This is a genomic window from Streptomyces sp. NPDC018031 (assembly GCF_044327625.1).
Classification (GTDB): domain Bacteria; phylum Actinomycetota; class Actinomycetes; order Streptomycetales; family Streptomycetaceae; genus Streptomyces.
The window spans coordinates 392,923-449,554 of sequence record NZ_JBIRFT010000002.1 but is presented as its reverse complement, the minus strand read 5'-3'; the positions used below and the strand labels follow the sequence as shown (position 1 = coordinate 449,554).

Sequence of the window (56,632 nt, the reverse complement as noted above, 5' to 3'; positions counted from 1 at the left end):
GAGCCGGTGGGTGCGGCCGGCGGCGAACCGCTCCCCGAAGGCGCACTCGAAGGCGCTGCGCACGGCCGCCCGGGTGACCGGTGCGCCGCCCGGCGGAAGCGTGGGGCCGAACAGCCGGTACAGCCGGGTGTTCCACGGCGAGTACAGCGGTTCGGCGGACACCTCGATGTCCCCCACCCACTTGATGGAGGAGACCCCGTTCCAGGACGGGACCAGCACCCGCACCGGGTGGCCGTGGTCGTACGGCAGGGGTTCGCCGTTCATCTCGTAGGCGAGGATCACGTCCCGCAGCGCCTTGGCGACCGGCAGCGGGCGGCGGACCCGGCCCAGGTTGGTGCCCTCGCTGAGGTAGTCGTCGTCCAGGCCGCGCGGCATCACGTCGACCGCTCGTTCGAGCAGCCCGGCCCGGCGCAGCACGGTGGCCAGCGGCACCCCGCGCCAGCGGGCCGAGCCGATCGCGCCCAGCGTCCAGGGGGTGCCGCCGACCTGCTCCCCCTGCTGGGTGGCGAAGAAGCTGCGGCCGTTCCCCGCGCACTCCACGAAGGCGGCGCGGGTGACCGCGGGCAGGGCGCGCAGTTCGTCGTAGGTCAGCTCGACCGCCCGGTCGAGGCCGGGGGCACCCCGCAGACCGCTGCCCCACAGCCGGAGCCGCCAGCCGGCGGCGTCCAGTCGCGGGGTGGCGCCGTGGTTGCGCACGAAGAAGCGGTCGACCGGGGTGTGCCGTCCGGTGCCGCGCAGCGCGCTCCATCTGGTCTCGGCGTTGGTGTCGCGGACCGTGAACAGCTCCGCGGGCAGCGGTTTGGCGATCCCCGGTGCCGCCCCCGGCCCGGCGGGCGCGGCTGCGGCGGAGGCGGCCGCCGCCGGGCCGGCGGTCGGCAAGGCGGCGGCCAGCGGTGCGGCGGCCAGCAGTCCCAGCAGGTCACGGCGGGTGAACCCGTCGGCCCTGGCGGTACCGGCGAGCCACTGGCGCAGCCGGACGCGGTCGTAGGCGGATTCGTCCGGAGCGGCCGGAGACGAGGAGGTCATGGGTCTCTCCCGGTGGAGGGGGTGGTGGGCGGGCCGCGAGCCGGCCCAGGCGCGCTCGAAGCCCCGGCGCGGGGCCGGTGAGGTGGCGCGCCCGCGCGGAGGGGCGGGGTGGGTGGTGCGGCTCGGCGCTGGGAGGCACGCGGGGGCGCGCGGAGCGGCGCGGGCGCGGCAGGGTGCGTCAGTGGCAGGAGCGGCGGCGACGGCCGGCGGCTATGCGGGGCACGTCGGCGCGGAGCCCGGTGGCGGGACCACGAGTGATCACACGCGGAGGGTAGCGGCAGGGCTGACGCCGCGTCACCTCGCCACCCAGGGCGCCCACATCATGAGACCCCACTCTCAGGATTCGAGATTCCGGCGTAGCGTGGCGGTACGACGATCACCGGTCGCTCGAAGGAGGAGAACCGTCATGTCCAAGGACACCGCCGTCTACACCCACGGCCACCACGAGTCGGTGCTGCGCTCGCACACCTGGCGCACCGCCGCCAACTCCGCCGGCTATCTCCTGGACGAGCTGCGGCCGGGGATGTCGCTGCTGGACATCGGCTGCGGTCCCGGCACCATCACCGCCGACCTGGCCCGGCTGGTGGCCCCCGGCCGGGTGACGGCGGTGGACACCGCGGCCCCGGTGCTGGCACAGGCCCGCGCCCTGGCCGAGGAACGCGGGCTGCCCGGCATCCGGTTCGCCGTCGCGGACGTCCACGAACTGCACTTCCCCGACGACTCGTTCGACGTGGTCCACGCCCACCAGGTGCTCCAGCACGTGGGCGATCCGGTCCTGGCGCTGAGCGAGATGCGCCGGGTCTGCCGGCCGGGCGGAGTGGTCGCGGCCCGCGACTCCGACTACGCGGCGATGACCTGGTACCCGGCCGTGCCGGGGCTGACGGAGTGGCAGGAGCTGTACCGGCGGGTGGCACGGGCCGGCGGCGGTGAGCCCGACGCGGGGCGGCGGCTGGTGTCCTGGGCCCGCCGGGCCGGCTTCACCGACATCACCGCCGGTGCCGGCACCTGGTGTTACAGCACCGCCGAGGAGCGGGCCTGGTGGAGCGGGCTGTGGGCGGACCGCACGGTGGCGTCCCGCTACGCCCGGCTCGCGGTGGACGGCGGACACGCCACCGAGCGGGACCTGCGGCGGATCGCCGACGCCTGGCGGGAGTGGGGCGCCCGGGAGGACGCCTGGTTCGCGGTGCTGCACGGTGAGATCCGGTGCCGGACGACCGGTCCGGCGTCCGCCGGGGACGCCGAGGACGCCGGGGGCACAGGGGACGCCGGGGACGCCGGGGGCACTGGGAAGGCCGGGCCGGCCGCGGAGACCGGGCAGGCCGGGCAGGCCGCGGGGAGCGCGGAGACCCCGGAGGGCGCCGGCACCGGGGAGGGCCCGGACGCCGGGGGCGGCGCCGGACGGTGACCGGCCGGCCCGGAGCCGGCGACCCGCCGGTCCCGCCCGGTCCCACCAACTAGGCTCGTCCGTATGGACATTCTGGGGACCTCACTGCGGGTCTGTGTCGACGACCTGGACAAGGCGATCACCGTCTACGAACGGCTGACCGGGACCGAGGCACTCCGCTTCCAGCGCGGCGGTGTCTCGGTCGCGGCGGTCGGCTGCTTCTTCCTGATGAGCGGCCCGGAGGCGGAGTTGTCGATCCTCCGGAAGATCACCGCGACGATCGCGGTGCGGGACGTGGACGAGGCGGTCTCCGACCTGACGGCGGTGGGCGCGGAGATCATCGCCGGCCCGCTGCCCACGCCCATTGGCCGCAACCTGGTGGCCCGGCACCCCGACGGCTCGGTGTTCGAGTACGTCGACCGCCGGGCCGGCTGAGCCGCGGCCGGCCCGGCGCCACCGGCGGGGTCAGGACCAGTGGTAGGTGGTCCGGTAGTCCGGCAGCACGATCCGGGAATCGGGAGCGGCCTGCCGCAACTGCCCGACGAACCGGTCCACGTCGACCGTGGGGTCCGGCCGCACCGGCTCGTCCAGCGGCGTCTCGAAGTTGTCCCAGTGCACCGGGACGACCGTCGGGGGCCGGCCGAGGGCGGCCATGAGCCGCGGCGCGTACCGGTGGGTGGCCGTGGTGGACGGGGTCGCGACCATGGCGATGTCCGGGCGCGCCCCGTCCACCTCGCGCGCCGCGAAGTCGCTGGCGCCCATGAGGAACACCGACGGACCCCCGTCGAGCGTCACCTGGAAGGCCAGGGTGTCGCCCTCGGGGAGGTCGGCGATGGTCCGGGGCCGGCCGGGCGGGGCGACCAGCGTGCCGGGGCTGAAGTAGGAGCGCGCGCCGTTGCGGCTGTGCCGGCTGGCGAACACCTCCACCACGAAGCCGTCGAACCGCAGCACTTCGCCGCCCTTGACCACGATCAGCCCGCCGGTGTCCACCCCGAACGCGCGCAGCAGGTGGTAGGTGGTCTCGGTGCCGATGACCGGCGCTCCGGTCGAACGGGCGATGTACGGGACGTCGTTGAGGTGGTCCCAGTGGCTGTGGCTGACCATCACCAGCTTCGGCGCGGTCCCGCCGAGGTGGGTGTCGACGAGGCGCTCGTCGACCCGCAGCCGGGTCGCGGCGTCGAACCGCCCGGTGAACAGACCGGTCGGGAAACGGGTGATGTACGGGTCGAACAGCAGGGTGCGGTCGCCGGAGCCGATCCGCCAGCCCGCCGTGCCGAGCCAGCGGAACTCGGCGGCAGCCCCGCCGCCGGCCCGGGGCCGCTGCCGCTCCTCGGGCGCGGAAGCCTCCGCGGAGCGGCCCAGCACGGTGGCTCCGGCCGCTCCCGCCAGGATGCCGCCCGCGGCGCCGGCCAGCGCGGAACGCCGGCTGAAACCCTGTCGCTTGGTGAACCTGATCATGTACCCAGCACAGCAGCCGTCGCCGCCCGCCGTCCAAGACCGGTATTCCACCGGGGCGATAGTCGAATGCCTATGACGCGCCGAATGCCTGATGCGACTCCGGGTGCCACCCGCGGTCACTCTCCGGACGGCCGGTGCCGCCGGCCGGCCCGTCCGCGGCCGGCAGCATCTCCGCGGTGATCGCCCACCGCTGGTGGTCGCGCCAGGCGCCGTCGATGAAGAGGAAGTCGGGCGAGAAGCCCTCCAGCCGGAAGCCGTGCCGCCGGACCAGCCCGACCGACGCCTCGTTGCCGGGCTGGATGTTGGCCTCCAGCCGGTGCAGCCCCAGCGGCCCGAACGCATACCGCAGGACCAGCCCGAAGCCGTCGGACATATGGCCCTGACCGGCGTAGGGCCGGTACGCGCCGTAGCCGACGGCGCCGCACTGGAAGCCGTGCCGGACGATGTTGTTGATGTTGACGAAACCGGCGATCGCCCCGGTGCCGGGCACACACACCACGAAGCCCGCGCGGTCCGGCCGCTCCAGCAGCGCCAGATGACTCTCGAAGGCCTCCTCGGTCAGCGGCGGGAAGAGCCACGGCCGGTGCAGCTCCACGCTGTCCCGGGCCCGCCGGATCAGCTCCGCGCCGTCCCGGCGCTCGACCCGGCGGATGGCCGCCCGGGGCGCCACCGCCAGATACGGAGAGGGGGGTGGGGAGGGGGACGAAGATGGCGAGGGGGACGCGGGATCGGCCATCTGATCATCGTACGATCGCGGCGGCCTGCGGCACCGGGTGCTCCGGCCCCGGGTCCGGTGTCCGGACGGACCGGCGGCCCGGGGCGAGGGCGGTCGCGCCCTGCCCCCGCTCAGCGGCGGCGCCCGAACAGGAACGCCCCGCACAGCACCCCGATCAGCCCGACCGCCAGCAGCGCGAGCCACAGCGGCATGGTGACCTCGGGCACGAGCAGCCGGATCTCGACCTCCCGGGTGTTCTCGAAGATGAAGACGAGCGCGAGGACGCCGATCACCAGGATGGCGATCCTGGCCGGCGTCAGCTGTTCGCGCACTCCGCCCTGGGGGCGCCGGTCACCGCCGGCCTTCACTGTTCTGGGGCTCATCGCTGGACCCTCCGTGGGAGCCGGGAGCGGCGGCCGGGCCGGGGCGCGGCCGCCGCTGCCTCCTGGGTCCAGGATCATCGGCCCGGCGGGCCGTGCATCCCCAGGCCGACCCCGGCTACTCCGTACGGGTGACGCCAAGGACGGCGTACGCCGCCGCGTACCCGGTCCGCACGTGGTCCAGCGGCACATCGGCCATCGTCCACCCGCCGACCGGCACCGGCTGCGTCCCGGTGCCCACGTAGTCGAGCGCGGGGTCGCGCGACAGGCCCGTCCCCAGACCCTTGAGGTACGCCTCCTTACGGGTCCAGCAGCGGGCGAAGGCGGCCGGCCGGTCCGCCTCCGCCAGCCCCGCCAGCTCGGCGCGCTCCCGCGGGTGGAGGCTCCCGGAGACCTGGGCCACCACCCGGGGCTCCTGCACCCGCTCCACGTCCGCGCCGATCGGGGCGGACGCGAAGGCGAACAGCACCAGGTCGCCCGCGTGGGACATGTTGAAGTGGAGCGGGGCGCCGGGAACCGCGGGCCGGCCGTGCGGCTCCTGGCAGCCGGGGCACGGCTCACGGATGAACGGCACCGCCGCGGCCTCCAGGCCCAGATAGGCGCCGAGCAGCACCCGCAGCCCGGCGTGGGCCGCCCGGTACCGCTGCTGGTCCTCCGCCCGGACGAACGCGGCGGCCCGTTCCCGCTCGGACGCGTCGAGCACCTTGTCCAGCGTGTCGGCCTCCGGGCCCGTGGTGTACTCCGAGACGCTCAGCACCCAGGCGTGCGGCTGCCCCGGCCCCCCCTCGGTGACGGCTGCGGGCAGTCGGTCACGCCCCAGCACCCTGACATCGGTCATCGGTTGTTCTCCCCCAGTGCGTCGCATGCGGCAAGTACCGGACGATCACGCTACCGCCGTCCGGTGCCGGCCGGGTGGCGGGCCCGTCATCTGCCGCCGTCCGGCGGCCGGTTCACCGGCCGGTCGCCTATCGGTCGCCAGTCGGTTCGCCGGTCGGGCGCCTATCGGGCGCCAGTCGGTTCGTGGGTCGGTTCGCCGATCGGTTCGCGGGGCGGTTCGCCGATCGGATCGCGGGGCGGTTCGCCGGTCGGTCGCCAGCCGGTTCGCGGTCGGTTCGCCGATCGGTCGCCAGCCGGTTCGCGGTCGGTTCGCCGATCGGTCGCCGGTCCGCGCGATCGGCGCGCCGGTCACCGCCGTGGCCGCCGGGCGGGCCGGGACGCCGGCCCGGAAGCCGACGATTAAGCGGAGGGCTACATCGATTGGCAGCGGGCCGCCGGTGCCCTGGACTTCCCTCCATGACTTCCCCCTCTCCCGCGTGTCCGGCGGGCCCCTGGGCGGCCGGATGAGCCGCCGGTTGGTCCTGCTGCTGGCCGTCACCTGTGCCGTGGCGGTCGGCAACCTCTACTTCCCGCAGGCGCTCGGGCCGCTCATCGCCTCCGGGCTGGACGTCTCGCCGGAGGCGGCCACCCTGGTGGTGACCGCGACCCAGATCGGCTACACGGCCGGCATGGTGCTGCTGGTGCCGCTCGGCGACCGGTTCCGGCACCGCACGCTCCTGGTCGTCCTGCTCACCCTCACCGGCCTGGCCCTGCTCGGCGCGGGCTGCGCCCCGGCACTGCCGCCGCTGGTCGCCGCCGGCGCCCTGGTCGGGCTGACCACGGTGGCCGCGCAGATCATCGGCCCACTGGTGGCGGGCCTGGTGGCGCCGGACCGCCGGGGCGCGGTGCTCGGCACCCTGCTGAGCGGATCCACCGGCGGCATGCTGCTGGCCCGCACCTTCAGCGGAACGCTGGGCGAGTGGCTGGGCTGGCGGGCCCCCTACCTGGTGGCCGCGGTGGTGTCGCTGACCCTCGCGGCGGTGCTGGCGTACGCGGTGCCGGTCACCAGCCCGTCCGCGTCCGCCGCCCGCCACAGCTACCCCGCGCTCCTCGCCGAGCCACTGCGGCTGCTGCGCGCGGAGCCGGAACTGCGCCGCTCCTGTCTCTACCAGGCCACCGCCTTCGCGGGCTTCTCGGCCGTGTGGACCAGCCTGTCGCTGCTGCTCACCGGCCCGGCCTACGGTCTGGGCGCCCAGGCCGTCGGGCTGCTCGCCCTGGTCGGCGGGGCCACGATGCTCTGCACACCGCTCGCCGGACGCCTGGTGGACCGGCACGGACCCGGTCCGGTGAACCTGATCTCCCTGCTCGCGGTGCTGGCTTCGGCGGCGGTGCTGGTGGCCGGCGCCGGGGGCGGTCCGGCGGGCCTGGCCGCCCTGACCGTGGGCACCCTGCTGCTGGACATCGCCATGCAGTCCGGCATGGTCGCCAACCAGACCCGGGTCTACGCCCTGCGCCCGGACGCCCGCTCCAGACTCAACACGGCCTATATGACCTGCTCCTACCTGGGCGGCACCGCCGGCTCCTGGCTCGGCGTCCGCGCCCACACCGCGTTCGGCTGGCCCGCCGTCTGCGCGGTGCTCGCCTTGCTCGCGGCGGTCGCCCTGGTCCGTCACCTGGTCCCGCGGCGCGGCGCCGCGCCGCCTGCGCCGGCCGGCGGCCCCGGCACACCGGCCCGGCCGCGGGCCGGGACGCCGCACGCCCGCGGCGCCGGCCGGTAGCGGCACCCGCCGGTACCGGAGCACCGCCGGGCGGGTGCCCCGGCCGGCCGCGGCTCCCGCCCCCGGGCCGCGGCGGCCCGCCGGACCGGGACGCCCGGGGCAGACGGCGCCGGGGCGGCCGGGACGGACCGGCGCGAGCCGGGACCGGCAACCCGGGCCGAGGGGCCCGGGACGGACCGGCGCTGCCGGGACGGGCGGCCGGGCCGGGGCGGCCGGTCAGGTGGTGAGCCGCAACTCCGGGACATCGGCCCGGGCCAGCCCGAAGGTCTGGACGTACAGCGAGAGTTCCGCCTCCAGGGCGCGCACCATGGTCTCCGCCCGGCGGAAGCCGTGGCCCTCGCCGGCGAAGGTGAGGTAGGCGTGGCGGATGCCCCGTCCGGCGATCGCGGACAGGAACCGCTCGCACTGCACGGGCGGGCAGACCGGGTCGTCCAGGCCCTGGAGCAGCAGGAACGGGGCGGTGATCCGGTCGGCGCGATGCACCGGAGCGCGGTCGCGGTACCGCTCGGGCACCTCCGAGATCGGCCCGATGAGGCTCTCCAGGTACCGGGACTCGAAGTCGTGGGTGCCGTCCACCGCCCAGCCGGTCAGGTCCAGGACCGGGTAGCTGACCGTCCCGCAGGCGTACAGCGTGGTGGAGGTCAGCGAAGCGGCGCTGGTCCAGCCGCCGGCGCTGCCGCCGCGGATGGCCAGCCGGGACCGGTCCGCGCTGCCCTCGTCGGCCAGCGCCTCGGCCACCGCGGCGCAGTCCTCCACGTCCACCACGCCCCAGTTCTCCCGGAGCCGCTCGCGGTAGGCGCGGCCGTAGCCGGTGGAGCCGCCGTAGTTGACCTCGGCCACCCCGATGCCCCGGGTGGTGAAGTAGGCGATCTCCAGGTCCAGGACGAGCGGGGAACGGGCGGTGGGTCCGCCGTGGGCCCACACCACGAAGGGCGGCGCCTCACCCTCCGGCGCGGCGTGGTCGGGGTTGTGCGGCGGATGGATGTGGGCGTGGACGTCGCGGCCGTCCACGCCCTTGAAGACCCGGGCCTGGGGCCTGGAGTAATAGGCGGGGTCGACGACGTCACGGTGCTCGGCGCCGATGACCCGGGCCCGGCCGGTACAGGTGTCCAGCTCCACGACCTCGTAGTCGCTGTGCGGGCTCGCCGCGATGCCGATCACCCGGGTGCCCTGGGCGGCCAGCATCGGCTCCCACTCCGTCCACCGGCCGGGAACGTCGACCAGTTCGCCGCTGTCCGGGTCGAGTATGCCCAGGCGGGTACCGCCCAGTCCGTGCAGGACGGCGATCAGTCCGCTCTCCAGCGGCAGGAACCAGCGCTGCCCGGTACGCCACAGCGGCCCGCCGAACTCTTCCGGGCGAGGGCAGAGCGCGGTGCTGGGCACGGCCCCGTCGGCGGTGCGCGGCTCGGCGCCGGGATCGGCGCGGCGCAGGTTCCACCACCCGGTGGTGTCCGAGACGAACAGCAGCGTGCCGTCCACCGCCCAGGCCACCTGGGCCACCGACTCCCCGTCCCGGCCGGTGCCGCCCGCCGGGGCCGCGGCCGGGCTCGCCGGGCCCGGGTCCCCGGCCAGGCGCCGGGCGCCGGTGAAGACGCCGCCCGGGCCCACGTCGGCGAGCATCACCGCGGTGCCGTCCCAGGGCATCCGCGGGTGGTCCCAGGCGATCCAGGCCGCCCGTCGCCCGTCGGGGGAGAGCTCCGGCCCGGTCACGAACCGGTGCGCGCCGTCGGAGAGTTCGCGCACCGCGGCGCGGTCCTCGGCGGCCGAACCGTCCAGCGGCACGGCCACGATCACCCGCCGCAGGTCGGTGGCGGACTCACCGGTGAACTCCTCCAGCACGCACCACACCTCGCCGCGCCCGAGGTGGAGCCGCGGGTCCACCCAGCGCAGTCCGCCGCCCACCGGGGACACCGGGGTCAGCGGACGGGGCCCCGCCCCGCTGTCCGGCTGGTAGGCGTACATCCGCTGGTCGGCGAAGTGCACGAAGACGATCAGCGGACCGCCGGCGGCCCGCGCGACGCCCGCCCACGGGGCCCCGCCGTACTCCATCACCCTGCTGCGCACGTTCCACGGGGCGGGCAGCGCGGACTCCTCGGTGCCGTCGGCCCGCCGCCGCACCAGGGTGCGCCGGCCGCCCTCGTCCGGCCGGGGCGCGGTCCACCACACCTCCTCGCCCACGACGCCCACGAACTCCGGCCGGCCGTCGTGGGACGCGGCCAGCGCGGCGTCGATCGGTGAACTCCAGGTCCCGTACGGGGCCGTGGACACCATCTCTCATGCCTCCTGCAAGAAGTGATCGAGAACCCGGACGCCGAAGTGCAGCGCCTCGATGGGGACCCGCTCGTCCACGCCGTGGAAGAGCGCCTGGTAGTCGAAGCCCTCGGGGAGCTTCAGCGGCGAGAACCCGTACCCGAGGATGCCCAGCCGGGAGAACTGCTTGGCGTCCGTGCCGCCGGACATGCAGTACGGCACGACGTGGCCGTCGGGGTCGAAGTACTCCACGGCGGCGCGCATCGCCGCGAAGGCCGGGGAGTCCACCGGGGCCTGGAGGGCGACCTCCCGGTGGTGGAAGTCCCAGTCCACGTCGGGGCCGGTGAGCCGGTCCAGGGTGTGCCGGAACTCCTCCTCGCCGCCGGGCACCGTGCGGCCGTCCACGTACGCCGTCGCGCTGCCGGGAATGACGTTGACCTTGTACCCGGCCTCCAGCACCGTGGGGTTGGCGCTGTTGCGCACGGTCGGCTCGACCAGCGCGGCCGCCCGCCCGAGTTTGCCCAGCAGCTCGTCGACGTCGAAGCCGGGTGCGTCCAGGTCGGGCTCGATGCCCTGGAGCGCGGAGAGTTCGAGCAGGGCGGCCCGGACGGTCGGGGTGAGCCGGGCCGGCCACCGGTACTCGCCGATGCGCGCCACCGCCGACGCCAGCCGGCTGACCGCGTTGGCGTGGTTGACCTTGGAGCCGTGGCCGGCGGTGCCGCGTGCGGTGAGCCTCAGCCAGGCGGTGCCGCGCTCACCGGCGGCGATCGGGTAGATCCGGCGGCCCGGCCCGGCGTGGAAGGTGAAGGCGCCGGACTCGCTGATGCCTTCGGTGCAGCCCTCGAAGAACGCGGCGTGCCGGTCGGTGAGGAAGCCGGACCCGACGGCGGCGCTGTCCTCCTCGTCCGCGGTGAAGGCGAGCACGATGTCCCGCCGGGGCCGTACCCCGGCGCGCGCCCAGGCGCGGACCACGGCGAGGATCATCGCGTCCATGTTCTTCATGTCGATCGCGCCGCGGCCCCACACCACGCCGTCCCGGATCTCCCCGGAGAAGGGGTGCACGGTCCAGTCGGCGGGCTCGGCGGGCACCACGTCCAGATGACCGTGGACCAGCAGGGCCCCCGCACCCGGGTCGCTGCCCGCGAGCCGCGCCACCACGTTGGTGCGCCCCGGCTCGCACTCCAGCAGGGTCGGGGCGATGTCCGCCTCGCTGAGCTTCTCCGCGACGTACTCGGCGGCCGGCCGCTCCCGGCAGTCCCCGCCGCCCCGGTTGGTGGTGTCGATGCGGATGAGTTCGGAGGTGAACCGCACCACCTCGTCCAGTGCCTGCGCGTCGATCGCGTCGTACCGGTCAGCCATAGCTCTCCTCCACCGCCGCCGACACGACGGTGGTGACCGCCTTGAAGCAGCGGATGCCCTCGTACATGGTCGGTGAGGTGTACGCCACCCGCCGCTCCCCGCTGCGGTCCACGCCCGGCACGACGGTCGCCGCCCCGGCCAGGTGCTCGGCGTCGAACTCCAGCTCCACCGTGAACGGCCCGCCGCGCACCGGCTCGTACCGCCCCGCGAGCGCCACCGCTTCCTTGGCGGCGGCCCGGATGTCGGCCGCGGTCCGGGCCGGGGTCCGGCACACCGCGGCGTACCGCGACACATGGTCCTTCACCGCGACCCGGCGGGCCCTGGGGGCGTACCCCTCGGCGTCCCGGCAGGTCAGGTCGTCGCCGGTGACCAGCACCACCGGCACCCCGTACTCGGCGACCACCAGCGCGTTCAGCAGTCCCTCGCTCGCCCGGACGCCGTCGACCCAGACCCCGGTGATGGAGTTGGCGAGGTAGGTGTGGGCCAGCACCCCCTCGGCGCCCGCGCCGGTGTGGTAGCCGACGAACGCGATGCCGTCCACGTCGCCGTGCTGCACGCCCTCCACCATGCTCAGGCTCTTGTGCCGGCCGGTCAGCATGTGGGCCCGCTCGTCCAGTTCCTCCAGCAGCAGGTTCCGCATGGTCCAGTGCGCCTCGTTGACGAGCACCTCGTCGGCGCCCCCGTCGAAGAACCCGGCGATCGCCGCGCTCACGTCGGAGGTGAAGAACCTGCGGCAGCGCTCCCACTGCGGGGTGCCCGGCAACACGTCGGCGGGCCAGGTGACCCCGGTGGCGCCCTCCATGTCGGCGCTGATGAGAAGCTTCACGCGGCACCAGTCCTGTCGCGGGGGAGACGGTGGGCACCCGTCACCCCGCCCGGGGGACCGGTGACAGCTGCGGCACCAGTCTTACCGGGCACGGGGGCGGCCCCGGGCCCTCTGCCTTCCGACACGCGGATCTTCATGCCTCATCACGTTACGCGTCGCCGAACAGCCGGGCCAGGCCCTGTGGACAACCGCCCCCGACCGGCCGACCCGGGCGCCTCACCAGCGTCTTCGCGGCGCGGAAGGCACTCGCGCCACGCCCGGCGGCGGGCCGCCGCGCACCCGGTCGGCCGCCGCCGCCCGGCGGGCGCTCCGGGGCCAGGCCGCCCCGGCACCCGGCGGACGCCACCACCGCACCCGGCGGAGGGGAAGCCGGGCCCGGCGGACGCCACCGCACCCGGTGGAGGCCAGTGCATCCGGCGGAGGCCACCGCACCCGGCGAGGCGGCGGCACCCGGTGGAGGCCGCCGGGCCGGGACCCGGTGGAGGCCGCCGGGCCGGGCGGTGCGGGCCGGTGCGTCGCGGTTCCGCGAGAGCGCGCCCGGCGGGCCGCGGAAGCGGGAGGTGGCGCGCCCACCCGCCGGAGGGCTCCCCGGGCGCCCCTCCGTGGGCCTCCCGGCGGGATATACAGAGAGCGGGAATTCTGTTGAAAACCCGGGCCCGCCGGAGGCTTGTCGGCGGCGGGCCCGGCAGGAGAGGGTCATGCCCGCGGCGCTTCCACCCCCCGCGCCGCCGGGCCCTTCAGGGCACACCGCGGCCGTCCGGGGCCGGTCCAGGCCTTCGCGCGCATCCGTCCGCTCGGCGCCACCGGCACCGCCGGCCGCGGCCCGGGGCGGCCCGCGAGTCACCGGCCGCGCCGCCGTCGGCCCGCGCCGGATCACCGAGCCGGCACGCCTCGCACCGCCGCCGCACCGCGGGCGCCCCGCTCCCCGACCCGCCCGTGGCCGCCCCGCCCGGTGCCGGGTCCCCGCCGCCGTTCCCGACCGCCGTACGGCCCCGGCAGCCCGGCCGCCGCGGTCACCGGTCCTGACCGCTCCACCCGGCGACCGGGCCGGCCGGCGCCCCGGGCACGGAGCGGCCGGCACCCGGGAGCCACGGCCGGCACCCGGTCGCGCCCGGCCCATACCCCCGGCCGGTCCGTCCCTCGTACACTCCGGCTCCACATCCGCCGTCATCTGGAGGTGCCATGCCGCGACCCGCCGACGAGCAGGGCGCGCCGGCTCCGCCGTCCGGGGCCGCGCGGCGCGGCGTCCGGAGACTTCCCGCCGCCGGAGTGCCGGTCCCGGCCGGCCCCTTGGGACGGACCGGCCCGCCGCCCGCTCCCGGCGGCGCCGAGCGCGGGACCGGGCCGTCCGGTCCGGCGGCCGCGCCGGCCTTCGCGGCCGTGCTCCGGGAGGCGCTGCGGTTGCGCGGGCTGCCCCTGCAGCGGGTGTGCGACCGGCTGGCCGCCCGCGGGCTCCAGGTCAGCGCGGCCACCCTCAGCCACTGGCAGCGCGGTCGCAGCCTGCCCGAACGCCCGCAGTCGCTGCGCGCGGTGCGGGAGTTGGAGGACATCCTGGACGTTCCGCCGGATCACCTGGTGCGGCTCCTGCAGCCGCAGCGCCCGCGGGGCAGGGCCCGGACCGGCGCGGTGGACCTGGCGGCCTCCCGGCAGGTCTTCCCGCCGGGCTCGCTGGAGGAGCGTGCGCTGGGCGCCGCGTTCGCCCACTTCAACCGGGACATCAGTCCGCTGAGCATCCACGAGACGGTGTGGCTGGGTCCGGACCGCTGCATCCGGCGGTACTCGGTCACCCAGGTGCTGCGCGCGGTCGGCGACGGCCCGGACCGGCTGACGCTCGTGTACGCGGTGGACAACGACATCTCACCGGCGACGGACTTCACCGTGCACAGCGGCGCCCTCGGGCCGGTGCGGTTCGCCGAGTCGCTGCGCTGCGTCGTCGCCGACGTCCTGCTGGGGCGGCGGCTGGCCCGCGGTGAGACCGCGGTGATCCGCTACGACCTGCGGATCCCGTCGGGTCCGCTGCACAGCACGCACCACGAGCGCCGGCTGCGGACGAACCTGCGCGAGTACCTGCTACAGGTCTGCTTCGACGCCGCGGCCGTGCCGGTGAGCTGCCACAAGTACTACCGCCGCCGGACCGACACCGAGCGGGAACAGGTAGCCCGGGTGGTGATCGACCCGTCCCACACCACTCATCTGTTCCCCGGCAAGTGCCCGGCCGGGGTGCACGGCATCTTCTGGGAGTGGCCTGCGGAGCCGTGACCGGCGGCGGGCCGGCTCCGCGCGCCGGGCCGCCGGCCGGCGGGGACCCGGGCGGGAACGGGCGCCCGGCCCCCGGCGACGGCGGCGGGTGCCCCGGCGGTGACGGCACGGGTCCTCCCGGCCGGCTGCCGGGGCCGGCCGGCAGGCTTTCGGCGGGGCGGCCCGCCGGGGGCGCGCCGGAGCCGGCCGGCGCGGTGCCGCCGGCGCGCCGGCAAGCGCGGGCGCGGGGCGGCACCGGTCCCGGCCGCCGCCGCGCCCGCGCCGGATCAGTGGTCCTCGTGGCCCAGTTGCAGGTCGCGCTCGGTGCGGCCGCCGCCCGCGACCTGGAGGACGGTGGCCACCGGCGGGTAACCCGCGGCGATCACGGTGTACTCCCCCGCGGACAGGTCGATGAAGCGGAACGCGCCGTCCGGGCCGGTGGTCACGGTGTCGACCACGTTGCCCGCGGCGTCCAGCAGGGTGACCCGGGCGTCCTCGACGAGCCGGCCGCCGCCGGCCCGTACCACCCCGCGCAGCACCGCGCCGCCGGCCAGCTCGATGTCCTGCCGGGTCTCCCGGGCGGCCTGCACGGTCACCGGCAGCGCGGCGGGCCGGAAGGCGGGGGCGCTGGAGGCCAGGGTGTACTCCCCCGCCACCAGCTCGGTGATGACGTAGCCGCCCTCCCGGCCGCTGCGGGTGGAGGCGACCACCTCGCCGCGCACGTCGGTGAGGGTCACCATGGCGTCCCGGACCGGGGTGCCGTCGGCGGTGCACACCGTGCCGGCCAGCCGGCCGGCACCGCCGAGCACCACGTCGAGTTCCACCGGCCGTTCGCCGACGGTCACCGTGACGGCCTGCGGCTGGTGGCCGCCGGCGGAGGCGATCAGCACGTAGGAGCCGGCGCCTGGGGTGCTCAGCGCGTAGCGCCCGTCGTCACCGGTGGCGCCGCGTCCGATCTGCCGGCCGGCCACGTCGATGAGGGTGAGGGCGGCCCGGGGCACGGTGGTGCCGTCGGGGTGGGCCACGGTGCCGCACACCGGGATGCCCGCGGCGACGGGGGCGCTCGGCGCGGCCGTGGGCGGGGCGACGCCGTTGACCCGGGCGTTCGGCACGGTCTGGTCGGCGGGGGTGGTGGCGTGGTCGGCGGGGGACACCAAAGGAGTCTCCTTGAGGAGGAAGGCGAGCAGGAAGCCCAGGACGAGCACCGGCACGAGGTAGAGGAAGATGCGCGGCATGGCGTCGGAGTACGCGGCGATGTAGCCGTCGCGCACGGCGGCGGGCAGCGCGTGCACCATTTCGGGGGTGATCGAGTCGGGGTCGGGGAGCTGCCCGTCGGCGGGCAGCTCCTTCGCCAGCCGGGCGGCGAGCCGGTCGGCGAGGAGGGTGCCGAAGACCGCGGCGCCGAGGCTGCCGCCGATCTGCCGGAAGTAGTTGTTGGCGCTGGTGGCCGCGCCCAGGTCGGCGGGGTCGGCGGAGTTCTGCACGGCGAGCACCAGCACCGGCATCACCAGTCCGACGCCCAGGCCGAGCACGCCCATCCACAGGCTGTACTCCAGGCGCGAGGTGTCCTGGTCCATCAGCGACAGCAGCCACATGCCGGCGGCGGAGAGCGCGCAGCCGGCGATCGGGTAGACGCGGTAGCGGCCGGTGCGGCTGATCAGCGCGCCGGAGACGACGGACGCGAGCACCAGCCCGCCCATCATCGGGACCATCAGCAGGCCGGACTCGGTGGCGCTGGCGCCGTCCACCATCTGCAGGAAGGTCGGCAGGTAGCTGGCGGCGCCGAACAGCGCGACGCCCAGCACCGCACCGATCAGCGAGGTGAGGTTGAAGATCGACCCGCGGAACAGCCGCAGCGGGACGAGAGGTTCGGGCACCAGGCGTTCGACCACCACGAACAGCACCACGGACGCGGCGGCGCCGGCCGCCAGCCAGAGGATGACCGGTGAGCCCCAGGCGTACTCGGTGCCGCCCCAACTGGTCAGCAGCACCAGGCAGGTGGAGGCGACGGCGAGGAGCACCGAGCCGGGCACGTCGAACCGGGGCCGGGCGGTGGGCTTGGGCAGGTCGAGGACGGCGAGCACCACGGCGAGGGTGACCAGCCCGAACGGGATGTTGATGTAGAAGCACCAGCGCCAGGAGGCGTGGTCGGTGAAGAAGCCGCCGAGCAGCGGCCCGGCGACCGAGGCGAGCCCGAAGGCGGCGCTGATCAGGCCCATGTAGTGGCCGCGGCGGCGGGGCGGCACGATGTCCGCCATGATCGCCTGGACGCCGATCATCAGGCCGCCGCCGCCCACCCCCTGGATGGCCCGGCCGATGATCATCTGGTCCATGGTGCCGGCCCAGCCGGCGACCGCCGAGCCGATGATGAAGACGACGATCGCGAAGACGAAGACGCCCTTGCGGCCGAGCAGGTCACCGGCCTTGCCGTAGATCGGCAGGACCACGGTGGAGGAGAGCAGGTAGGAGGTGACCGCCCAGGACATGGTCTCCATGCCGTGCAGGTCGCCGACGATCTCGGGGAGCGCGGTCGCCACGATGGTCTGGTCGAGCGCCGCCAGCAGCAGCGTCAGCATCAGGCCGAAGAAGACCATCCGGACGCGCGCCGGGGAGAGCGGGACCGGTGCCCCGCCGTCCGCGGCGGTCTCGGTGGCCGGGCGGCCGGCCTCGGCCGCGGCGCCGGCTCCCGGAGTGGCGGCCGGTCCGGGGGGTCCGTCCGGCCCGCCGCCGGCGGCGGGTCCCGCGGCGGGGGTGTCCGCCTCCGGCCCGGGCGCCACCGGTGCCGGTCCGCCGGCGGCCCCCGGCCGCTCCTGGACGCGGGTGGCGCCGGGAGCGGCGGCCGGGGCGGCGCCGGCGGCCGTCCCGGTGCCGGACGCGGCCGGAGTCTGTGGACCCTCGTCGTCCCTGAGCAAGGTGATGCCACCCACGTACCTCTCCCCTCGTCGCGCCTGCGCCGCCGCCCATTTCTCGCATTACGCGACAACCACGGGCAACTTCGATCAGGTGCGGCAATTCACTGGAGAGAGGGACGTAACTCCCCCTTTCTCCCGGTCGGAGTGGTCGCGGCGGGCAACCCGACCGCACCGCAAACCACTCGAACCGGTGATGGGCGGTCCACCCCGTCCGGCTACTTCTTCAGCTCGGCCTCGAGCTTGTCGAGCACGGCGTCGTAGATGCGGGCGAGCCCCTTGGGCGCGAAGGTCCGCTCGAAGAACCCGCCGATGCCGCTCGCGCCGGTCCAGGTGCTGGCGACGGTCACCCGGGACCGGCCCTCACCGGCCGGGGTGACGGTCCAGGTGGTGACCATGGTGGAGTTGCGGTCCTTCTCCACGAGCCGGCCGTCGCTCGGCTCGGTCACCTCCAGCAGGCAGTCGCGGACCCGCTTGCTGGTGGCCTGGAGGCGCCAGTGCACCAGCGTGCCCTCGCCGTCGCCGCCCTCCCGGACCTCGTACTCGCTGAACTGCTCGGGCAGCAGCTTGGCGCGCGTACCGCGGTAGTCGGCGAGGGCGTCGAACACGTCCTCCGGCTTGCCGCTGACGACCCGTTCCGTGGTGGCCTCGACCTGCCCCATGGCTCTTCCTCCTGGATGTTGCGCTACGGCGACCCTCGCCCGCCGATCACCCAATCATCCGCCGCGGTGCCGCCAAAATCGGGGCCGGTGCCCCCGTGGGCGAACACATGTTCTATTCTCGAACGAGGACGGTCGACGGAGGTGAGCGCGATGCGCTGGGACAACCTGGCCCACGACGACGGAGCGGCCGCCGCGCCCGCGCTCTTCGGCGCGGAGACGGTCACCACCCGCACCTTCGACACCCCCGAGTTCCGCGGCATCACCTTCCACGAGATCCGGGCCCGGTCGATCGTCAACCGGGTGCCGGGCGCCTCGCGGATGCCGTTCGAATGGACGGTCAACCCCTACCGCGGCTGCACCCACGCCTGTGTCTACTGCTTCGCCCGGAAGACCCACAGCTACCTCGACCTGGACACCGGCCTGGGCTTCGACTCCCAGATCGTGGTGAAGACCAACGCGCCCGAGCTGCTCCGCCGCGAGCTGGCCTCCCGGCGCTGGCGCGGCGAGCACATCGCGATGGGCACCAACGTGGACTGCTACCAGCGGGCCGAGGGCCGGTACCGGCTGATGCCCGGCATCCTGACCGCGCTGGCCGAGCGGGCCAACCCGTTCTCCATCCTCACCAAGGGCACCCTGATCCTGCGCGACCTGGAGCTGCTGCGGGCGGCGGCGGAGGTCACCGACATCGGGGTCTCGGTGTCGGTCGGCTTCACCGACCGGGAGCTGTGGCGCACCGTGGAACCGGGCACCCCCTCCCCCGAACGGCGGCTGGAGGTGGTGCGCACCCTGGCCGCGCACGGCATCCCGTGCACCGTGCTGATGGCCCCGGTGATCCCCTTCCTCGGGGACACGCCCGGTCAGCTGCGCGCCACCGTGCGGGCGGTGGCGGCGGCCGGGGCGGTCTCGGTGACCCCGCTGGTGCTGCATCTGCGGCCCGGTGCCCGGGAGTGGTTCACGGCCTGGCTGACCCGGCACCATCCGGGGCTGGTGCGCCGCTACCAGGCGCTGTACGGGGACGGCGCCTACGCCCCGAAGTGGTACCAGCGGCGGATCACCCGGCAGGTGCACGAACTCGCCGCCGAGTACGGCATCGGGCCGGCCGGCACGGGTGCGGCCCGCCGCGCCGTACGGCCCGCGGCCGCCCCCGACGTCCCGCCGCCGCCCACCCAGCTGAGGCTGCTGTGAGGACCGCGGGATCCCGGGCCGGCCCGCCGGAGGACCGTGCCCGCCCGCGGCCCGGATGCCGGTCCGGATGCGGTCCGGATGCCCCGGATGCGGCCCGGATGCCGGTCCGGGGCGGCTACCGGGCGGCGCCCGGCACCGGGACGGCGGTGCCCGCGTCCGCCCGGGCCGCGGGCGGCGCGCCCGGCCCGCTCTCCGGCGCCCCGGCCTCGGCCAGGGCGCCGGCCAGCCGGTTCCGCGCCTCGGTCTGCGCCGCGATCCGGGCGTCGAGCACGGCGAGCCGGTTGCGGGCGACGCGCAGCCCCTCCTCGCCGGCCGGGGCCCGGGACAGGTCGCCGTCCAGGCACGGCAGGAAGCAGCGCACGTCGTCCAGGGTGAGTCCGGCGGCCAGCAGATAGCGGATGTTGCGCACCCGCCGGACCGCCCGCTCGGGGTACTCCCGGTAGCCGTTGGCGGCCCGGTCCGAGGTGATCAGCCCGGCCTGCTCGTAGTGGCGCAGGGCGCGTGGCGTGCTCCCGGTCCGCCGGGCCAGTTCACCGATCCGCACCGCTTCCCCCTCCGCCGTCCGGCATCGTTCTACCAGGCGGGGCGGCCGGGCGCGGTCACCGGCCCCGGGGGACGGTCCGGCGCGGCTCAGCCGACGACGGCGCCGCCGTCCACCGGCAGCACCACCCCGGTGACGAACGAGGCGCCCGGCGAGGCGAGCTGGGTGACCGCCCAGGCCACCTCCTCGGCCCGGCCGATCCGGCCGGCCGGGGTGTGCTTCCGCTGCCAGGCCCGGGTCTGCGCCAGCTGTTCGGGGGTCAGCCCGCTGTGGTCGCCGATCGGGGTGTCGATGGCGCCCGGGGCCACCGCCACCACGCGGATGCCGCGCGGCGCCAGTTCGACGGCCCAGCTGCGGGTGAACAGGTCGACGGCCGCCTTGGTGGCGCCGTAGACCCAGCGGCCGGGCCAGGCGCGCTGGCCGACGGCGGTGCTGACGTTGACGATCACGCCGCCCGCCTCCTCCAGCGGGGCGAGCGCGGCCTGGGCGAGCAGAGCGGGGGCGACGACGTTGGTGGCGGTGTGCGCCGCGAAGAGTTCGGCGGTGATCTCGCCGAAGGTGCCGGGGCGGGTGACACCGGCGTTGTTGACGAGGATGTCCAGCCGTCGGTGGTGGTCCAGGGTGTGCCGGACGATCGCCTCCGGCGCGCCGTCGGCGGTGATGTCGGCCGGCAGCGGGTGGATGCCGGGGTGGGCGGCGGCCCGCTCCAGCGGCTCCCGGCGGCGGCCGACGGCCACCACGTGGGCGCCGGCGGCGCCCAGGGCGCGGGCGGTGGCCAGGCCGATGCCGGTCCCGGCCCCGGTGACCACGGCGACCTTGCCGTGCAGGGTCGGGGTACCGCCGTCGGCGGGGTGGACGGGTGGGACGTGACCGGTGGGCCGGGGCTGCTTCGTCATGTCGGGGAGTGTGGAACCCTGCCGCCTGCGTCAGGGTCAAGTCGCCGGGCGCCGGCCCGGTCCGGGCCCGGTGCCCGGAGCGCGGCGCACGGCGCCGGGGCGCGCGCCGGGGGCCGGGCGGTGCCCCGGAGCGGGCCGCGCCGCGGCGCCGGGCCGGGTGCCGGACCCCTGGCGCGGGTCCCGGCGCGCGTCCGGGTGCGCCTCGGCGCGGGCCAGCGCCGCGGCGGCGGCCGCGGTGAGCTGGGGGTAGGAACTGGCCACGGTGAGCACCGGGATGGCCCGCGGGTCGCCGAGCGCCCCGAGCCCTTCCACACAGGCGCGGGCGATCGGCCAGTGGTGGTCGCGGGCGGACAGCAGCCGCTCCAGGGTGGCGATCAGGGCGGGCACCGACTCCGGGGCGCGGAGTTCCACCAGCAGCCGGATGGGGTGCAGCGCGTAGTGGGTGCGCACCGGGTTGGTGGCCAGCGCGGCGGCGGCGCGGGCGGTGCGCGGGTCGCCCAGCCGCGCGAGGGCGCGGGCGGCGGTGACGCAGCGCACCGGGTCGCGGTAGTTGAGCATCAGGACCAGGGTTTCGAAGGCGCGCCGGTCGCCGGCGCTGCCCAGGACGTAGGCGGCGGTCTCCCGCGCCCACAGCGGCTGCTCGGGGGCGACCAGGACACGGGCGAGCTTCTCGCGCGCGGCGGGGGTGCGGTCCCGGACGAGGGCCAGCAGCGCGGCGTACGCGGCGGTCTCCTCGGGGGACGTGAGTGAAGCCCGCACCCTGTCGGCCAGTGCGCGGAAGTCGTCTTCCATGACCCGATCCCTCCCCAAGTGGCTGTGCGCCGTGGCGCGCGCCACAGCGCAAGAGTCGTAACGAACCCTGGCGTTCCCGGTTACCCGCGAGTTAAGCTCCCGTCCACGAGCAGCACTCGTGCTCGGGCGGCCTGGTGACGCAGCCGCCGAGAGTGAAGTCGGTTCGGCACTCGAGTACGGCACGGCCCCGGGACAGGGCCGGCCGCAAGCCTTCTTCGCGGGTATCTACGACCAGTGGTGCCCGCCCAGGAGCGCATAACTCCCTTTCCCGCCAACGCTCGTGTCCGCGTTCGGCCGGATCGGGGTCTTCCAGTCGTCACCCCTCCCCGTGCCCGGGGACCATTCTCTGGAGTCTCGCCATGGGCCGTCTCCCCTCCCCCGAACCCTCCTCCTCCCCTGCCTCCGCGCTGCGGACCGTGGCCGTCGTCGGCCTCGGCACCATGGGCGCCGGTATCGCCGAGGTGCTCGCCCGCGCCGGGCACCAGGTGATCGGCATCGACGTCAGCGCGGACGCGGTCCGGCAGGCCGTCGCCGCGCTGGAGTCCTCGACCGCCCGCGCGGTGCGCCGTGAGCGGATCACCGAGCGGGAGCGCGGCGAGGTGCTGGCCCGGTTCCGCACCTCGCTGGAGCTGTCCGCCGCCTCCGACGCCGACCTCGTCATCGAGGTGGTGCCGGAGGACTACGCGCTCAAGCACGAGGTCTTCTCCGCGCTCGACGCGGTGGTCCGGCCGGACACCATCCTGGCCACCGGCACCAACGCGCTGTCGGTGACCCGGCTGGCCGCCGACTCGGCCCGCCCGGAGCGGGTGCTGGGGCTGCACTTCTTCAACCCGGCGCCGGCGATGAAGCTGGTGGAGGTCGTCTCCTCGGTGCTGACCGCTCCGGCGGCGGTCGCCGCGGTCACCGAACTCGCCCGTGCGCTGGGCAAGGAGCCGGTGGCGGTGGGCGACCGGCCCGGGTTCGTCGCCGACGGTCTGCTCTTCGGCTACCTCAACCAGGCCGCCGCGATGTACGAGTCGAAGTACGCCACCCGCGAGGACATCGACGCGGCCATGAAGCTGGGCTGCGGTCTGCCGATGGGGCCGCTGGCGCTGCTGGACCTGATCGGCGTCGACACCGCCCGGACCGTGCTGGAGGCCATGTACGCCGAGTCCCGCGACCGGCTGCACGCGCCCGCGCCCATCCTGGGGCAGCTCAGCGAGGCGGGGCTCACCGGCCGCAAGGCCGGCCGCGGCTTCTACACCTACGCCGGGGCGGGCAGCGCCGAGGTGGTGCCGGACGACCGTACGCCGGGCGCGCGGCAGGCGGGCGGCGCCGGCCGCACCGTGCGGAGCGTCGGGGTCGCCGGGTCGGGCACCATGGCCAGCGGGATCGCCGAGGTGTTCGCCAAGGCCGGCTACGCGGTGGTGCTCGCGGCCCGCAGCGCGGAGAAGGCGGAGCGGGCCAAGGCGCGGATCGCCAAGTCGCTGGAGCGGTCGGTCGCCAAGGGCCGGCTGACGGCCGAGGCCCGGGACGAGACGCTGGCCCGGGTCACCCCGGCCGCGTCGCTGGACGCGTTCGCCGAGGTGGACCTGGCGGTGGAGGCGGTCGCCGAGGACCTGGCCGTCAAGCAGCAGCTGTTCGGGACGCTCGACAAGGTGTGCAAGCCGGGCGCGGTGCTGGCCACCACCACGTCCTCGCTGCCGGTGATCGCCTGCGCCCGGGCGACCTCGCGGCCGCAGGACGTGATCGGGATGCACTTCTTCAACCCGGCGCCGGCGATGAAGCTGGTGGAGGTGGTGCGGACGGTGCTCACCTCCGACGAGGTGCACGCCACGGTGCGCGAGGTGTGCGCAACGGTCCGCAAGCACCCGGTGGACTGCGGCGACCGGGCCGGGTTCATCGTCAACGCGCTGCTGTTCCCGTACCTGAACAACGCGGTGAAGATGGTCCAGGAGCACTACGCCTCGCTGGACGACATCGACGCGGCGATGAAGCTGGGCGGCGGCTACCCGATGGGCCCGTTCGAGCTGCTGGACGTGGTCGGCCTGGACGTGTCGCTGGCGATCGAGAAGGTGCTGCACCGGGAGTTCCGCGACCCGGGCCTGGCGCCGGCGCCGCTGCTGGAGCACCTGGTCGCGGCGGGCTGCCTGGGGCGGAAGACCGGACGCGGCTTCCGCGAGTATGCGAAGGCCTGAGCCGGACCCGGGCTGGGGCGGGCTGCTGGAACCGGCCGGTGGTCCGCCCCGGCACACGCACTCACCGGCGTGTTACGTTCCCCACATGTCCCAGCCCGTGAAGTCCGCCCGTTCGACCCGAACATCCCCCTCCGACGGCAGTGAGAGCGCAGGCGCCCGCCGCGCGGCGGCACAGCGTCTGACCATGCGCCGCAAACTGGCCGCCGCCGCGATGGAGTTGTTCGCGACGAAGGGCTACGAGGCGACGACGGTCGACGAGATCGCGGCCGCGGCGGGGGTGGCCCGGCGCACCTTCTTCCGCCACTTCCGGTCCAAGGAGGAGGCGATCTTCCCGGACCACGACGACACCCTGGTGCGGGCGGAGGCGGTGCTGGAGGCCGCCCCGGCGCACGAGAACCCGCTGGACACCGTGTGCCGGGGCATCAAGGAGGTCATGAAGATGTACGCGGCCTCGCCCGCGGCCTCGGTGGAGCGCTACCGGCTGACCCGTGAGGTGCCCGCGCTGCGGGAGGCCGAGATCGCGTCGGTGGCGCGTTACGAACGGCTGTTCACGCGCTATCTGCTGGGCCACTTCGACGAGGGCGCGCACCAGGTCGGCGACGACGATCCGCTGCTGGCCGAGGTGGCGGCGTCCGCGGTGGTCACCGCGCACAACCACGTGCTGCGGCGGTGGCTGCGGGCGGGCGGCCAGGGCGATGTGGAGACCCAGCTGGACCACGCCTTCGCGATCGTCCGGGAGACCTTCGGGACGGGCATCGGGGCGGGCCGGTCGGAGGTCCGCGGCCCGGCCGCCACCACCTCCACCGAGGGCGAGGTGCTGGTCGCGGTGGCCCGCACGGACGCCCCGCTGGACGAGGTCATGCGGACCATCGAGCGGGCGCTGAAGCGCGCGTAGCGCGCGGTACCGGTACCCGCTGCCGCCCCGGTGCGGACCGGGCGGCGGCCGCCGGCGCCGGCCGCTGCCCGGCCGCCGCCCGGCCGCCACCGCGCACCCACCCTCGATCGACGACATGCGCGAGCCTCCTTCGGCACGCGCGCACACAGCGACGGCCGCCCTGCCACAGGGCGGCCGTTTTGCTCATGCGTGCACCCCGGATGACAACTGAGAGAAATTGTTGGCACCCAGTGTCTTGAACCATGGCACGGCGTGCCATACCTTGAAGGTGTCCGGGCGGCCGGCGCGCAGCGAACCGTCGTGCGTCGGCTGTCCCCGCAACGCTCCCCCGCGCGCCCGGACGCCTGCGTCACAGGCACCCTCCCCCGGACTCGTCCGGTCCGGGGAACCGCGCCACCAGCGCACCGCCGAGCACCACCTCCGCCGAACCGACGGCACCGCACAGCACCCGTCATACCGACCCCAGCGTTCCCTCAAGCGTCCCCAAACGCTTCGCCGGAGGCCCACGTGAACCACATCCTGGACGCGATTCTCGCGACCGACAGCACGCCCGCGGACATCGCCGCCCTTCCCCTGCCCGAGTCGTACCGCGCGGTCACGGTGCACAAGGACGAGGCCGAGATGTTCGCCGGCCTCTCCTCCCGGGAGAAGGACCCCCGCAAGTCCCTGCACCTGGACGACGTCCCGGTCCCCGAGCTCGGCCCCGGCGAGGCCCTCGTCGCCGTGATGGCCAGCTCGGTCAACTACAACTCGGTGTGGACCTCGATCTTCGAGCCGGTCTCGACCTTCGCCTTCCTGGAGCGGTACGGCAAGCTCTCCCCGCTGACCAAGCGGCACGACCTGCCGTACCACGTCATCGGCTCCGACCTCGCGGGCGTGGTGCTGCGCACCGGACCCGGCGTCAACGCCTGGAAGCCCGGTGACGAGGTCGTGGCGCACTGCCTCTCGGTGGAGCTGGAGAGCCCCGACGGGCACGACGACACGATGATGGACCCCGAGCAGCGGATCTGGGGCTTCGAGACCAACTTCGGCGGGCTCGCCGAGGTCGCCCTGGTGAAGTCCAACCAGCTGATGCCCAAGCCGGGGCACCTGAGCTGGGAGGAGGCGGCCGCCCCCGGGCTGGTCAACTCCACCGCCTACCGGCAGCTGGTGTCCCGCAACGGCGCCGGGATGAAGCAGGGCGACAACGTGCTGATCTGGGGCGCCAGCGGCGGCCTCGGCTCCTACGCCACCCAGTTCGCGCTGGCCGGCGGCGCCAACCCGATCTGCGTGGTCTCCAGCGAGCAGAAGGCCGACATCTGCCGGGCGATGGGCGCCGAGGCGATCATCGACCGCACCGCCGAGGACTACCGGTTCTGGAAGGACGAGCACACCCAGGACCCCAAGGAGTGGAAGCGCTTCGGCAAGCGCATCCGCGAGCTGACCGGCGGCGAGGACATCGACATCGTCTTCGAGCACCCCGGCCGTGAGACCTTCGGTGCCAGCGTGTACGTCACCCGCAAGGGCGGCACCATCACCACCTGCGCCTCGACCTCGGGCTACATGCACGAGTACGACAACCGCTACCTGTGGATGTCGCTCAAGCGGATCGTCGGCTCGCACTTCGCCAACTACCGCGAGGCGTGGGAGGCCAACCGGCTGATCGCCAAGGGGAAGATCCACCCGACGCTCTCCAAGACGTACGCTCTGGAGGACACCGGCCAGGCCGCGTACGACGTCCACCGCAACCTCCACCAGGGCAAGGTCGGCGTGTTGTGCCTGGCGCCCGAGGAGGGGATGGGCGTCCGTGATCACGAGATGCGTGCCAAGCACATCGACGCCATCAACCGCTTCCGTGACATCTGAGGGGCTGTAGCGCATCCATGACTGAGCGTCAGAAGGATCGTCCGTGGCTGATGCGGACGTACGCCGGGCACTCCACCGCGGAGGCGTCCAACGAGCTGTACCGGCGCAACCTCGCCAAGGGCCAGACCGGCCTGTCGGTCGCGTTCGACCTCCCGACGCAGACCGGCTACGACCCCGACCACGTCCTCGCCCGCGGCGAGGTGGGCCGGGTCGGGGTCCCGGTCTCCCATCTGGGCGACATGCGGCGGCTGTTCCAGGACATCCCGCTGGAGCAGATGAACACCTCGATGACCATCAACGCGACCGCCATGTGGCTGCTCGCGCTCTACCAGGTGGTCGCCGAGGAGCAGGGCGCCGACATCACCAGGCTCCAGGGCACCACCCAGAACGACATCGTCAAGGAGTACCTGTCGCGCGGGACGTACGTCTTCCCGCCCGGCCCCTCGCTCCGGCTGACCACCGACATGATCACGTACACGGTGGCCAACATCCCCAAGTGGAACCCGATCAACATCTGCAGCTACCACCTGCAGGAGGCCGGGGCCACCCCGGTGCAGGAGATCGCCTACGCGATGTCCACCGCGATCGCGGTGCTGGACGCGGTGCGCGACTCCGGGCAGGTGCCGGAGGAGAAGTTCGGCGACGTGGTCGCCCGCATCTCCTTCTTCGTCAACGCCGGGGTGCGGTTCGTCGAGGAGATGTGCAAGATGCGCGCCTTCGGCCGCATCTGGGACCAGATAACCCGTGAGCGGTACGGCATCACCAACCCCAAGCAGCGGCGGTTCCGCTACGGCGTCCAGGTCAACTCGCTCGGCCTGACCGAGGCCCAGCCGGAGAACAACGTCCAGCGCATCGTGCTGGAGATGCTGGCGGTCACCCTCTCCAAGGACGCCCGCGCCCGCGCGGTGCAGCTGCCCGCCTGGAACGAGGCGCTGGGCCTGCCCCGGCCCTGGGACCAGCAGTGGTCGCTGCGCATCCAGCAGGTCCTGGCCCACGAGAGCGACCTGCTGGAGTACGCGGACATCTTCGACGGTTCGCACGTCATCGAGGCGAAGGTGTCGGCGCTGGTCGCCGACTGCCTGGCCGAGATCGAGCGGATCCAGGAGATGGGCGGCGCGATGGCCGCCGTGGAGTCCGGCTACCTCAAGTCCGAGCTGGTCTCCTCGCACGCCGAGCGCCGGGCCCGCATCGAGGCCGGCGAGGAGAAGATCGTCGGCGTCAACTGCTACCAGTCCACCGAGCCCAACCCGCTCACCGCCGACCTGGACACCGCGATCATGACGGTGGACCCGGCGAACGAGGCACGGGTCGTCGCCGCCCTCGGCCGGTGGCGGGACGAGCGGGACGAGGCACGGGCCCAGGAGTCCCTCTCCGCGCTCAAGAAGGCCGCGGCGGGTGAGGAGAACCTGTTCGCCGCCACCCTGGAGTGCGCCCGGGCCGGGGTGACCACCGGCGAGTGGTCCTGGGCGCTGCGGGACGTCTTCGGCGAGTTCCGGGCGCCGACCGGCGTCAGCAGCGCCCCGGTCGCGGTCACCGCCGAGGCCGGCACCCCGCTCGCGGCGGTGCGCGCCAAGGTGGAGCGGACCGCCGCCGACCTCGGCTCCGGGCGGCTGCGGCTGCTCGTCGGCAAGCCCGGGCTGGACGGGCACAGCAACGGCGCCGAGCAGATCGCGGTACGGGCCCGCGACGCCGGGTTCGAGGTGGTCTACCAGGGGATCCGGCTCACCCCCGAGCAGATCGTCTCGGCGGCCGTCGCCGAGGACGTGCACTGCGTCGGCCTGTCGATCCTGTCCGGCTCGCACGCGGCGCTGGTGCCGGACGTGCTGGTCCGGATGCGCGAGGCCGGGGCCGGTGACATCCCCGTCATCGCGGGCGGCATCATCCCCGCCGCCGACGCGGTGGCCCTCCGCGAGGCCGGGGTCGCCGCCGTCTTCACGCCGAAGGACTTCGGCATCACTGAGATCATCGGCCGTATCGTCGACGAGATCCGGACAGCGAACAAGCTCGACCCTCTGGAGGTCCCCGCATGACCGAGACTTCTTCCCCTGTGAACCGGCTGCGTCCGCGCCGTTCCTGCCTCGCCGTGCCGGGCAGCAACCCCCGCTTCCTGGAGAAGGCCCAGGGCCTCCCGGCCGACCAGGTCTTCCTGGACCTCGAGGACGCGTGTGCGCCGCTGGCCAAGGAGGGTGCCCGGCACACCATCGTGGACTTCCTGAACAACGGCGACTGGACCGGCAAGACCCGGGTGGTGCGGGTCAACGACTGGACCACGCACTGGACGTACCGGGACGTGGTGACCGTGGTCGAGGGCGCGGGCCAGAACCTGGACTGCATCATGCTGCCGAAGGTCCAGGACGCCCAGCAGGTGGTGGCGCTGGACCTGCTGCTGACCCAGATCGAGAAGACCATGGGCTTCGAGGTCGGCAGGATCGGCATCGAGGCGCAGATCGAGAACGCCAAGGGCCTGGTCAACGTCGACGCGATCGCCGCCGCCTCGCCGCGGCTGGAGACGATCATCTTCGGCCCGGCGGACTTCATGGCCTCCATCAACATGAAGTCGCTGGTCGTGGGCATGCAGCCGCCCGGCTACCCGGCGGACGCCTACCACTACATCCTGATGCGCATCCTGATGGCCGCCCGCACCCACGACCTGCAGGCGATCGACGGTCCCTTCCTCCAGATCAAGAACGTGGACGGGTACCGCGAGGTGGCCGGGCGCGCGGCGGCGCTGGGCTTCGACGGCAAGTGGGTGCTGCACCCGGGCCAGGTGGACGCGGCGAACGAGGTCTTCTCCCCCTCCCAGGAGGACTACGACCACGCCGAGCTGATCCTGGACGCCTACGAGTGGTGCACCTCCGAGGCGGGCGGCAAGAAGGGCTCGGCGATGCTCGGCGACGAGATGATCGACGAGGCCAGCCGGAAGATGGCGCTGGTGATCGCGGGCAAGGGCCGGGCCGCCGGCATGACCCGTACGTCCAAGTTCGAGGCCCCGGAGGCGTAACCCATGCAGTTCGGCCGCACCTATGAGGAGTTCGAGGTCGGTGCCGTCTACAAGCACTGGCCCGGGAAGACGGTCACCGAGTACGACGACCACCTCTTCTGTCTGCTCACCATGAACCACCACCCGCTCCACATGGACACCAACTATGCGGAGAAGACGACGGACTTCGGGAAGAACGTCGTCGTGGGGAACTACATCTACTCCCTGCTGCTGGGCATGTCCGTGCCGGACGTGTCGGGCAAGGCGATCGCCAACCTGGAGATCGAGTCGCTGCGCCACGTGGCGCCGACCTTCCACGGCGACACGATCTACGGCGAGACCACGGTGCTCGGCAAGACCCCGTCGAAGTCGAAGAGCGACCGCGGCATCGTCCACGTCGAGACCAAGGGCTACAAGCAGGACGGCACCCTGGTGTGCGTGTTCCGCCGCAAGGTGATGGTCCCCACCGAGACGTACATCACGGAGCGCGGCGGCGAGCAGCCCGGCCGGCCCGAGCTGCAGGAAGGAAGTAAGTGAGATGGGACGTCTCGCGCGGACCGACGGGCTGACGGACATCCAGCAGGAGATCCTCTCCACCGTCCGGGACTTCGTCGACAAGGAGATCCTGCCGGTCGCCACCGAGCTGGAGCACCGGGACGAGTACCCGACGCAGATCGTCGAGGGCCTCAAGGAACTCGGCGTCTTCGGGCTGATGATCCCCGAGGAGTACGGGGGCCTGGGTGAGTCGTTGCTCACCTACGCGCTCTGCGTCGAGGAGATCGCCCGCGGCTGGATGAGTGTGTCGGGCATCATCAACACCCACTTCATCGTCGCGTACATGCTCAAGCAGCACGGCACACAGGAGCAGAAGGACCACTTCCTGCCGAAGATGGCGCTGGGCGAGATCCGCGGCGCCTTCTCGATGTCGGAGCCGGCGCTCGGCTCGGACGTGTCGGCGATCAGCACCAAGGGCGAGCGGGACGGCGACGAGTTCGTCCTCACCGGCCAGAAGATGTGGCTGACCAACGGTGGTACGTCCTCGCTGGTGGCGGTGTTGTGCCGGACCGACGAGGGGCTCTCCCCGGAGGAGGCCGCCGCCAAGCCGCACAAGTCGATGACCACCTTCCTGATCGAGAAGGAGCCGGGCTTCGGCGAGGTCAGGCCGGGACTCACCGTCCCCGGCAAGATCGAGAAGATGGGCTACAAGGGCGTCGACACCACCGAGCTGATCCTGGACGGGGTGCGGGTCCCGGCCGACCGGGTCCTCGGCGGGGCGACCGGGCGCGGTTTTTACCAAATGATGGACGGCGTGGAGGTCGGCCGGGTCAACGTGGCCGCCCGCGGCTGCGGTGTCGCCCAGCGCGCCTTCGAACTGGGCGTTGCATACGCACAGCAGCGAAGCACTTTCGGGAAGCCGATCGCGCAGCATCAGGCCATCCAGTTCAAATTGGCCGAAATGGCTACAAAGGTCGAGGCCGCTCATGCGATGATGGTCAACGCCGCCCGGAAAAAGGACTCGGGCCAGCGCAATGACCTCGAAGCGGGCATGGCCAAGTACCTGGCCTCGGAGTACTGCAAAGAGGTCGTGGAGGACGCCTTCCGCATCCACGGCGGCTACGGCTTCTCCAAGGAGTACGAGATCGAGCGCCTCTACCGCGAGGCCCCGATGCTTCTCATCGGTGAAGGCACCGCCGAGATTCAGAAAATGATCATCGGACGGCGCCTGCTGGAGGAGTACCGTATACAAGGTTAAATGTCTGTTTCGGGATGGTATCGGAGAGAACAAGATCACACCGCGCCATGGGAGTTCGGCCACCGACTGACCTCGGCGCTTGCCCAGTTACCGCTCGCAACCGATACCATCCCGGAAAGCCGCCGTCCCCGTTTTCGCTACGCGGCACCCTCCGCTACGAAGGTCATCCATGCCCCACAGCCCTACCTCTGCACCACGCGACAGCCTTTCCGGCGTACGCCTCGCGCGCGGAGCATCGCCGTGGCTCCTGCCGACCGTCGCCACCGCGGCGGTCAGTCTCACGGCCGCAACGGCCCGCCGCTCCGGCCGCTGGGCAGCCGTCGCCGTGCCCGCCACCGCGCTGGCGGCGGGCATGCTGTGGTTCTTCCGTGACCCTGAGCGAGAGATCGCTCAGGGGCGGGTCATCTCTCCGGCGGACGGCGTGGTGCAGAGCATCATGCCGTGGAAGGACGGGCGCACCCGCGTCGCGATCTTCATGAGCCCGCTGAACGTCCACGTCAACCGCGCGCCGCTGGCCGGCACGGTGACCTCCGTGGAGCACATCCCCGGCGGGTTCGTCCCGGCGTTCAACAAGGAGAGCGAGAACAACGAGCGGGTCGTCTGGCACTTCGACACCGAGCTCGGCGACATCGAGATGGTGCAGATCGCCGGCGCCGTCGCCCGGCGCATCGTGCCGTACCTGCCGCAGGGCGTGAAGGTCGAGCAGGGTGAGCGGATCGGCCTGATCCGCTTCGGCTCGCGCGTCGACATCTACCTCCCGGAAGGCGTGGACGTCGCAGTCGAGGTGGGCCAGCCGACGGTGGCGGGGGTGACTCGTCTTGACCGTGATTGATCCCGATACCAAGACCTCGGCCTGGGTCCCCGAGGCCGAGGTCGAGGTGGACGACACCGACGACATGCCGCTGTCGACCCGGCTGTCCATAGCCGACGCCCTCACACTCGGTAACGCCACGTGCGGTTTCATGGCGGTGTACTTCACCACCACCGGGGTGCTCATCCCCCACCTCACCGGCAACGAGGACGGCGGCATGGCGCGGCACAGCGCCGCCACCGCGGTGATGCTGATGCTGCTCGCGTCGGTGTTCGACCTCTTCGACGGCCTGGTGGCGCGGAAGCTGCGCAGCTCGGCGATGGGCGCGGAGCTGGACAACCTCTCCGACCTGATCAGCTTCGGTCTGGCACCGGCGTACTTCGTGCTGGTCTGGGGCATGATCGCGGACGGGGCACACGAGCGGGTGTCCGCGGTCGCGGCGATCGTGGTGCTGCTGGCGGTGGTGCTGCGGCTTGCGAGATTCTCCTGCGTACCGGTGAAGGACGGCATGTTCCAGGGCATGCCGAGCCCGTTCGGTGCGCTCACCGTGGTCTCCGTGGTCCTGCTGGGCCTGCCGTTCGTGCCGACCCTGCTGGCGATCGTGGGGGTGGCGTGGCTGATGGTGAGCCGCGTGGAGTACCCCAAGCCGCGCGGGCGACTGGCCGTCGCGATGCTCAGCTGGATCGTCACCAGCATGGGGCTGCTCGCGGCCTGGGCCTTCGAGGCCCCCGGCGGTGAGCTGCTGCTGCAGACGGCGTGCTCGCTCCAGCTGGTCATGGGCGCGGTGATCCCGCTGTTCGCCACGGCGCGGCGGGTGAACACCTTCCGCGACAACCGGCGCGAGGCGCGGGCGGCACAGCTGCCGTAGCGGCGTCGCACACATCAGAAGAACGGCGCGGGCCCCGGACGATCACCGTCCGGGGCCCGCGCCGTTGGCACGGGTGCCGCCCGTCCGTACGGGTGCCTGTCCGGCAGAGCGGGCGGCGGGCCGGAGGCGCGGGTGTCTGGCGGGCAGCGCGGGCGGCGGGCCGGGCGCGGCGGGTGCCGCCCCGCCCGCCGCCCGCGCGGGGTGCGCTCAGGCGCCGGGCCGCCGCCCGCCGGGCGGCGGCGTCACAGCGAGGCGTCGGCGGCGAGACGGGCCGCGGTGCGCTCCAGCAGCGGCCCGGCCTCGGCCATGCAGCGCTCCGGATCCGGCTCCAGGTCGGTGAGGGCGTACGCCCGCTCGATGCCGGCGGCGTTCAGCGCGGCCCGGTCGATGGCCAGCCGCCCGCACACCGCCAGCACCCGCCGGCCCCGGGCCCGGGCCGCCGCCGCCACCCCAGCCGGGGCCTTCCCGTGCAGCGTCTGCTCGTCCAGCGAGCCCTCCCCGGTGATCACCAGGTCGGCGCGTTCCAGGGCGGCGGCGAAACCGAGCACGTCGAGCATGACCTCGATGCCGGGGCGGAAGGTCGCGCCGAGGCCGACCAGGGCCCCGTAGCCGATGCCGCCCGCCGCGCCCGCGCCCGGGGCCTGGGCGTACGCGGCCGCCCGGCCGCCGATCGCCTCCTCCAGGACGCGCGCGTAGTGGGCCAGCGCCGCGTCCAGCTCCGCCACGTCCGCCTCCGAGGCACCCTTCTGCGGACCGTAGACCGCCGGGGCGCCCTTGGGGCCGGTGAGCGGGTTGTCGACGTCGCTGGCGAGGACGATCGCGGTCCGGGCCAGGCGCGGGTCGAGCGCGGAGAGGTCCGCGGTGGCCAGCTCCCGCAGCGCGCCTCCGCCGGGGCCCACCGGGCTGCCGTCGGCGGTGTGCAGCCGTGCGCCGAGGGCGCTGAGCATCCCGGCGCCGCCGTCGGTGGTGGCGCTGCCGCCGACCCCGAAGACGATGGTGCGCGCCCCCGCGTCCAGTGCGGCGCGCAGCAGCTCGCCGGTGCCGTAGGTGGTGGCGGTGCGGGGCGCGAAGACCCCGGGCGGCAGATGGCGCAGGCCGGACGCCTCGGCCATCTCGACCACGGCGGTGTCCTGGCGCAGCGCGTACGCGGCGGTCACCGGTTCGCCGAGCGGCCCGGTCACCCGCGCCTCACGGCGCTCGAAACCGGCCGCGACCGCGGCGTCGACCGTGCCGTCGCCACCGTCGGCGACCGGCAGGGTCTCCACCCGCACGGTCCCGGACGCGCCGCGCCGCAGGCCGGCGGTGACGTGCTCGGCGACCTGCGCGGCCGTCAGCGACCCTTTGAACTTGTCCGCGGCGATGAGCACACTGGTGTCCGTCACCTTGCTACCCCTTGCTGTTCCACAGGAGTCGCGCCGCTGCGACCCTATACGCCCGGCGCCTCCCAGGGCTACTGCGCGAGCTCGTCCCACGCGGTGGCGAGCCAGCTGCCGTGGCTGGTCAGCAGGGCGACGAGGGCGGCGGTGACCCGCCAGTCCCACCCCTCCTCCAGCACCTCCAGCTCAAAGCCGTCGGGCCCGTTGGCGTAGTCGAGCACCACCCGTCCGTGCCGCCGCCACCTGGTACGGCGCGGGGTGCGGGCGACGTCGCCGCTGCCGGCCACCAGGCTGCCGACGGCGATGGCCACCTGGATCGGCGAGATCAGCCACCACACGGCCCACCAGAACGGCCGGCCCTTGAGGCCCGCGGCCGGCTCCGCGCCCTGCTGCAGGACCGTCCAGCGGGTCCGGACCCGGCGGCCCCGCATGGCCGGTTCCCGGGTGATCCGGGCCAGCGCGGCGCCGTCCTCGCCCAGCACCTCGAACGTCGCCGGCGCGCCCTTCGCCGCGGAGACGGTCCGGATGTGCGCGACCGCCCGCTGCCGGTAGGGGTCCGCCCACAGCACCAGGTGCCGGGCCCCCTGTTTGCGCGCGGCGCGGTACTCGTCGGCTCCGCCGGGCGGCAGCACCCGCTCCGGGTGGACCAGCGGGCGGCCCTGCGCGCGCTCCTCGGGGGTCGGGCCGTCGGCGACCCGTATCTCGCGGAAGACCCGTCCGTCCTCCGGCTCGCGCCCCTTGTTCCGTCCGCCGAGCGAGGTGTGCGCGCTCGCGTCGGACAGCCAGACGATCGTTCCCATGTCCCGGCCTCCCCCGTGCACCGTTCCCCGGTGGATACGGCGCGCCGGACTCTACCCGCCGCCGGAAACGCACTCGCCGCCGCCCGGCCGGCTGCGTACCCTCGCCGGCATGAGCAGCGATGCGACGCGGCGCGCCCCCCTGGTGGCGATCCTCAGCGGGGCCGGGATCTCCACGGACTCCGGCATCCCGGACTACCGGGGCCCGCAGGGGCTGTGGCGGCGCGACCCGGAGGCGGAGAAGCTGGTCACCTACGCCTACTACATGAACGACCCGGACGTCCGGCGCCGCTCCTGGCTGATGCGGCGGGACAGCGAGGCGCTGCGCGCCCGGCCCAACGCGGCCCACGACGCGGTGACCCGGCTGGAGCGCTCCGGGGTCCCGGTCCGGGTGATCACGCAGAACGTGGACGGTCTGCACCAGCTGGCCGGGATGCCGGACCGGAAGGTGCTGGAACTGCACGGCACCGCCCGGGTGGTGCAGTGCACCCGCTGCCAGGCCCGGTCGGAGATGGCCGAGGCGCTGGCGCGGGTGGCGGCGGGCGAGAGCGACCCGGCGTGCCTCGCCTGCGGGGGGATCCTCAAGTCGGCGACGGTGATGTTCGGCCAGGGGCTGGACCCGGTGGTGCTGGGAGAGGCGGTCGCGGTCACCAAGGCGTGCGAGATCTTCGTCGCGGTGGGCACCAGTCTCCAGGTGCAGCCCGCCGCCTCGCTCGCCGGGCTGGCCGCGGAGCACGGGGCCCGGCTGATCATCGTCAACGCCGAGCCGACGCCGTACGACCCGCTGGCGGCGGAGCTGATCCGGGAGCCGATCGGCACGGCGCTGCCCGCGCTGCTGGACCGGATCGCGGCCGAGGTCTGATCCCCGCCCGGGCGTGCGGACCGGCCGGGGCGTGCGGCACCCGGCCGGGGCGTGCCGGCCCGGCCCGGCGGCCGTGCGGGCCGGGCCGCCGGCTTCAGAACAGCGTGCCGGAGTCCCTGGTGCCGCTCTCGAAGTCCAGCAGCCGGCGCTTGCGGTCCAGCCCGCCGCCGTACCCGGTGAGGCTCCCGGAGGCGCCCACCACCCGGTGGCAGGGGACGATGATGCCGATCGGGTTCTTGCCGTTGGCCAGGCCCACCGCGCGGGAGGCGCTCGGTTGGCCGAGCCGGTCGGCGAGCGTCCCGTAGGAGATCGTCTCGCCGTAGGGGATGCGCCGCAGCTGCTCCCACACCCGCAGCTGGAACGGCGTCCCGGCCATCCGCAGCGGCAGGTCGAACTCGGTGAGGCCGCCCGTGAAGTAGGCGTCGAGCTGCCGGGTCACCTCGGTGAACGGCGTGTCGTCGGGGCTGCCGAAGGTCTCCTCGGCGGGCCGGTGGCGCTGGCCCACCATGTACAGACCGCTGAGGACGCCGTCGGTGGCGACCAGGGTGAGCGGGCCGTAGGGGCTGTCGACGAGGGTGTGGACGCGGGTCATGGGGTCGGGTGCCGGCTTTCCGTTCGTGGTGGGCGGGCGCCACCCCGGCGGGGTGCCGGGGCGGCGGGCGGTGCGGCGGCGGGCTCAGGCGGGCAGCCGGTTGATCGGGTGGTCGTCGGTCGCCCACAGATACTGCACCGCGTAGGCGCGCCAGGGCCGCCAGGCGGCGGAGTGCCGGACCAGGGCCGCCGGGGTCGCCGGCAGGCCCGCCGCCCGCGCCGCCTTGCGTACCCCCAGGTCGGTGTGCGGGAAGGCGTCCGGGTCGCCGAGGGCGCGCATCGCGATGATCTCACTGGTCCAGGGGCCGACGCCGGGCAGCTCGGACAGCTTGCGGCGGGCCTCCTCCCAGTCGCTGCCGACGTCCAGCGCCAGGTCCCCGGCGGCGAGCCGGCGGACCAGTCCGACGACGGTGGCGCGCCGGGCGGCGGGCATGGCCAGGGCGGCCGCGGGGCGGTCGGCGGCGGGCCCGGGGTCAACCGGGCCGGGCCCGGGGGCCGGGAGGGCCGCCGGGGCGGGGCCGGCCAGCGCCTCGGCCAGGGCGCCGGCGGTCGGGAAGAGGTGGGTCAGACCGCCGTCCGGGTCCTCCACCGGCTCCCCGTAGGCGGTCACCAGGCGGCCCGCGAGGGTCCGCGCGGCGGCGGTGGAGACCTGCTGGCCCAGCACGGCCCGGACCGCGAACTCCGCCCCCTCGACGGTGCGCGGCACCCGGCGGCCGGGGGCCTTGCGCACCAGCGGTTCCAGCACCGGGTCGGCGCCGAGTGAGGCGTCCACCGCCTCGGGGTCGGCGTCCAGGTCGAGCAGGCGCCGGCAGCGGCTGATGGCCCCGGCCAGGTCCCGCAGGTCGGTGAGGGAGAGCCGGCATTCGATGTGGTCGGGGTGCGGGCGCAGGGTGACCGCGCCGTGGCCGTACGGCAGCCGCAGGGTCCGCCGGTAGGCGCCGTCCCGCCACTCCTCCACCCCCGGCACCGCGGTGGCGGCCAGGTGCCCGAAGAGGTTGTCCGGACACAGCGGCGCGCGGAACGGCAGCCGCAGGGTGAGCACGCCGGGGGCGGTGGCCGGGGCGCCGCCGCGGGCCCGCCGGCGCAGCTCGGTCGGGGTGAGGGCGAACACCTCCCGCACCGTCTCGTTGAAGGCGCGGACGCTGGCGAATCCGGCGGCGAAGGCGACGTCCGCCATCGGCAGCGCGCTGGTCTCGATGAGCAGCCGGGCGGTCTGGGCCCGCTGGGCACGGGCCAGGGCCAGCGGGCCGGCCCCCAGCTCGGCGCGGAGCTGGCGCTCGATCTGGCGGGTGCTGTACCCGAGTCGGGCGGCCAGCCCCGGCACCCCCTCGCGGTCGACCACGCCGTCGCCGATCAGCCGCATCGCGCGGGCCACCGCGTCGGCGCGTTCGTTCCAGCGCGGGGAGCCCGGCGCGGCGTCCGGGCGGCACCGCTTGCAGGCGCGGAAACCGGCCTGCTGGGCGGCGGCGGCACTCGGGTAGAAGGTCATGTTCCGCACCTTCGGCGGCACGACCGGGCAGCTGGGACGGCAGTAGATGCGGGTGGTGAGGACGGCGGTGAAGAACCAGCCGTCGAAACGGGCGTCCTTGGACTGCACGGCGCGTACGCACCGGTCGTGGTCGGTGTGCATGCCCTCCAGCATCGGGCACCGGACGGGGGCGGGGCTCGCGGAAATCCGACATGGCGGTCGGCTCACCGGGCCTCGGGCCCCCGCAGGCCGGCCTCGCGGGGCGCCGGACCTCGCCCTCCCGCTGCTGCGGCGGCGCGCCGGGCGGGAGGCACTGCGGCGACCGGTACCGGGGGCTGTGCCGTGCCGTGGCCACCGTGCCGTACGACCCCGAGCTGCGCTCGACCCCCCGGCTGGACCTGGAGCGGCCGGCCCCCGCGACCCGGGAGTCGCTCGTGCACCTCGCCGCTCTGATCGCCGAGGGCTTCCCCGGCGGCGGGGTCCGCGGGCCGGACGGCAGCGGCCGCCGGTGAAGGCGCAGGTGGCGCCCAGGACCCGCGGGGCGGGCGGCGCGGCGGGCGAGGTGGCGCGCGGAACGGCCCGGCGGACCCCCTATCGTGGAGGCCATGCCGTCTGCCTCAGGCTCCACGCCCACCACCATCCGTATCGTCTCCCGCTCCTCCCCCATGGCCCTCGCGCAGGTCGAGCGGGTGCGGACCGAACTGGCCGCGCTGCGGCCGGAGATCCGTACCGAAGTGGTCCCGGTGACGACGTCGGGTGACCGGTGGATGGGCGACCTGGCGGCGCTCGGCGGCAAGGGCGCGTTCACCAAGGAGGTGGACGCGGCGCTGGTGGCCGGGGAGGCCGACCTCGCGGTGCACTGCGTCAAGGACGTGCCGGCCGACCGGCCGCTGCCCGCGGGCACGGTGTTCGCCGCCTACCTCAAGCGGGACGACATCCGGGACGCGCTGGTGCACCCCGGCGGGCTGACCCTGGACGAGCTGCCCACAGGGGCCCGGATCGGCACCTCGTCGGTGCGGCGGAGCGCCCAACTGGCCATCTCCCACCCGCATGTGGAGTGCGTGCCGATGCGCGGCAACGCCAACCGGCGGCTGGCGAAGCTGGACGCGGGCGAGTGCGACGCCCTGCTGCTGGCGGTCTCGGGCCTGGAGCGGATCGGGCGCGCCGACCGGATCAGCGAGGTGCTGCCGGTGGAGACGATGTGTCCGCCGATCGGCGCGGGGGTGCTCGCGCTTCAGTGCCGGGAGGACGACACCGCCACCATCGAGGCCGTGGCCGGGCTCGGTGACGCGGAGGCGTGGCGGGAGATCACCGCGGAGCGGATGCTGCTCCATGTGCTGCAGGGCCACTGCAACTCACCGATCGCGGGGTTCGCGCGGGCCGAGCGGGACGGCCGGCTGTCGCTGCGGGCCCGGGTGTTCACCCCGGACGGGAAGACCGTGCTGGACGCGCACGAGTGGGCCGGTCCGCTGGACCCGGCGACGCTGGGCACCTCGGTGGCGGTGGCGCTGCTGCGGCAGGGTGCCCGCGAGCTGATCGACCGCATCCCGCACTGAGGGACCGGCGGGGTCCGGGCGTTCCGTCCCGGCCGCGCCGGATCGCCGTGCTGTCCGTGACCGGCCGGCCCAGCGGCCCCAGCACGCGTCCGGGGCAGGCGGCGGCCGGGGGCGCGGCGCAGAGTGCCGCGACGGCCGGCGGTCGCCGCGTCAGAACGAGGCGTCGGCCACGGGCGTGCCGGCGGGCCAGGTGTACTCGAACTCGGGGAGTGCGAACCCCTGCTCGAAGTGACAGACGCGGGAGGCGGTGCGGCGGCCTCCGTGGCGCTCGTAGAACGCCACGGCGCGGGTGTTGCCCTGCAGGACCTCCAGGTAGACGTCCCGGCCCGGGTGCGCCTGCGCGGTCCAGCCCAGGGCGTGGCGGAGGAGCCGGCCGCCCACCCCGCGTCCGGTCGCGCCGGGCCGGGCGTGCAGGTTGTCGAGGATGACGCGCCCGTCCGCCTTCGGCTCCAGGTAGGTGAAGCCCAGCAGTTCGCCCGTCTCCACCGCCAGGAACAGCGCGCCGCCCGGGACGGGTTCGGCCAGGCGCCCCCGCCAGCTTCGCCGGCGTTCGGCGAGGAGCGGGCCGTTCAGGTACCACGCCGGGAACAGGTCGGTGTAGGCGCGCCGCCAACTGGCCGTGTGCAGTTCGGCGATGGCGTCGGCGTCGTGCTCCGCCGCGATGGTGATCTCCACGAGCGCATTCTCACCGCCGGGACGGCCGGCGTCCATGAGCGGGAGCACACCCCGGGGGCGGGGGGTCAGTCGTCCGCGCGCAGCCGCCGCCACACCGTCCGGGCCGCGTGGTGCCCGGACATGCCGTGCACCCCGGGGCCGGGCGGGGTCGCCGAGGAGCAGAGGAAGACCGCGGGGTGGGCGGTGGTGTAGGGCACCCGGGTCAGCTTGGGACGCAGCACGCCGCGGAGGCCGCTGAAGGTACCGCAGGCGAAGTCGCCGCCGACGTAGTTGGCGTTGCGGGCGGCCAGTTGCGGGGGCCCGGCGGTGGCGCGGGCCAGGACCAGGTCGCGGAAACCGGGCGCGAACCGTTCGAGCTGACGCTCGATCACCTCGGTGGCGTCGCCCTCCCAGCCGTTCGGGACGTGGCCGTACACCCAGAACACGTGCTTGCCCTCGGGGGCCCGGGTGGGGTCGGTCAGCGACGGCTGGGCGGTGATCAGGAACGGCACCGAGGGGTCCTGGCCGCCGACCGCGGCGCGCAGCGCGGCGTCGATCTCACCGCTGGTGGGGCCGATGTGGACGGTCCCCGCCCGGCGGGCCGGTGCCGCGGTCCAGGGCACCGGACCGGACAGCGCGTAGTCGATCTTGAAAACGCTGGGGCCGTACCGGTAGCCGCGGTAGGCGTTGCCGAGTCCCGCGATGCGGGCCAGCGCGGTGGGCGAGGTGTCGAAGACGTACGCGCGGGCGGGCGGCAGGTCGTCGAGCCGCTTGACCTCGAACCCGGTGTGCAGCACGCCGCCGAGCTCGCGCAGGTAGGAGCCGAGCGCGTCGGAGATGGCCTGGGACCCGCCGCGCGGCGCGGGCCAGCCGACCTCGTGGGCGGCGACGGCGAAGGTGAGCGCGATGCCGCCGGTGGCCGGACCGGTGAGCGGGGAGACGGCGTGCCCGGCGAGTCCGGCGAACAGGCCGCGCGCCTTGTCCTGCCGGAAGCGGCGGTTGAGCCAGCCGGCGGGCCGGGCGGCGAACAGGCCGAAGCGCGCCCAGGTGACCGGGTCCCTCGGCAGCCCGAGCCACTGGGTGCGCAGGACGTCCGGGGCGAGGGTGTCCCAGCGGCCGAGGAAGGGGGCGACCAGCCGCCGGTAGGCGGCCGCGTCCGCGGCACCGAGCGAGGCGGCCGTCTCGCCCACCGAGCGGGCCAGCACCGCGGCGGTGCCGTCCGGGAACGGGTGGGCCAGCGGCAGCTCGGGGTGGAGCCATTCCAGGCCGTGCCGGTCGAGCGGCATGGCGCGGAAGGCCGGCGACCCGACGCCGAGCGGATGCACCGCCGAGCACGGGTCGTGCCGGAAGCCGGGGAGGGTCAGCTCCTCGGTGCGCGCGCCGCCGCCGATGGCTCCGGCGGCCTCGAAGACCTGCACCGACAGTCCGCGGCGGGCCAGTTCGACGGCCGCGGTCAGACCGTTCGGCCCGGCTCCCACCACCACCGCGTCGAGCGTCGACGCCATTCCGGTCCTCCTCGCCGTTGCGGAGCGGCCCCGCGGCGGTGCGCGCTGAGGGCCCGTCAGCCGGCCGCGGCCAGCAGCCCCAGAATATGCCGTGCGGTGGCCGCGTCCCGAGCGGCGGTGAAGGGCAGCGCGTTGCCGCCGGCGATCCGGAACGGCTCGCCCGCGACGGTCGCGCTGGCGCCGCCGGCCTCGGTGACGAGCAGCAGCCCGGCCGCGTGGTCCCAGGCGTTCTCCCAGGAGAAGGCGACCGCGTCGAGCAGCCCGCGGGCCACCGCCAGGTACTCCAGGCCGGCCGAGCCGCACGGGCGGGGCGCCACTCCCTCGGTGCGCAGTCCGGACAGGGCCCGCTTCTGGTCGTCGGTGGTGAAGTCGTAGTGCGATATCGCCACCTGGAGCACCTTGTCCGGGGCCGGGGAGCCGGCGGCCAGCCGCTCGCCGTCCAGCCACGCGCCCCCGCCGCGGCGGGCCACCGCCATCAGGTCCAGCGCCGGGGCGTAGGTCCAGGAGGCCAGCACCTCGCCGCGGTGCGCCAGCGCGACGAGGGTGGCGAAGCCCGTCTCGCCCTGCACGAACTGCCGGGTGCCGTCGACCGGGTCGACGATCCACACCGGTGCGTCGCCGCCGAGCGCGCCGAGCACGGCCGGGTCGGCGTGCACCGCCTCCTCGCCGACCACCGCGGACCCCGGCAGCAGCGCGGTGAGCGAGGCGGTGAGGTGCTCCTCGGCGAGCCGGTCGGCGACCGTCACCAGGTCGTGCGGCCCGTTCTTCTGCACGACCTCGTGGTCGGCGAGCTGCCGGAACCGCGGCAGGATCTCGGCCGCGGCGGCCTTGCGGACCGCGTCCTCGACGTCGGACAGGTCACCGGCGAGAAATTGCTCGATCATGCCCCCATCGAACCATGCCCCGCCGACAACGGGTTTCCGGGCGGCCGATGCGGGGTGGCCGCCCGGTGAACGCGTGCCGCGGCCTGACCGCCACGGCGCCACCGGGCACGGCCGTCACCGCCCGACCGCGTACCCCTGCATGCCGCGCGGGTTGGCGGCCGCGGAGAGCAGCCCGCTCTCCGGGTCGCGGGCGACGGCGCTCAGCCTGCCTTCCGTCCAGGGCCCGCCCACCGTCACCCGGTGCCCGCGCCGCCGCAGCTCCGCGACGGTCCGCTCGCCCATCCGCGACTCCACGGTGACCGAGCCCGGCACCATGCCGCGCGGGTAGAAGGAGCCGGGGAAGGCGTCGGTGTGCCAGTTGGGGGCGTCGATCGCCGTCTGCAGCGGCAGCCCGCCGCGGACCGGCTCGCCGAGGGCGACGGCGAGGAAGAAGTGCAGCTGCCACTGGTCCTGCTGGTCGCCGCCGGGGGTGCCGAAGGCCAGGACCGGGACGCCGTCGCGCAGCGCGAGCGACGGGGTGAGGGTGGTGCGGGGGCGGCGGCCGGGGGTGAGGGAGGCCGGCAGGCCGGGGGTGAGCCAGGTCATCTGGAGCCGGGTGCCGAGCGGGAAGCCCAGCTCGGGTACGACGGGGTTGGACTGCAGCCAGCCGCCGCTGGGGGTGGCGGAGACCATGTTCCCCCAGCGGTCGACCACGTCCAGGTGGCAGGTGTCGCCGCGGGTGGCGCCGTCCCGGCCGACGGTGGGTTCCCCGGCGCCGGAGGGCGCCACGCCGGACGGGGCCGCGGGCAGCGCCCCGGTCGCGGCGGCGGTGGCGTGCGGGCTCAGCCGCGGGACGCGCCCGTCGGGGCGGCCGGGGCGCAGCTCCCAGGAGGCCTCCGGCCCGATCAGCGCGCGGCGCCGGGCGTTGTACTCCGGGGACAGCAGCGTCTTCAGCGGGACGTCGGCGGCGTCGCCGTACCAGGCCTCGCGGTCCGCCATCGCCAGCTTGGTGCCCTCCACCAGGGTGTGCACGTACTCCGCGGTGCCGTACCCGGCACGCAGCGCGTCGAGGTCGCCGGGGAGCAGCGCGAGCTGCTGCAGCAGCGCCGGGCCCTGGCTCCAGGGGCCGGCCTTGCACACCGTCCAGCCGTGCCAGTCGTAGCCGACCGGGGCCTCGTAGCCGGCCCGGTAGGCGGCGAGGTCGTCGCCGGTGAGGGTGGCGCGGTGCCGTTCGCCGCTGGTGTCCATGGTGGGCCGGGACGCCGCGGCGGTCAGCGCCTCGGCGACGAAGCCCTCCCGCCAGACCCGGCGCGCCGCGTCGATCTGCGTCTCCCGGCCGGGTCCGGCCGCCCGTGCCTCCGCGACGAGCCGGCGCCAGGTGGCGGCGAGGGCGCGGTTGGTGAACAGCCGGCCGGGCTCGGGGGGCCGTCCGAAGGGCAGGTAGACCTCGGCGGAGCTGGTCCATTCGGTCTCGAACAGCGCCGCCACCGTCCGCACGGTGGTGGTGACTCCCTCCACCGGCGGATGGCCGTGCTCGGCGTAGCCGGTGGCGTACCGGAGGACGTCGGCGAGGCTCTTGGTGCCGTGGTCGCGCAGCAGCAGCAGCCACGCGTCGAAGGCGCCGGGGACGGCGGCGGCCAGCGGTCCGGTGCCGGGCACCAGGTCCAGCCCCAGGGAGGTGTAGTGCTCGATGGTGGCCCCGGCGGGGGCGGGGCCCTGGCCGCACAGCACCCGCACCGGGCCGCCGGCCGGCGCCAGGATGATGGGGACCTCGCCGGCCGGTCCGTTCAGGTGCGGCTCGACGACGTGCAGCACGAACCCGGCGGCGACCGCGGCGTCGAAGGCGTTGCCGTCGTCCTCCAGGACCGCCATCGCGGTCTGCGAGGCCAGCCAGTGGGTGGTGGCGGCCATGCCGAAGGTGCCCTGGAGGGTGGGCCGGGTGGTGAACATCAGTCCCCTCTCGTGCCCCGCCCGCCGGGGCGCGGCGGCCGTGCGGTGGCCCGGTGGCGGGCCCGTCCCGGGCCGGCGCCGGGCCCGTCCGGTGATGCCAGGGCCGAGGGTACCGGCGGGGGCCGCCCGGGCTCCGCGGGTACGCCCCGGGCGACGGGGCGCGGCCGGGCGGCGTAACGTGGTGAGGGACGTCCGTCAGCCCACCCGGAGGTGCGCTGATGACCCGGCTGCACTTCACCCGGCGCTCCGAGCCCAGCGGGCAGGAACTGCTGGACACCCTGGTGCGGCTGACCGGCCAGGTACTGGACGGGATCAAGCTGCAGCAGGCGCGGGTCGAACTGGCACAGGCCCTGCAGCGGCTGATGCTGCCGGACACGCTCCCGCAGACCCCGCGGCTGCGGATCTCGGCCCGCTACGCGCCCGCGCGGCGCGGGCTGGACGTGGGCGGCGACTGGTACGACGCCTTCCCGCTGCCGGACGGCACGACCGGGGTCGCCATCGGGGACGTGCAGGGCCACGACGCCGAGGCGGCCGCGTTCGTGGGCCAGGTGCGCAGCGGTCTGCGCGCCGTCGCCGGGAGCGGCCGCACCGACCCTGGCGAGGTTCTGTCCCAGGTCAACGACCTGCTGGTGTCGATGGACGCCGGGCTCTTCGTGACCTGTTCGTTCCTCCGCTACGACCCGGCGGCCGGCGAGCTGCTGGACGCCCGGGCCGGGCACGTGCCGGCGGTGTGGGCCGCCGCGGACGGCCGCTCGGAGGTCGTCTGGGACGCCGGGGGCCTGCCGCTGGGCATGTTCGCCGGCGAGCGGTATCCGGTGACCCGGCACCCGCTGGCGCCGCCCGGGGCCTTCGTCCTGCTCACCGACGGGGTGGTGGAGGGGCCGAAGTACCCGATCGACCAAGGGCTGGAGGCAGTCGCCCGGCTGGTCGCCACCGGTTTCGACGCCGACCCGGAGCTGCTGGCCGCCGAGGTGATCTCGGTGGCCGACCGGACCGGGCACGATGACGACGCCGCGGTGCTGGTGCTGCGGTACGACGGATGACCGGCGCCGGACGGCCCGCGGCCGTCCCCGGGGCCCCCGCCCGCGGCCCGGCGGCGGCGTGTGTCACGTCCGGTGGCCCGCGACGGCGCGGTGTCTTATGGGTCCCATGGCGTTCCACGAACGGATGCCCCGGCTGCCGGCCGAGGTGCTGCGGGGCTGTCTCATCGCCGCGGTCTACTACGGTTCCGCCCGGCTGGGCCTGCTCCAGGAGCTGGTGCGGGGGCAGGTGACCCCGTTGTGGCCGCCGACCGGGATCGCCCTGGTCTGCCTGCTGTGGTGGGGGCCGCGGGCCTGTCCCGGCATCGCGGCGGGCGCGCTGTGGACCAATCTCACCATCGGGCCGTCCACGGTGGCCGTGCTGGGCATCGTGGCGGGCAACACCGCGGCCCCGGTCTGTGCCTGGCTGCTGCTGCGCTGGGCCGGGTTCCGCACCGAGCTGGACCGGCTGCGGGACGCGCTCGCCATGGTGTTCCTGGCGGCCATGGTGAGCATGCTGGTCAGCGCCACCGTGGGGACCGGCACCCTGGTGCTCGCCGACGCCGTGCCGCACGGCGAGTTCTGGCCTGCCTGGTCGGTGTGGTGGACCGGCGACGCGATGGGCGTGCTGCTGGTCGCGCCGTTCCTGCTGGTGCTGCGCGCCCTGCCGGACCTGTGGGCCGGGAACCCGCTGCGCCGGGTCCCGTGGTACCGGTGGGCGGAGGCGGCCGCGCTGCTGGCCGTCACCACGGCGGTGACCCTGGTCGCCACCAGAAGCGCCATCAATCTGCTGTTCCTGGTCCTGCCGTGCCTGATCTGGGCCGCGTTCCGGTTCCGGCTGGCGGGCGCCGCGCCGTGTTCGCTGCTCGTCTCGGTACTGGTGGTCGACGCGGCGGCGGACGGCGCCGGCCCGTTCGAGGACCACGGGCTGGCGGGCCAGATGCTCACCCTGCAGGCGTTCAACGGGACGGTGTCGATGACCGCGCTGCTGCTCTCCGCGGTCGTCACCGAACGGAATCGGACCCATCTGGAGATCGCCTATGTGTGCGGTCTGCTGGCCAAGGCGGTGACCGGGCTGGTGCCCGAGGAGGAGGAGGTGCGCCGCCCGCCGCCCCCGGCCGGGGAGGACACCCGACCGGGGGCCTGAGGCCGCAGGCCGGGCGCCCGAGCCGCAGGCCGGGCGCCCGAGCCCGCAAGCCGGGCGCCCGAGCCCGCAAGCCGGATGTCCGAGCCCGCAAGCCGGGCGTCCGGGGCCCGCCCGCCGTCGGTCGGCGGGCTCAGCCGGTGAGCGCGGGGATGACGTGTTCGCCGTAGGCGTCGATGGTCGCCTCCTTGGCGTCGTGCATGGCGTAGACCGCGAACTGGTCGACGCCCAGCTCGCGCAGGTGCCGCAGCCGGTCGATGTGCGCCTCGGCCGGCCCCAGCAGGCAGAACCGGTCGATGATCCCGTCCGGCACGAACGCGGTGTCGGGATTGCCCGCGCGCCCGTGGTGGCGGTAGTCGTAGCCGTGCCGGTCCCTGATGTAGTCGGTGAGCTCCTCCGGCACCGCGCCGGTGTGTTCCCCGTAGCGGGCGACCAGGTCGGCGACGTGGTTGCCGACCATGCCGCCGAACCAGCGGCACTGGTCGCGCGCGTGGTCCAGGTCGTCGCCCACGTAGGCGGGCGCGGCGACGCAGATGGTGAGCCGGTCCGGGTCCCGGCCCGCCTCGGCCGCGGCGGCGCGGACCGCGGTGACCATCCACTCGGTCAGGAACGGGTCGGCGAGCTGGAGGATGAAGCCATCGGCGCACCGGCCGGCGAGGGCGAGCGCCTTGGGCCCGTACGCGGCCATCCACACCGGCAGCCGGCCGTCCTTGACCCAGGGCAGCCGGATCGTGGTGCCGTCCACCACCGCCTCCCGGCCTTCGGCCAGGTCGCGGATGACGCCGATCGCCTGCTCCAGCCGGGCCAGGGTGTTGGGCTTGCGGCCGGCCACCCGCATCGCGGAGTCGCCGCGCCCGATCCCGCAGACGGTGCGGTTGCCGTACATCTCGTTGAGGGTGGCGAAGGTGGAGGCGGTGACCTCCCAGGTGCGGGTGCCGGGGTTGGTGACCATCGGGCCGACGATCAGCCTGCGGGTGTGCTCCAGGATGCGGCTGTGGATGACGTACGGCTCCTGCCAGAGCACGGCGGAGTCGAAGGTCCAGCCGTAGTGGAAGCCGTTGCGTTCGGCGCGGCGCATCAGGCCGACGACCGCGGACGCCGGCGGGTCGGTCTGCAGGACGAGTCCGAATTCCATACGCGCTCCCTGGGTCAGGTGAGGTATTGGCAGGTGGCGCGCGGGACGAACCGGCCGTGGCCCGCGCGTCCGGTGTAACGCCTCCGGTCGATCACGGTTTCGCCGCGTGACAGCACGGTGACGACCTGCCCGGTCACCTCGGTGCCCTCGTACGCCGAGTAGTCGACGTTCATGTGGTGGGTGGCGGCCGAGATCGTCTGCCGGGCGGTGGGGTCGTAGATGACGATGTCGGCGTCCGATCCGGGCGCGATGGTGCCCTTCCTCGGGTAGAGCCCGAACATCCGGGCGGGTGTGGCGCAGGCGATCTCGATCCAGCGGCGGCGGGAGAGGTGGCCGTCCACCACGGCCTGGTGGAGCAGGTCCATCCGGTTCTCCACCCCCGGCAGCCCGTTGGGGATCTTGGAGAAGTCGCCGCGGCCCAGTTCCTTCTGCCCGGTGAAGCAGAAGGGGCAGTGGTCGGTGGAGACCACCTGGAGGTCGTTGGTGCGCAGGCCCCGCCAGAGCGCGGCCTGGTGCTCGCGCGGCCTCAGCGGGGTGGAGCACACGTACTTGGCGCCCTCGAAGTCGGGCTCGGCGAGGTTGTCGGTGGACAGGAACAGGTACTGCGGGCAGGTCTCGCCGAAGACGTCGAGGCCCAGGTCGCGGGCCGCGGCCAGCTCGGCCACCGCCTCCTGCGCGGAGACGTGCACCACGTACAGCGGGGCGCCGGCCACCCGGGCCAGCTGGACGGCCCGGTGGGTGGCCTCCGCCTCCAGCAGGGCCTTGCGCACCTCGCCGTGGTGGCGGGGGTCGGTGCGCCCGGCGGCGAGGGCCTGTTCCACCAGGACGTCGATGGCGATGCCGTTCTCGGCGTGCATCATGATCAGCCCGCCGTTCCCGGCCGCCCGCTGCATCGCGCGCAGGATCTTCCCGTCGTCGCTGTAGAAGACCCCCGGGTAGGCCATGAACAGCTTGAACGAGGTGATGCCCTCGTCGACGAGGTGGTCCATCTCCTTCAGCGATCCGGCGTCGACATCGGACATGATCATGTGGAAGGCGTAGTCGACGGCGCACCTGCCGTCCGCCTTGGCGTGCCAGGTGTCCAGGCCCTCGCGCAGCGAGTGCCCCACCGACTGGACCGCGAAGTCCACGATGGTGGTCGTGCCGCCCCAGGCCGCGGCCCGGGTCCCGGTCTCGAAGGTGTCGGAGGCGAAGGTGCCGCCGAACGGCAGCTCCATGTGGGTGTGCGCGTCCACCCCGCCCGGCAGGACGTAGTGGCCGGTGGCGTCGATGGTGGTGTCGGCCGTCCAGCCCTGGGCCCAGGCGCTGCCGTGCGCGGCGAGCGCCACCACCTTCCCGTCCTCCACCAGGACGTCGGCGTTCAGTTCGTCGGCGGCGGTGAGGACCAGTCCGCCGCGGATCACGGTGCGCGTGCTCATCGGGTTCCCCTCTCACCGCGCGGGCGGACGGTGTCCAGCGCCTCCTGGAGGATGGCGGCGCCCTCCTCCGCCTCGGCGACGGTGAGGCTGAGCGGCGGTGCGATGCGCAGCACGCTGCTGTGGTGGCCGCCGCCCTTGCCGATCAGCAGACCGCGCTCCCGGGCCGCCTCCAGGACCGCGGACGCCGCCTCCGGAGACGGCCGGTCGCTGCTGCCGCCGGGCGCTCCGCCGGGCAGCGGCGGCTCGGGTTCGACGAGCTCGACGCCGATCATCAGACCGCGGCCGCGCACCTCGCGGACCGCGTCGTTCCCGGCCGTCGCGGCCCGCAGCCGCTCGATGAGGAGGCCGCCCACCCGGCGGGCGTTGCCCTGGAGGTCGTTCTCCAGCAGGTGGTTGAGGTTGGCCAGGCCCGCCGCCATGGTGACCGGGCTGCCGCCGAAGGTGGAGATGGAGTTGGCGTCCAGGCAGTTCATGATCTCGGCGCGGGCGACGACGCCGCCGATGGACATGCCGTTGCCGATGCCCTTGGCGAAGGTCAGCAGGTCCGGAGGGCCGGCGGCGGCGTGCGCCTGCCAGCCCCAGAAGTGCTCGCCGGTCCTGCCCCAGCCGGTCTGCACCTCGTCGGTGATCCACAGGATGCCGTGCCGGTCCAGCACCTCGCGGAAGGCCGCGTAGAGCCCGTCGGGCGGCGCGGTGAACCCGCCGACGCCCTGGACCGGCTCGGCGATCAGGGCGGCCACGTCCCCGCCCGTCTGCCCCAGCATGTCCTCCAGGTCCGCCACGCAGGCCGCGATGAACTCCGCGTCGGACAGCGCCGCGAACGGCCCCCGGCCGCGCACCGCGCCGTGCACGTACAGCGTCTGCAGCGGCGACAGGGCCGTCGGGGACCAGTTGCGGTTGCCGGTGACGCCGACCGTGGAGAACGAGCGGCCGTGGTAGCTGTTGCGCATCGCCAGGATCTGGTGGGAGCGGCGGTAGGCGGTCGCCAGCAGCAGGGCGGTGTCGTTCGCCTCGGTCCCGGAGGCGGTGAAGAACACCCGCGCGTCGGGGATCCCGGACAGCCGCGCCACCCGCTCGGCCAGCTCCACCATGGGGCGGTCCAGGTAGAGGGTGGAGGTGTGCAGGATCCGGCCGGCCTGCTCGGTGACCGCCTTGGTGACCTCCGGCAGGGCGTGCGCGGTCATGGTGGTCAGGATGCCGCCGAAGAAGTCCAGGTAGCGCTTGCCGTCGGCGTCCCAGACGTACCGGCCCTCACCGTGGGTGATCTCGATCGGCTGCCGGTAGTACAGCGCCAGCCACTCGGGCAGTACGGCACGGTGCCGGGCGTGCAGCGCGGCGTGTGTCTCGCTCACGGCCGCACCAGCCCCTCGTAGGCGTCCGGGCGCCGGTCCCGGTAGAAGGCCCACTGCCGGCGCACCTCGTCGATCAGCCCGAAGTCCAGGTCGCGGACGACGAGCTCCTCCTCCTTGTCGCTGGCGACGTCCCCGACGAACTGGCCGCGCGGGTCGACGAAGTAGGACGTCCCGTAGAAGTCGTTGTCGCCGTACTCCTCCCGGCCCACCCGGTTGATCGCGGCGATGAAGTACTCGTTGGCGACCGCGGCGGCGGGCTGCTCCAGCTGCCACAGGTACGCCGACAGGCCGCGCGAGGTGGCGGACGGGTTGTAGACCAGCTGGGCCCCGCCGAGGCCGAGCTGCCGCCAGCCCTCGGGGAAGTGCCGGTCGTAGCAGATGTAGACGCCGATCTTCCCGACGGCGGTGTCGAACACCGGCCAGCCGGCGTTCCCGGGCTTGAAGTAATACTTCTCCCAGAACCCCTTGACCTGCGGAATGTGGTGCTTGCGGTACTTGCCCAGGTAGCTGCCGTCGGCGTCGATCACCGCGGCGGTGTTGTAGTAGAAACCGGACTGCTCGACCTCGAACACCGGCACCACGATCACCATGCCGGTCTCCCGGGCCAGTGCCCGCATCCGGCTCACGGTCGGGCCGTCCGGGACCGGCTCGGCCCAGCGGTAGTGCTCCGGCTCCTGCACCTGGCAGAAGTAGGGGGCGTTGAAGACCTCCTGGAAGCCGATCACCGCGGCACCCTGGGCGGCGGCGGCGCGGGCGTGCTCCTCATGCTTGGCGATCATCGACTCGGTATCGCCGGTCCAGGTCGCCTGGACCAGTGCCGCACGGACAATCTCGGCCATGATTGGCTCCTTTGACTGCACGTCAGACGCATCTACGCACGTAGACACCGGGCGTAGGTGGAGAACGTACGACCGGTCTCCCACCGTGGCAAGACCACCCGCGTTAAGCAACGAAGCCACTCGGGGTTTCCGGAGCGCGTCCGTCCCCCGCGCGCCCACCCGGCACCGACGGGCGCGACGGCGGCGGGGCGGCCGGCGCCGGGGCCGGTCGGCACGGGGTCGGGCGGGCAGCTGATGCCGGGGCGGCCGGGCAGCCGGTGCGGGGGCGGCCGGGCAGCCGGTGCGGGGGCGGACGGGCAGCCGGTGCGGGGGCGGCCGGGCGGGCGGCGGGTCGGCCGGCACCGGGTCGACGGAGCGGACGGGAGGACGGTTGCCCGGCCGCCGGGCGGCGGGATCCACGGGCGGTGGGGCGCCCGGCGGGACTCAGGGGCGGTCCGTCACGGCCCCGCCGGTGGCCGCGCGACCGGGCCCCGGGGCCGGGTGCCGGGCCGGGGGCCGCCGTCCGGCACACCGCCCTGGCGCTCGCCGCGGGCGCCCCGCCCCACCGCGGCCCCGTGCTCCCCCGCGCGGGCCGCTGCCGAGCGAGGCGGCCGGCAGCGGCGCGGGGCGCCGGGGCAGCGCTGCCGGCTACGGGGGGTCGCGAGTGGTCTTCGACCACGGTCCGGCACGCTGGGGACGCCTCGGTCAGGTGCCCGGTGCCTGGCACCTGACCGAGCGCGCCACCGGCCGGGCCCGCCGGCCCGGTGGCAGTCCGCCGTGCGGGCGGTTCAGCGCCGGCCGGCCGCCGGCCTGACGACCATCGCCGAGCCGCCGCCGCGCCGTTCGGTCTCGGCGGCGGCCAGCCACCGGCCGTCGGGCAGCCGCTGGACGCCGGTGGCCGCGCCGATCTCCGGGTTCTGCCTGAACGAGTGCCCCAGGGCCTCCAGCCGGGACCGCAGTGGGCTGTTCCACAGGCCCGGTTCCAGTTCGGTCGTCGCGGCGTTGCGCTGGCTGGCGCGGGGCGCGGCGATCGCGTCGACCAGGGGCATCCCGCGGTCGAGGTGGTTGACGAGGGTCTGCAGCACGGTGGTGATGATGGTGGAGCCGCCGGGCGAGCCGAGCGCGAGGACCGGGCGGCCGTGGTCGAGCACGATGGTCGGGGACATCGAGGAGCGCGGCCGCTTGCCCGGTCCGGGTAGGTTGGGGTCGTGGACCGCCGGGTCGGCGGGCGCGAACGAGAAGTCCGTCAGCTCGTTGTTGAGCAGGAACCCGCGGCCGGGCACCGTGATGCCGCTGCCACCGGTCTGCTCGATGGTGAGGGTGTACGCGACGACGTTGCCCCAGCGGTCGGCCACCGTCAGATGGGTGGTGTTCTCGCCCTCGTAGGTGGTGGGCGCGGCGGTGCCCCGGCTGACGCAGTCGGTGCCAGGGGCGGCGGCCGAGGGGCGCGGGTCGCCGGGCGGGAGCGGACTGGTGAGCACCGCGTCGTCCCGGATCAGGCAGGCGCGGGAGTCGGCGTACCGCTGGGAGAGCAGCCCGCGGGTGGGCACGTCCTCGAACGCCGGGTCGCCGACCCAGCGGCCCCGGTCGGCGAAGGCGATCCGGCTGGCCTCGATGTAGCGGTGCAGGAACCGGCTCTCGTCGAGCCGGGAGAGGTCGGTGCCCTCCAGGATGTTCAGCCCCTCCGCGACGGTGGTGCCCCCGGAGGAGGAGGGCGCCATGCCGTAGACGTCGAGCCCCCGGTAGGTGGTGCGGGTCGGGGCCTGGCGCTTGGTCCGGTAGCCGCTCAGGTCGCGCAGCGTCAGGTCGCCCGGGCGGACCACCCGGGAGGCGCCGGGGCGCACCGGCGGGCGCTGCACGGTGCGGACGATGTCCCGGGCCAGGGCGCCGTGGTAGAAGGCGTCGGTGCCGTGCTCGGCCAGCAGGCGGTAGGTGCGGGCCAGGTCGGGGTTGGTGAGGGTGGAGCCGACCTCGGGCAGCCGGCCGCCGGGCAGGAACAGTTCGGCGCTGGCCGGGAAGTCGGCGAACCGGGCCTGGTTGTCGGCGGTCTGCCGGCGGAACGTCGGGTCCACGGTGAACCCGTCGCGGGCCAGGCGTTCGGCGGGCCGCAGCACCTGGGCGAGGGAGCGGGTGCCCCAGCTGTCCAGCGCCTGTTCCCAGGTGGCCGGGGTGCCGGGGGTGCCGACGCCGAGCCCGCTGGTGACGGCCTCGGCGAACGGGACCGGCTTGCCGTCCTCGCCGAGCAGGAGATCGGCGTCCGCGCTCAGCGGCGCGGTCTCGCGGCCGTCGAGGGTGAACACCTTGCGGCGCTCGGCGCTGTAGAGCACGAAGAACCCGCCGCCGCCGACGCCCGCCGAGTACGGCTCGGTGACGCCCAGCGCGGCGGCGGTGGCCACCGCGGCGTCCACCGCGTTCCCGCCGCGCCGCAGCACCTCGATGCCGGCCGCGGAGGCGTCCGGGTCAACGCTGGACACGGCGCCGCCGTAACCGGTGGCGACCGGGGTCTTGGCGGGTTCGGCGGCCGTGGTGCGGGCGGCGCCGCCGTCCGCGGCGGAGGCCGGGGCGCGGGCCCCGGCCGGGGCGGTGCCGAGTACGGCGGCCAGCACGGCCGCCGCGGTGAGCGCGGCCAGTCGGCGGCCGGCGGCCGGGGAAGCGGACGGTGCGGTTGCTCTCGGGGCGCGGAGCCGCATGCATACCTCCAGTGGGACGGCAGGGGGCGGACGATACTCGTCCCTGCCGCGGACACGACAGGGGCCGCGCGGTCCGGCGGCGGACCGCCGCCCGTACGCCGCCGACCGCGCCCCCACCTCGCGGACACCCGCCCGCGGACCGCCGCCCGCACGCCGCCGCCGACCGCGCCCCTCACCCGGGGCGCCGCGCTCCGGTGGCCCGCCGGACACCCACCGGCCTCGAACACCCACCCGTATCCCCGCTACGATGCGCGGCCATGAGTGACACCGTGCAGGACTTGATTGCCGGAGGAGCGGCTCTGATCGTGGGGCTGGCGCTGGGCTGGGCCGCGCATTCCGCCGCTGGGCGCCGCAGACGCGCCCGGGCCCAGCGGTTCTTCGGACTGCCGGACGGTTCGGAGTGCGTGCTGGTGACGCACCGGGACAGCACGTCGGCGCACTGGAGCATTCCGCGCCATGACGCGCTGGCGCTGCTCGGGCTGGCGTCGGTGGTGGAGAACTGCGGCGCGCACCCGGAGATAGCGCCGCACGACACCGGGCTGCAGGGCTTCGGTGCGCGCACCGAGTTCTGCGTGGGCGACCCGACCGCCCACCGCCGTCTCGCCGCGCACATGTCGAACCTGCTGCCCGGGGTGACGGTGCACCCCGGGGACGAGACGGGCGCCGACCGCGGCACCCTCACCGTGGCCGGCACCGCCTACCGGATGGAGACGGGCGCGGTGGAGTACGTGCTGCTGGCCCGGCTGACCGGCGGGGAGGGCGGGCGGCCGGTGTTCCTGGCCGCGGGGCAGCGGCCGGTCACCCACCGGGCCGCGGTCCGCCACCTGGTGCGCAACCAGGCGCAGCTGGCCCGCAAGTACGGCATGGACGGCACCTTCTGCCTGCTGCTGAAGGTCGTCAACTCCCAGGCGTACGGGCCGGACGTGGTGGAGCTGGTGGCGGATGTGAGCAAGACCGCGACCACCGTCGCCCCGACGTCGCGGCGGGCCGGGAAGGGCTGACCGGGCGCCGGTGGCCAGGCCGGGCGCCGCGTTCCCGCGCGCCGGCCGGCCGGGCTCAGGGCCGGTGGTCGCCGGGCAGCAGGGTGCCCGGCTCGGGCCGGGAGACCTCCACCGCCTCCGTCTTCACGCTGCGCCGCTGCCGTCTGGCCACCCAGTTGGCGAACCCCGACAGCAGCATGCACATCCCGATGTAGATCGGTGAGATGACCAGCACGACGGGGATGAACGGCAGGTCGTAGTCGAGGTTGCTGGCGATCAGCTTCCCGGCGTGCAGGAACTCCTCGTAGGTGATCAGGAAGCCGAGCGAGGTGTCCTTCAGCGCCACCACCAGCTGGCTGATGATCGCCGGGAGCATGGCCCGTACCCCCTGCGGGACCAGGACGTAGGTCATCACCTGGGTCTTGCGCATGCCGAGCGAGAACGCCGCCTCGCGCTGTCCGCGCTCCACCGCGTTGACACCGGCCCGGAACACCTCGGCGAGCACCGAACCGTTGTACAGGGTCAGGCCGGTGACCAGCGCCGGCAGCGGCTTGACCTCCAGCGCCACGAAGACGAAGAAGATCATCACCAGTACCGGCATCGCCCGGAAGAACTCCACCACCAGCGTGGCGAGCCAGCGCACCACCCGGAAGTCCGACAGCCGCCCGGCGGCCAGCAGCGCGCCCAGCGCCAGCGACAGGCCGGCGGCGATCGCGAACGCCTTCAGGGTGTTGCCGAGCCCCTTCAGCAGCAGTTCCTGGATGCCCTCGTAGGTGAAGGGGCGCCACTTGACGGCCTCAAACTGCCCGGTGTCGACGAGCCGGTAGACGATCCAGCCGAGCAGCGCGAGGAGCACCAGGGTGGACACCACGCCGTAGAGCCGGTGGCGGCGCTTGGTCCGGGGTCCGGGGACGTCGTAGAGCGCGGTGGTGGTCATCGGGCGACTCCCCAGTGCCTCTCCAGCAGATTGAAGATCGCGCTGATGGCCAGGGTGACGATCAGATAGCCGACGGCGATCCAGACGAAGGTCCAGACGATGCTGTAGCCCAGCTCGTTCAGCGGGCGGTACACCCCCAGCAGCTCGGTGACGCTGAAGGATCCGGCGATGGCCGAGTTCTTGGCCAGCGCGATCAGGGTCGAGCCGATGGGCGGGATGACGGACCGGAACGCCTGCGGGAGCACGATCGAGCCGAGGGTCTGCTCGAAGGTCATGCCCAGGCTGCGCGCCGCCTCGCCCTGCCCCACCGGGACCGTGTTGATGCCCGAGCGCACCGCCTCGCAGATGAAGGCGGAGGTGTAGCAGCCCAGGGCGAGGACGGCGAAGGCGGTGAACGACAGCTGCACGCCGAACCGCGGCATGCCCAGCAGCACCGCGAAGAACAGCAGGGTCAGCGGGGTGTTGCGCAGGACGGTGACCCAGGCGGTGCCGATGACCCGCAGCGAGCCGACCGGGGCGACCCGGAACGCGGCCATCAGGATGCCCAGGCCCAGCGCGAGCAGCGAGGCGTAGACGGTGAGCTCCACGGTGCCCAGCAGGCCCTCGCCGTACAGCGACCAGTTCTCGGTGAGTACGTCCATGGGGGCGGTTCTCCTCCTCAGCCGGCCGGGTAGCGGTCGATGGGCGGGGGCTTGGGGGCGGGCACTCCGGACAGGCCCAGCGTCGCGTCGTAGGCGCGCTTCCAGTCGCCGTTCTTCTCGTGCTCCTCCAGGGCGTCGTCGAGGGCGAAGCGCAGCGCGTTGTCGTTCCTCGGCACGCCGATGCCGTAGGGCTCCTCGGAGAAGGGCTTGCCGACGATCTTCAGTTCGTCGGGGACCTTGGCCGCGTAGCCGAGCAGGATGGTGTCGTCGGTGGTGACGGCGTCCACCTGGAGGGTGAGGAGGTTGTCGACGCAGATGGAGTAGGTGTCGTA

General features: G+C 74.5%; 48 protein-coding genes and 1 pseudogene (2 of these 49 running past the window's edge). 20 read left to right on the top strand and 29 right to left on the bottom strand.

Annotated features, from left to right (window positions below; all coding sequences use genetic code 11):
• On the bottom strand, window positions 1–1,026 hold the 5' portion of the coding sequence (locus tag ACH4B3_RS08270) for a sulfite oxidase (RefSeq protein ID WP_398461945.1). The gene continues 276 nt to the left of window position 1, outside the view; the window shows 1,026 of its 1,302 coding nt (coding positions 1–1,026); its start codon is at window positions 1,024–1,026; the stop codon falls past the left edge of the window.
• A gap of 406 nt (window positions 1,027–1,432) precedes the next feature.
• Between ACH4B3_RS08270 and ACH4B3_RS08265 the strand changes: the two are divergent.
• Both ACH4B3_RS08265 and ACH4B3_RS08260 read left to right on the top strand, forming a co-directional pair.
• Window positions 1,433–2,236: pseudogene (locus ACH4B3_RS08265) on the top strand (class I SAM-dependent methyltransferase); the annotation flags it as partial.
• A gap of 258 nt (window positions 2,237–2,494) precedes the next feature.
• Window positions 2,495–2,845 (top strand): VOC family protein, encoded by a 351-nt coding sequence (locus tag ACH4B3_RS08260; protein WP_398461944.1) that lies wholly within the window; start codon window positions 2,495–2,497, stop codon window positions 2,843–2,845.
• Window positions 2,846–2,875: 30 nt separating this feature from the next.
• On the opposite strand, the gene ACH4B3_RS08255 is transcribed toward ACH4B3_RS08260, so the two are convergent.
• The 4 genes from ACH4B3_RS08255 to ACH4B3_RS08240 form a co-directional block, all read right to left on the bottom strand.
• Complete coding sequence (locus ACH4B3_RS08255; protein WP_398461943.1) at window positions 2,876–3,868, bottom strand: MBL fold metallo-hydrolase; 993 nt, start codon at window positions 3,866–3,868, stop codon at window positions 2,876–2,878.
• Between the two features lie 70 nt (window positions 3,869–3,938).
• Window positions 3,939–4,538, bottom strand: coding sequence for a GNAT family N-acetyltransferase (locus ACH4B3_RS08250; RefSeq protein WP_398461942.1), 600 nt, complete (start codon window positions 4,536–4,538; stop codon window positions 3,939–3,941).
• 176 nt (window positions 4,539–4,714) lie between these two features.
• On the bottom strand, window positions 4,715–4,966 hold the full coding sequence (locus ACH4B3_RS08245) for a lipopolysaccharide assembly protein LapA domain-containing protein (protein WP_398461941.1): 252 nt from the start codon (window positions 4,964–4,966) through the stop codon (window positions 4,715–4,717).
• A gap of 115 nt (window positions 4,967–5,081) precedes the next feature.
• Complete coding sequence (locus tag ACH4B3_RS08240) at window positions 5,082–5,801, bottom strand: 4'-phosphopantetheinyl transferase family protein (RefSeq protein WP_398461940.1); 720 nt, start codon at window positions 5,799–5,801, stop codon at window positions 5,082–5,084.
• 475 nt (window positions 5,802–6,276) lie between these two features.
• Here ACH4B3_RS08240 and ACH4B3_RS08235 point away from each other — a divergent pair, with 475 nt between their 5' ends.
• Window positions 6,277–7,557 carry an MFS transporter gene (locus tag ACH4B3_RS08235; protein WP_398461939.1) on the top strand — a complete coding sequence of 427 codons (1,281 nt, stop codon included), beginning with the start codon at window positions 6,277–6,279 and terminating at the stop codon, window positions 7,555–7,557.
• Between the two features lie 216 nt (window positions 7,558–7,773).
• Here the strand turns inward: ACH4B3_RS08235 and ACH4B3_RS08230 are convergent, their stop codons facing one another.
• The 3 genes from ACH4B3_RS08230 to ACH4B3_RS08220 are packed head-to-tail and all read right to left on the bottom strand — an operon-like array spanning window position 7,774 to window position 11,992.
• A complete protein-coding gene (locus ACH4B3_RS08230; RefSeq protein ID WP_398461938.1) occupies window positions 7,774–9,828 on the bottom strand; it encodes a S9 family peptidase in 2,055 nt (684 codons plus the stop codon).
• 3 nt (window positions 9,829–9,831) lie between these two features.
• Window positions 9,832–11,166: a M20/M25/M40 family metallo-hydrolase gene (locus ACH4B3_RS08225; protein WP_398461937.1), complete on the bottom strand. Its 1,335-nt coding sequence runs from the start codon at window positions 11,164–11,166 to the stop codon at window positions 9,832–9,834.
• Window positions 11,159–11,992 (bottom strand): M55 family metallopeptidase, encoded by an 834-nt coding sequence (locus tag ACH4B3_RS08220; protein ID WP_398461936.1) that lies wholly within the window; start codon window positions 11,990–11,992, stop codon window positions 11,159–11,161. The genes ACH4B3_RS08225 and ACH4B3_RS08220 overlap by 8 nt, the downstream gene beginning before the upstream one ends.
• A gap of 1,182 nt (window positions 11,993–13,174) precedes the next feature.
• Here ACH4B3_RS08220 and ACH4B3_RS08215 point away from each other — a divergent pair.
• Window positions 13,175–14,251: a helix-turn-helix domain-containing protein gene (locus ACH4B3_RS08215; protein ID WP_398461935.1), complete on the top strand. Its 1,077-nt coding sequence runs from the start codon at window positions 13,175–13,177 to the stop codon at window positions 14,249–14,251.
• 266 nt (window positions 14,252–14,517) lie between these two features.
• Here the strand turns inward: ACH4B3_RS08215 and ACH4B3_RS08210 are convergent, their stop codons facing one another.
• Window positions 14,518–17,148 carry an MFS transporter gene (locus ACH4B3_RS08210; protein WP_398462322.1) on the bottom strand — a complete coding sequence of 877 codons (2,631 nt, stop codon included), beginning with the start codon at window positions 17,146–17,148 and terminating at the stop codon, window positions 14,518–14,520.
• 209 nt (window positions 17,149–17,357) lie between these two features.
• On the bottom strand, window positions 17,358–17,801 hold the full coding sequence (locus ACH4B3_RS08205) for an SRPBCC family protein (RefSeq protein WP_398461934.1): 444 nt from the start codon (window positions 17,799–17,801) through the stop codon (window positions 17,358–17,360).
• Between the two features lie 150 nt (window positions 17,802–17,951).
• On the opposite strand from ACH4B3_RS08205, the gene ACH4B3_RS08200 reads away from it, so the two are divergent.
• Window positions 17,952–18,986, top strand: a complete 1,035-nt coding sequence (locus ACH4B3_RS08200; RefSeq protein ID WP_398461933.1) for an Rv2578c family radical SAM protein — start codon at window positions 17,952–17,954, stop codon at window positions 18,984–18,986.
• Window positions 18,987–19,101: 115 nt separating this feature from the next.
• Here ACH4B3_RS08200 and ACH4B3_RS08195 read toward each other — a convergent pair whose 3' ends face one another.
• From ACH4B3_RS08195 to ACH4B3_RS08185, 3 genes are all read right to left on the bottom strand, one after another.
• Window positions 19,102–19,530 (bottom strand): MerR family transcriptional regulator, encoded by a 429-nt coding sequence (locus tag ACH4B3_RS08195; RefSeq protein ID WP_398461932.1) that lies wholly within the window; start codon window positions 19,528–19,530, stop codon window positions 19,102–19,104.
• Window positions 19,531–19,616: 86 nt separating this feature from the next.
• Window positions 19,617–20,423 (bottom strand): SDR family NAD(P)-dependent oxidoreductase, encoded by an 807-nt coding sequence (locus tag ACH4B3_RS08190; protein WP_398461931.1) that lies wholly within the window; start codon window positions 20,421–20,423, stop codon window positions 19,617–19,619.
• Between the two features lie 36 nt (window positions 20,424–20,459).
• Complete coding sequence (locus ACH4B3_RS08185; protein WP_398461930.1) at window positions 20,460–21,215, bottom strand: HEAT repeat domain-containing protein; 756 nt, start codon at window positions 21,213–21,215, stop codon at window positions 20,460–20,462.
• Between the two features lie 359 nt (window positions 21,216–21,574).
• Between ACH4B3_RS08185 and ACH4B3_RS08180 the strand changes: the two genes are divergently transcribed.
• The 9 genes from ACH4B3_RS08180 (at window position 21,575) to pssA (ending at window position 32,544) form a co-directional block, all read left to right on the top strand.
• Complete coding sequence (locus tag ACH4B3_RS08180; RefSeq protein WP_398461929.1) at window positions 21,575–23,392, top strand: 3-hydroxyacyl-CoA dehydrogenase family protein; 1,818 nt, start codon at window positions 21,575–21,577, stop codon at window positions 23,390–23,392.
• A gap of 85 nt (window positions 23,393–23,477) precedes the next feature.
• Window positions 23,478–24,287, top strand: coding sequence for a TetR family transcriptional regulator (locus tag ACH4B3_RS08175; protein WP_398461928.1), 810 nt, complete (start codon window positions 23,478–23,480; stop codon window positions 24,285–24,287).
• A 507-nt stretch (window positions 24,288–24,794) separates the two neighbouring features.
• A complete protein-coding gene (gene ccrA, locus ACH4B3_RS08170; RefSeq protein ID WP_398461927.1) occupies window positions 24,795–26,132 on the top strand; it encodes a crotonyl-CoA carboxylase/reductase in 1,338 nt (445 codons plus the stop codon).
• The gene (locus ACH4B3_RS08165) at window positions 26,129–28,162 is read left to right on the top strand and encodes a protein meaA (protein WP_398462321.1); all 2,034 of its coding nucleotides are present in this window, start codon (window positions 26,129–26,131) and stop codon (window positions 28,160–28,162) included. The genes ccrA and ACH4B3_RS08165 overlap by 4 nt, the downstream gene beginning before the upstream one ends.
• On the top strand, window positions 28,159–29,133 hold the full coding sequence (locus tag ACH4B3_RS08160) for an HpcH/HpaI aldolase/citrate lyase family protein (protein WP_398461926.1): 975 nt from the start codon (window positions 28,159–28,161) through the stop codon (window positions 29,131–29,133). Before ACH4B3_RS08165 ends, ACH4B3_RS08160 begins: the two co-directional genes overlap by 4 nt.
• A gap of 3 nt (window positions 29,134–29,136) precedes the next feature.
• Window positions 29,137–29,649, top strand: a complete 513-nt coding sequence (locus tag ACH4B3_RS08155; RefSeq protein WP_398461925.1) for a MaoC family dehydratase — start codon at window positions 29,137–29,139, stop codon at window positions 29,647–29,649.
• 1 nt (window position 29,650) lies between these two features.
• Complete coding sequence (locus tag ACH4B3_RS08150) at window positions 29,651–30,865, top strand: acyl-CoA dehydrogenase family protein (RefSeq protein ID WP_398461924.1); 1,215 nt, start codon at window positions 29,651–29,653, stop codon at window positions 30,863–30,865.
• A gap of 169 nt (window positions 30,866–31,034) precedes the next feature.
• Window positions 31,035–31,697, top strand: coding sequence for a phosphatidylserine decarboxylase (locus tag ACH4B3_RS08145; protein WP_398461923.1), 663 nt, complete (start codon window positions 31,035–31,037; stop codon window positions 31,695–31,697).
• On the top strand, window positions 31,684–32,544 hold the full coding sequence (pssA, locus tag ACH4B3_RS08140) for a CDP-diacylglycerol--serine O-phosphatidyltransferase (RefSeq protein WP_398461922.1): 861 nt from the start codon (window positions 31,684–31,686) through the stop codon (window positions 32,542–32,544). The genes ACH4B3_RS08145 and pssA overlap by 14 nt, the downstream gene beginning before the upstream one ends.
• 242 nt (window positions 32,545–32,786) lie before the next feature.
• Here pssA and ACH4B3_RS08135 read toward each other — a convergent pair whose 3' ends face one another.
• Window positions 32,787–33,911: a glycerate kinase gene (locus ACH4B3_RS08135; protein ID WP_398462320.1), complete on the bottom strand. Its 1,125-nt coding sequence runs from the start codon at window positions 33,909–33,911 to the stop codon at window positions 32,787–32,789.
• Between the two features lie 83 nt (window positions 33,912–33,994).
• A complete protein-coding gene (locus ACH4B3_RS08130) occupies window positions 33,995–34,720 on the bottom strand; it encodes a hypothetical protein (RefSeq protein ID WP_398461921.1) in 726 nt (241 codons plus the stop codon).
• A 109-nt stretch (window positions 34,721–34,829) separates the two neighbouring features.
• On the opposite strand from ACH4B3_RS08130, the gene ACH4B3_RS08125 reads away from it, so the two are divergent.
• Window positions 34,830–35,579 carry an SIR2 family NAD-dependent protein deacylase gene (locus ACH4B3_RS08125; RefSeq protein ID WP_398461920.1) on the top strand — a complete coding sequence of 250 codons (750 nt, stop codon included), beginning with the start codon at window positions 34,830–34,832 and terminating at the stop codon, window positions 35,577–35,579.
• 94 nt (window positions 35,580–35,673) lie between these two features.
• Here the strand turns inward: ACH4B3_RS08125 and ACH4B3_RS08120 are convergent, their stop codons facing one another.
• Window positions 35,674–36,171 carry a methylated-DNA--[protein]-cysteine S-methyltransferase gene (locus ACH4B3_RS08120; RefSeq protein WP_398461919.1) on the bottom strand — a complete coding sequence of 166 codons (498 nt, stop codon included), beginning with the start codon at window positions 36,169–36,171 and terminating at the stop codon, window positions 35,674–35,676.
• Window positions 36,172–36,255: 84 nt separating this feature from the next.
• Window positions 36,256–37,800, bottom strand: a complete 1,545-nt coding sequence (locus tag ACH4B3_RS08115) for a DNA-3-methyladenine glycosylase 2 family protein (RefSeq protein ID WP_398461918.1) — start codon at window positions 37,798–37,800, stop codon at window positions 36,256–36,258.
• A gap of 194 nt (window positions 37,801–37,994) precedes the next feature.
• Here ACH4B3_RS08115 and ACH4B3_RS08110 point away from each other — a divergent pair, with 194 nt between their 5' ends.
• Both ACH4B3_RS08110 and hemC read left to right on the top strand, forming a co-directional pair.
• Window positions 37,995–38,150 (top strand): hypothetical protein, encoded by a 156-nt coding sequence (locus ACH4B3_RS08110; protein ID WP_398461917.1) that lies wholly within the window; start codon window positions 37,995–37,997, stop codon window positions 38,148–38,150.
• A gap of 93 nt (window positions 38,151–38,243) precedes the next feature.
• A complete protein-coding gene (gene hemC / locus ACH4B3_RS08105; protein WP_398461916.1) occupies window positions 38,244–39,194 on the top strand; it encodes a hydroxymethylbilane synthase in 951 nt (316 codons plus the stop codon).
• 150 nt (window positions 39,195–39,344) lie between these two features.
• On the opposite strand, the gene ACH4B3_RS08100 is transcribed toward hemC, so the two are convergent.
• From ACH4B3_RS08100 to ACH4B3_RS08085, 4 genes are all read right to left on the bottom strand, one after another.
• Window positions 39,345–39,869: a GNAT family N-acetyltransferase gene (locus tag ACH4B3_RS08100; RefSeq protein ID WP_398461915.1), complete on the bottom strand. Its 525-nt coding sequence runs from the start codon at window positions 39,867–39,869 to the stop codon at window positions 39,345–39,347.
• Between the two features lie 65 nt (window positions 39,870–39,934).
• Window positions 39,935–41,353 (bottom strand): phytoene desaturase family protein, encoded by a 1,419-nt coding sequence (locus ACH4B3_RS08095; protein WP_398461914.1) that lies wholly within the window; start codon window positions 41,351–41,353, stop codon window positions 39,935–39,937.
• A 56-nt stretch (window positions 41,354–41,409) separates the two neighbouring features.
• Window positions 41,410–42,237, bottom strand: a complete 828-nt coding sequence (locus tag ACH4B3_RS08090; protein WP_398461913.1) for an inositol monophosphatase family protein — start codon at window positions 42,235–42,237, stop codon at window positions 41,410–41,412.
• Between the two features lie 114 nt (window positions 42,238–42,351).
• Window positions 42,352–44,166: a gamma-glutamyltransferase family protein gene (locus ACH4B3_RS08085; protein WP_398461912.1), complete on the bottom strand. Its 1,815-nt coding sequence runs from the start codon at window positions 44,164–44,166 to the stop codon at window positions 42,352–42,354.
• A 218-nt stretch (window positions 44,167–44,384) separates the two neighbouring features.
• On the opposite strand from ACH4B3_RS08085, the gene ACH4B3_RS08080 reads away from it, so the two are divergent.
• Window positions 44,385–45,209, top strand: a complete 825-nt coding sequence (locus ACH4B3_RS08080) for a PP2C family protein-serine/threonine phosphatase (RefSeq protein WP_398461911.1) — start codon at window positions 44,385–44,387, stop codon at window positions 45,207–45,209.
• 106 nt (window positions 45,210–45,315) lie between these two features.
• Entirely contained in the window at window positions 45,316–46,332 is a 1,017-nt protein-coding gene (locus tag ACH4B3_RS08075; protein WP_398461910.1) for an MASE1 domain-containing protein, read from the top strand.
• Between the two features lie 130 nt (window positions 46,333–46,462).
• Here ACH4B3_RS08075 and ACH4B3_RS08070 read toward each other — a convergent pair whose 3' ends face one another.
• The 5 genes from ACH4B3_RS08070 to ggt all read right to left on the bottom strand — a co-directional run bounded on the left by ACH4B3_RS08070 (window position 46,463) and on the right by ggt (window position 53,742).
• Window positions 46,463–47,464, bottom strand: a complete 1,002-nt coding sequence (locus ACH4B3_RS08070; RefSeq protein WP_398461909.1) for a TIGR03842 family LLM class F420-dependent oxidoreductase — start codon at window positions 47,462–47,464, stop codon at window positions 46,463–46,465.
• Between the two features lie 14 nt (window positions 47,465–47,478).
• A complete protein-coding gene (gene hydA / locus ACH4B3_RS08065) occupies window positions 47,479–48,882 on the bottom strand; it encodes a dihydropyrimidinase (protein WP_398461908.1) in 1,404 nt (467 codons plus the stop codon).
• Window positions 48,879–50,234, bottom strand: a complete 1,356-nt coding sequence (locus ACH4B3_RS08060) for an aspartate aminotransferase family protein (protein ID WP_398461907.1) — start codon at window positions 50,232–50,234, stop codon at window positions 48,879–48,881. The genes hydA and ACH4B3_RS08060 overlap by 4 nt, the downstream gene beginning before the upstream one ends.
• Window positions 50,231–51,073 (bottom strand): nitrilase-related carbon-nitrogen hydrolase, encoded by an 843-nt coding sequence (locus ACH4B3_RS08055; protein ID WP_398461906.1) that lies wholly within the window; start codon window positions 51,071–51,073, stop codon window positions 50,231–50,233. Before ACH4B3_RS08055 ends, ACH4B3_RS08060 begins: the two co-directional genes overlap by 4 nt.
• 767 nt (window positions 51,074–51,840) lie before the next feature.
• Window positions 51,841–53,742, bottom strand: a complete 1,902-nt coding sequence (gene ggt, locus ACH4B3_RS08050; protein WP_398461905.1) for a gamma-glutamyltransferase — start codon at window positions 53,740–53,742, stop codon at window positions 51,841–51,843.
• A gap of 257 nt (window positions 53,743–53,999) precedes the next feature.
• Between ggt and ACH4B3_RS08045 the strand changes: the two genes are divergently transcribed.
• Window positions 54,000–54,743, top strand: a complete 744-nt coding sequence (locus tag ACH4B3_RS08045) for a hypothetical protein (protein WP_398461904.1) — start codon at window positions 54,000–54,002, stop codon at window positions 54,741–54,743.
• Window positions 54,744–54,798: 55 nt separating this feature from the next.
• Here the strand turns inward: ACH4B3_RS08045 and ACH4B3_RS08040 are convergent, their stop codons facing one another.
• The 3 genes in view from ACH4B3_RS08040 to ACH4B3_RS08030 are tightly spaced (at most 17 nt apart) and all read right to left on the bottom strand, a layout consistent with a single transcriptional unit that may run on beyond the window.
• Window positions 54,799–55,659 carry an amino acid ABC transporter permease gene (locus ACH4B3_RS08040; protein ID WP_398461903.1) on the bottom strand — a complete coding sequence of 287 codons (861 nt, stop codon included), beginning with the start codon at window positions 55,657–55,659 and terminating at the stop codon, window positions 54,799–54,801.
• A complete protein-coding gene (locus ACH4B3_RS08035) occupies window positions 55,656–56,300 on the bottom strand; it encodes an amino acid ABC transporter permease (RefSeq protein ID WP_398461902.1) in 645 nt (214 codons plus the stop codon). Before ACH4B3_RS08035 ends, ACH4B3_RS08040 begins: the two co-directional genes overlap by 4 nt.
• 17 nt (window positions 56,301–56,317) lie before the next feature.
• Window positions 56,318–56,632: the 3' portion of a glutamate ABC transporter substrate-binding protein gene (locus ACH4B3_RS08030; RefSeq protein WP_398461901.1), read on the bottom strand. It continues 591 nt past the right edge of the window; the window shows 315 of its 906 coding nt (coding positions 592–906); its start codon lies beyond the right edge, outside the window — the gene reads right to left on this strand; the stop codon is at window positions 56,318–56,320.

Coding starts and splice junctions, on each gene's coding strand:
- ACH4B3_RS08045 (WP_398461904.1), top strand. CDS start 54,000: ATGAGTGACACCGTGCAGGACTTGATTGCCGGAGGAGCGGCTCTGATC.
- ACH4B3_RS08040 (WP_398461903.1), bottom strand. CDS start 55,659: ATGACCACCACCGCGCTCTACGACGTCCCCGGACCCCGGACCAAGCGC.
- ACH4B3_RS08090 (WP_398461913.1), bottom strand. CDS start 42,237: ATGATCGAGCAATTTCTCGCCGGTGACCTGTCCGACGTCGAGGACGCG.
- ACH4B3_RS08190 (WP_398461931.1), bottom strand. CDS start 20,423: ATGACGAAGCAGCCCCGGCCCACCGGTCACGTCCCACCCGTCCACCCC.
- ACH4B3_RS08035 (WP_398461902.1), bottom strand. CDS start 56,300: ATGGACGTACTCACCGAGAACTGGTCGCTGTACGGCGAGGGCCTGCTG.
- ACH4B3_RS08145 (WP_398461923.1), top strand. CDS start 31,035: ATGCCCCACAGCCCTACCTCTGCACCACGCGACAGCCTTTCCGGCGTA.
- ACH4B3_RS08075 (WP_398461910.1), top strand. CDS start 45,316: ATGGCGTTCCACGAACGGATGCCCCGGCTGCCGGCCGAGGTGCTGCGG.
- ACH4B3_RS08180 (WP_398461929.1), top strand. CDS start 21,575: ATGGGCCGTCTCCCCTCCCCCGAACCCTCCTCCTCCCCTGCCTCCGCG.
- ACH4B3_RS08095 (WP_398461914.1), bottom strand. CDS start 41,353: ATGGCGTCGACGCTCGACGCGGTGGTGGTGGGAGCCGGGCCGAACGGT.
- ACH4B3_RS08115 (WP_398461918.1), bottom strand. CDS start 37,800: ATGCACACCGACCACGACCGGTGCGTACGCGCCGTGCAGTCCAAGGAC.
- ACH4B3_RS08215 (WP_398461935.1), top strand. CDS start 13,175: ATGCCGCGACCCGCCGACGAGCAGGGCGCGCCGGCTCCGCCGTCCGGG.
- ACH4B3_RS08230 (WP_398461938.1), bottom strand. CDS start 9,828: ATGGTGTCCACGGCCCCGTACGGGACCTGGAGTTCACCGATCGACGCC.
- ACH4B3_RS08255 (WP_398461943.1), bottom strand. CDS start 3,868: ATGATCAGGTTCACCAAGCGACAGGGTTTCAGCCGGCGTTCCGCGCTG.
- ACH4B3_RS08200 (WP_398461933.1), top strand. CDS start 17,952: ATGCGCTGGGACAACCTGGCCCACGACGACGGAGCGGCCGCCGCGCCC.
- ACH4B3_RS08130 (WP_398461921.1), bottom strand. CDS start 34,720: ATGGGAACGATCGTCTGGCTGTCCGACGCGAGCGCGCACACCTCGCTC.
- ACH4B3_RS08120 (WP_398461919.1), bottom strand. CDS start 36,171: ATGACCCGCGTCCACACCCTCGTCGACAGCCCCTACGGCCCGCTCACC.
- ACH4B3_RS08185 (WP_398461930.1), bottom strand. CDS start 21,215: ATGGAAGACGACTTCCGCGCACTGGCCGACAGGGTGCGGGCTTCACTC.
- ACH4B3_RS08245 (WP_398461941.1), bottom strand. CDS start 4,966: ATGAGCCCCAGAACAGTGAAGGCCGGCGGTGACCGGCGCCCCCAGGGC.
- ACH4B3_RS08155 (WP_398461925.1), top strand. CDS start 29,137: ATGCAGTTCGGCCGCACCTATGAGGAGTTCGAGGTCGGTGCCGTCTAC.
- ACH4B3_RS08080 (WP_398461911.1), top strand. CDS start 44,385: ATGACCCGGCTGCACTTCACCCGGCGCTCCGAGCCCAGCGGGCAGGAA.
- ACH4B3_RS08085 (WP_398461912.1), bottom strand. CDS start 44,166: ATGTTCACCACCCGGCCCACCCTCCAGGGCACCTTCGGCATGGCCGCC.
- ACH4B3_RS08055 (WP_398461906.1), bottom strand. CDS start 51,073: ATGGCCGAGATTGTCCGTGCGGCACTGGTCCAGGCGACCTGGACCGGC.
- hemC (WP_398461916.1), top strand. CDS start 38,244: ATGCCGTCTGCCTCAGGCTCCACGCCCACCACCATCCGTATCGTCTCC.
- ACH4B3_RS08150 (WP_398461924.1), top strand. CDS start 29,651: ATGGGACGTCTCGCGCGGACCGACGGGCTGACGGACATCCAGCAGGAG.
- ACH4B3_RS08240 (WP_398461940.1), bottom strand. CDS start 5,801: ATGACCGATGTCAGGGTGCTGGGGCGTGACCGACTGCCCGCAGCCGTC.
- ACH4B3_RS08160 (WP_398461926.1), top strand. CDS start 28,159: ATGACCGAGACTTCTTCCCCTGTGAACCGGCTGCGTCCGCGCCGTTCC.
- ACH4B3_RS08125 (WP_398461920.1), top strand. CDS start 34,830: ATGAGCAGCGATGCGACGCGGCGCGCCCCCCTGGTGGCGATCCTCAGC.
- ACH4B3_RS08175 (WP_398461928.1), top strand. CDS start 23,478: ATGTCCCAGCCCGTGAAGTCCGCCCGTTCGACCCGAACATCCCCCTCC.
- ACH4B3_RS08205 (WP_398461934.1), bottom strand. CDS start 17,801: ATGGGGCAGGTCGAGGCCACCACGGAACGGGTCGTCAGCGGCAAGCCG.
- hydA (WP_398461908.1), bottom strand. CDS start 48,882: ATGAGCACGCGCACCGTGATCCGCGGCGGACTGGTCCTCACCGCCGCC.
- ACH4B3_RS08070 (WP_398461909.1), bottom strand. CDS start 47,464: ATGGAATTCGGACTCGTCCTGCAGACCGACCCGCCGGCGTCCGCGGTC.
- ggt (WP_398461905.1), bottom strand. CDS start 53,742: ATGCGGCTCCGCGCCCCGAGAGCAACCGCACCGTCCGCTTCCCCGGCC.
- ACH4B3_RS08260 (WP_398461944.1), top strand. CDS start 2,495: ATGGACATTCTGGGGACCTCACTGCGGGTCTGTGTCGACGACCTGGAC.
- ACH4B3_RS08225 (WP_398461937.1), bottom strand. CDS start 11,166: ATGGCTGACCGGTACGACGCGATCGACGCGCAGGCACTGGACGAGGTG.